This is a genomic window from Streptomyces sp. NPDC048411, from assembly GCF_040704695.1.
Taxonomy (GTDB): Bacteria; Actinomycetota; Actinomycetes; order Streptomycetales; family Streptomycetaceae; genus Streptomyces.
On the sequence record NZ_JBEZKL010000060.1, the window covers coordinates 1 to 43533 of the forward strand.

36 protein-coding genes and 3 pseudogenes are annotated in these 43533 nt (G+C 69.9%); 17 read left to right on the forward strand and 22 right to left on the reverse strand.

Features of this window, described 5'->3' with window-relative positions:
• Positions 1 to 140: 140 nt before the first annotated feature.
• Positions 141 to 665 (reverse strand): DoxX family protein, encoded by a 525-nt coding sequence (locus tag AB0915_RS21475; RefSeq protein ID WP_366692610.1) that lies wholly within the window; start codon positions 663 to 665, stop codon positions 141 to 143.
• A 208-nt stretch (positions 666 to 873) separates the two neighbouring features.
• On the opposite strand from AB0915_RS21475, the gene AB0915_RS21480 reads away from it, so the two are divergent.
• A complete protein-coding gene (locus tag AB0915_RS21480; protein WP_366692611.1) occupies positions 874 to 2889 on the forward strand; it encodes an NADPH-dependent 2,4-dienoyl-CoA reductase in 2016 nt (671 codons plus the stop codon).
• Positions 2890 to 2917: 28 nt separating this feature from the next.
• Complete coding sequence (locus AB0915_RS21485; protein ID WP_366692612.1) at positions 2918 to 3472, forward strand: PadR family transcriptional regulator; 555 nt, start codon at positions 2918 to 2920, stop codon at positions 3470 to 3472.
• Positions 3473 to 3549: 77 nt separating this feature from the next.
• On the opposite strand, the gene AB0915_RS21490 is transcribed toward AB0915_RS21485, so the two are convergent.
• A complete protein-coding gene (locus tag AB0915_RS21490) occupies positions 3550 to 4515 on the reverse strand; it encodes a hypothetical protein (RefSeq protein ID WP_366692613.1) in 966 nt (321 codons plus the stop codon).
• Entirely contained in the window at positions 4512 to 5378 is an 867-nt protein-coding gene (locus AB0915_RS21495) for a phosphatase PAP2 family protein (protein ID WP_366692614.1), read from the reverse strand. Before AB0915_RS21495 ends, AB0915_RS21490 begins: the two co-directional genes overlap by 4 nt.
• Before the next feature lie 162 nt (positions 5379 to 5540).
• Here AB0915_RS21495 and AB0915_RS21500 point away from each other — a divergent pair, with 162 nt between their 5' ends.
• The 3 genes from AB0915_RS21500 (at position 5541) to AB0915_RS21510 (ending at position 8134) form a co-directional block, all read left to right on the forward strand.
• A complete protein-coding gene (locus tag AB0915_RS21500) occupies positions 5541 to 6170 on the forward strand; it encodes a TetR/AcrR family transcriptional regulator (RefSeq protein ID WP_366692615.1) in 630 nt (209 codons plus the stop codon).
• A 205-nt stretch (positions 6171 to 6375) separates the two neighbouring features.
• Positions 6376 to 7152: an SDR family oxidoreductase gene (locus AB0915_RS21505; RefSeq protein WP_366692616.1), complete on the forward strand. Its 777-nt coding sequence runs from the start codon at positions 6376 to 6378 to the stop codon at positions 7150 to 7152.
• A 256-nt stretch (positions 7153 to 7408) separates the two neighbouring features.
• Positions 7409 to 8134 (forward strand): hypothetical protein, encoded by a 726-nt coding sequence (locus AB0915_RS21510; protein ID WP_366692617.1) that lies wholly within the window; start codon positions 7409 to 7411, stop codon positions 8132 to 8134.
• Between the two features lie 32 nt (positions 8135 to 8166).
• Here the strand turns inward: AB0915_RS21510 and AB0915_RS21515 are convergent.
• A pseudogene (locus AB0915_RS21515) lies at positions 8167 to 8487 on the reverse strand (hypothetical protein); the annotation flags it as partial.
• Positions 8488 to 8608: 121 nt separating this feature from the next.
• Here AB0915_RS21515 and AB0915_RS21520 point away from each other — a divergent pair.
• Positions 8609 to 9315, forward strand: a pseudogene (locus AB0915_RS21520) (SPFH domain-containing protein); the annotation flags it as partial.
• Positions 9316 to 9352: 37 nt separating this feature from the next.
• Here the strand turns inward: AB0915_RS21520 and AB0915_RS21525 are convergent.
• Positions 9353 to 10744 (reverse strand): MFS transporter, encoded by a 1392-nt coding sequence (locus tag AB0915_RS21525; RefSeq protein WP_366692618.1) that lies wholly within the window; start codon positions 10742 to 10744, stop codon positions 9353 to 9355.
• An 88-nt stretch (positions 10745 to 10832) separates the two neighbouring features.
• Here AB0915_RS21525 and AB0915_RS21530 point away from each other — a divergent pair, with 88 nt between their 5' ends.
• From AB0915_RS21530 to AB0915_RS21540, 3 genes are all read left to right on the forward strand, one after another.
• On the forward strand, positions 10833 to 11507 hold the full coding sequence (locus AB0915_RS21530; protein WP_366692619.1) for a helix-turn-helix transcriptional regulator: 675 nt from the start codon (positions 10833 to 10835) through the stop codon (positions 11505 to 11507).
• 235 nt (positions 11508 to 11742) lie between these two features.
• Positions 11743 to 12405, forward strand: a complete 663-nt coding sequence (locus tag AB0915_RS21535; protein ID WP_366692644.1) for a response regulator transcription factor — start codon at positions 11743 to 11745, stop codon at positions 12403 to 12405.
• Complete coding sequence (locus AB0915_RS21540) at positions 12402 to 13772, forward strand: HAMP domain-containing sensor histidine kinase (RefSeq protein WP_366692620.1); 1371 nt, start codon at positions 12402 to 12404, stop codon at positions 13770 to 13772. Before AB0915_RS21535 ends, AB0915_RS21540 begins: the two co-directional genes overlap by 4 nt.
• Here AB0915_RS21540 and AB0915_RS21545 read toward each other — a convergent pair.
• Complete coding sequence (locus tag AB0915_RS21545; protein WP_366692621.1) at positions 13753 to 14562, reverse strand: hypothetical protein; 810 nt, start codon at positions 14560 to 14562, stop codon at positions 13753 to 13755. The genes AB0915_RS21540 and AB0915_RS21545 overlap by 20 nt on opposite strands.
• A gap of 291 nt (positions 14563 to 14853) precedes the next feature.
• On the opposite strand from AB0915_RS21545, the gene AB0915_RS21550 reads away from it, so the two are divergent.
• Positions 14854 to 15483 (forward strand): isochorismatase family protein, encoded by a 630-nt coding sequence (locus AB0915_RS21550; protein ID WP_366692622.1) that lies wholly within the window; start codon positions 14854 to 14856, stop codon positions 15481 to 15483.
• Between the two features lie 275 nt (positions 15484 to 15758).
• On the opposite strand, the gene AB0915_RS21555 is transcribed toward AB0915_RS21550, so the two are convergent.
• From AB0915_RS21555 to AB0915_RS21565, 3 genes are all read right to left on the reverse strand, one after another.
• Entirely contained in the window at positions 15759 to 16337 is a 579-nt protein-coding gene (locus tag AB0915_RS21555) for a nucleotidyltransferase domain-containing protein (RefSeq protein WP_366692645.1), read from the reverse strand.
• Between the two features lie 705 nt (positions 16338 to 17042).
• A complete protein-coding gene (locus AB0915_RS21560; RefSeq protein WP_366692623.1) occupies positions 17043 to 18386 on the reverse strand; it encodes a 6-phospho-beta-glucosidase in 1344 nt (447 codons plus the stop codon).
• Positions 18383 to 19141 carry a DeoR/GlpR family DNA-binding transcription regulator gene (locus AB0915_RS21565; RefSeq protein WP_366692624.1) on the reverse strand — a complete coding sequence of 253 codons (759 nt, stop codon included), beginning with the start codon at positions 19139 to 19141 and terminating at the stop codon, positions 18383 to 18385. Before AB0915_RS21565 ends, AB0915_RS21560 begins: the two co-directional genes overlap by 4 nt.
• Before the next feature lie 118 nt (positions 19142 to 19259).
• Between AB0915_RS21565 and AB0915_RS21570 the strand changes: the two genes are divergently transcribed.
• The 5 genes from AB0915_RS21570 to AB0915_RS21590 all read left to right on the forward strand — a co-directional run bounded on the left by AB0915_RS21570 (position 19260) and on the right by AB0915_RS21590 (position 25526).
• Entirely contained in the window at positions 19260 to 20345 is a 1086-nt protein-coding gene (locus AB0915_RS21570) for a carbohydrate kinase family protein (protein WP_366692625.1), read from the forward strand.
• An 88-nt stretch (positions 20346 to 20433) separates the two neighbouring features.
• Positions 20434 to 21843 carry an extracellular solute-binding protein gene (locus tag AB0915_RS21575; protein WP_366692626.1) on the forward strand — a complete coding sequence of 470 codons (1410 nt, stop codon included), beginning with the start codon at positions 20434 to 20436 and terminating at the stop codon, positions 21841 to 21843.
• Positions 21840 to 22742 (forward strand): sugar ABC transporter permease, encoded by a 903-nt coding sequence (locus AB0915_RS21580; RefSeq protein WP_366692627.1) that lies wholly within the window; start codon positions 21840 to 21842, stop codon positions 22740 to 22742. The genes AB0915_RS21575 and AB0915_RS21580 overlap by 4 nt, the downstream gene beginning before the upstream one ends.
• Complete coding sequence (locus AB0915_RS21585) at positions 22739 to 23563, forward strand: carbohydrate ABC transporter permease (RefSeq protein ID WP_366692628.1); 825 nt, start codon at positions 22739 to 22741, stop codon at positions 23561 to 23563. Before AB0915_RS21580 ends, AB0915_RS21585 begins: the two co-directional genes overlap by 4 nt.
• 67 nt (positions 23564 to 23630) lie before the next feature.
• Complete coding sequence (locus tag AB0915_RS21590; protein ID WP_366692629.1) at positions 23631 to 25526, forward strand: sugar-binding protein; 1896 nt, start codon at positions 23631 to 23633, stop codon at positions 25524 to 25526.
• Between the two features lie 323 nt (positions 25527 to 25849).
• On the opposite strand, the gene AB0915_RS21595 is transcribed toward AB0915_RS21590, so the two are convergent.
• Both AB0915_RS21595 and AB0915_RS21600 read right to left on the reverse strand, forming a co-directional pair.
• Complete coding sequence (locus tag AB0915_RS21595; protein ID WP_366692630.1) at positions 25850 to 26047, reverse strand: hypothetical protein; 198 nt, start codon at positions 26045 to 26047, stop codon at positions 25850 to 25852.
• A 775-nt stretch (positions 26048 to 26822) separates the two neighbouring features.
• Entirely contained in the window at positions 26823 to 27326 is a 504-nt protein-coding gene (locus AB0915_RS21600; protein ID WP_366692631.1) for a hypothetical protein, read from the reverse strand.
• 221 nt (positions 27327 to 27547) lie between these two features.
• Here AB0915_RS21600 and AB0915_RS21605 point away from each other — a divergent pair, with 221 nt between their 5' ends.
• On the forward strand, positions 27548 to 27826 hold the full coding sequence (locus AB0915_RS21605) for a hypothetical protein (RefSeq protein ID WP_366692632.1): 279 nt from the start codon (positions 27548 to 27550) through the stop codon (positions 27824 to 27826).
• A gap of 108 nt (positions 27827 to 27934) precedes the next feature.
• Here AB0915_RS21605 and AB0915_RS21610 read toward each other — a convergent pair whose 3' ends face one another.
• The 11 genes from AB0915_RS21610 to AB0915_RS21660 form a co-directional block, all read right to left on the reverse strand.
• On the reverse strand, positions 27935 to 28468 hold the full coding sequence (locus AB0915_RS21610; RefSeq protein WP_366692633.1) for an integrase core domain-containing protein: 534 nt from the start codon (positions 28466 to 28468) through the stop codon (positions 27935 to 27937).
• Positions 28469 to 28680: 212 nt separating this feature from the next.
• On the reverse strand, positions 28681 to 29526 hold the full coding sequence (locus AB0915_RS21615) for an ABC transporter permease subunit (RefSeq protein WP_366692634.1): 846 nt from the start codon (positions 29524 to 29526) through the stop codon (positions 28681 to 28683).
• Positions 29523 to 30476: an ATP-binding cassette domain-containing protein gene (locus AB0915_RS21620; protein ID WP_366692635.1), complete on the reverse strand. Its 954-nt coding sequence runs from the start codon at positions 30474 to 30476 to the stop codon at positions 29523 to 29525. Before AB0915_RS21620 ends, AB0915_RS21615 begins: the two co-directional genes overlap by 4 nt.
• Positions 30469 to 31710, reverse strand: coding sequence for a M50 family metallopeptidase (locus AB0915_RS21625; RefSeq protein ID WP_366692636.1), 1242 nt, complete (start codon positions 31708 to 31710; stop codon positions 30469 to 30471). The genes AB0915_RS21620 and AB0915_RS21625 overlap by 8 nt, the downstream gene beginning before the upstream one ends.
• The gene (locus AB0915_RS21630; RefSeq protein WP_366692637.1) at positions 31707 to 32771 is read right to left on the reverse strand and encodes a thiopeptide-type bacteriocin biosynthesis protein; all 1065 of its coding nucleotides are present in this window, start codon (positions 32769 to 32771) and stop codon (positions 31707 to 31709) included. Before AB0915_RS21630 ends, AB0915_RS21625 begins: the two co-directional genes overlap by 4 nt.
• Complete coding sequence (locus AB0915_RS21635; protein ID WP_366692638.1) at positions 32771 to 35467, reverse strand: lantibiotic dehydratase; 2697 nt, start codon at positions 35465 to 35467, stop codon at positions 32771 to 32773. The genes AB0915_RS21630 and AB0915_RS21635 overlap by 1 nt, the downstream gene beginning before the upstream one ends.
• Before the next feature lie 48 nt (positions 35468 to 35515).
• Positions 35516 to 37147 carry a SagB family peptide dehydrogenase gene (locus tag AB0915_RS21640; protein ID WP_366692639.1) on the reverse strand — a complete coding sequence of 544 codons (1632 nt, stop codon included), beginning with the start codon at positions 37145 to 37147 and terminating at the stop codon, positions 35516 to 35518.
• Between the two features lie 66 nt (positions 37148 to 37213).
• Complete coding sequence (locus AB0915_RS21645) at positions 37214 to 39160, reverse strand: TOMM precursor leader peptide-binding protein (protein WP_366692640.1); 1947 nt, start codon at positions 39158 to 39160, stop codon at positions 37214 to 37216.
• Between the two features lie 82 nt (positions 39161 to 39242).
• Positions 39243 to 39383, reverse strand: a complete 141-nt coding sequence (locus tag AB0915_RS21650; RefSeq protein ID WP_366692641.1) for a hypothetical protein — start codon at positions 39381 to 39383, stop codon at positions 39243 to 39245.
• Positions 39384 to 39568: 185 nt separating this feature from the next.
• Positions 39569 to 41557: a TOMM precursor leader peptide-binding protein gene (locus AB0915_RS21655; protein WP_366692642.1), complete on the reverse strand. Its 1989-nt coding sequence runs from the start codon at positions 41555 to 41557 to the stop codon at positions 39569 to 39571.
• Between the two features lie 815 nt (positions 41558 to 42372).
• On the reverse strand, positions 42373 to 43395 hold the full coding sequence (locus AB0915_RS21660) for a metallophosphoesterase (RefSeq protein WP_366692643.1): 1023 nt from the start codon (positions 43393 to 43395) through the stop codon (positions 42373 to 42375).
• Between the two features lie 44 nt (positions 43396 to 43439).
• On the opposite strand from AB0915_RS21660, the pseudogene AB0915_RS21665 reads away from it, so the two are divergent.
• A pseudogene (locus AB0915_RS21665) lies at positions 43440 to 43533 on the forward strand (cytochrome c oxidase assembly protein); the annotation flags it as partial.

Below are 43533 nucleotides of genomic sequence, written 5' to 3' on the forward strand. Positions count from 1 at the left end.
TCCCACGCCCTTAAGGCTGTGGGGGAGTCGGTGACCGACGACAACGCCGAAGGGGGCCCCTCCCTGCTCGAGCGAAGCCGAGAGCTTGGGGGAGCAGTCGCAGGGCGTCGGGAGCCCACTCCCCATCGTGGGGGAGGCCGTCAGGTCCCGTCGGCGCCCTTTCTTTGCCCCCTGGCCCGCTTCCCGACCACCGCGGCGGCCGCGGCGGCGCTGCCCGCGAAGGCGAGCGGTACCATCCACGGCTGGTTGAACACATACCAGGTGGCATGGTCGAGGGAGTAACGGCCGGGGCCGGTCAGTCCGATCGCTGCGGCAGTGAAACCGAGGAACGCCGGGTACTCGTATCCGCCGCCCTGCGCGAAGAAGCCCGCGGGCGCGTGCACGGCGACGGCGCCCGCCATGGCGCCCGCCGCCGCCGCACCGGCGGCGGGGGTGGCGAGGCCGAGGGCCAGCAGGGCACCGCCGCCCGCCTCGCCGAGTCCGGCGGCCACGGCGCTGTGCTTGGGCGGGTGGAAGCCCATGGCCTCCATGCTCGCGGTGGTTCCTTCGATGCCCTGGCCGCCGAACCAGCCGAACAGCTTCTGGGTGCCGTGCGCGGCCAGGACCGCGCCGGTGCCGACGCGCAGGACAAGAAGGCCGAGGTCACGCCGGTTGACGCAGGTCATGGGAGGGCTCCGCCGGGTAGTGGGGGTGATCCGGGTTACGGATCCACTCTCCGCGCCTCGGCGGGTGGACGTACCCCGGTACTACTCCGTCCGGGGGACGGTGCCGGATGGTCGGCCCGGTGCGACGAACGCCATTGTGCAACTTGTTGCATAATCGCGTTCCGGTGGTCTACAACTGGCGCAACGACACTGCGCGAGGAGCCGCCGGATGACCCCGTACCCGAATCTGCTGAGCCCGCTCGACCTCGGGTTCACCACCCTTCCCAACCGGGTGCTGATGGGGTCGATGCATGTCGGCCTGGAAGAGGCCGAGCGCGGCTTCGAGCGGATGGCGGCGTTCTACGCCTCCCGCGCCCGCGGCGGAGTCGGGCTCATGGTCACCGGGGGCATCGCGCCGAACGACCGAGCCCGTCCCTATCCCGGCGGCGCCAAGCTGACCACCGAGGCGGAGGCCGAGCAGCACGCCCAGGTCACCGCCGCCGTGCATGCGGCGGGCGGCCGGATCGCGATGCAGATCCTCCACTTCGGCCGGTACGCGCACCATCCGGATCTGGTGGCGCCGAGCGCGATCCAGGCCCCGATCAGCCCCTTCACCCCGCACGCCCTGACGGACGGCGAGGCCGAGGAGACCATCGAGGACTTCGTGCGGACCGCCGAGCTGGCACGGCAGGCAGGCTACGACGGTGTCGAGATCATGGGCTCCGAGGGCTATCTGATCAATGAGTTCATCGCAGCCGGGACCAACCACCGCACCGACCGCTGGGGCGGCTCGTACGAGAACCGCATCCGGTTCCCCGTGGAGATCGTGCGCCGGGTCCGCGAGCGGGTCGGCAGCGACTTCATCCTGATCTACCGGCTCTCGATGCTGGACCTGGTGCCCGGCGGCTCCTCGCTGGAGGAGGTCGTGCAGCTCGCCCGGGAGATCGAGGCGGCCGGGGCCACGATCATCAACACCGGAATCGGCTGGCACGAGGCCCGCATCCCCACCATCGCGACATCCGTGCCGCGCGGTGCCTACACCTGGGTCACCGAGAAGGTGCGCGGGGCCGTCTCCGTACCGCTGGTGACCAGCAACCGGATCAACACCCCCGAGGTCGCCGAGGAGATCCTCGCCTCGGGGCGGGCCGACATGGTGTCCATGGCCCGGCCGTTCCTCGCCGACCCGGACTTCGTCGCCAAGGCGAGCGCGGGGCGTGCCGACGCGATCAACACCTGCATCGGCTGCAACCAGGCGTGCCTCGACCACACGTTCAGCGGAAAGATCACCTCCTGCCTGGTCAATCCGCGCGCCTGCCACGAGACCGAACTCACGTTGTCGCCGACCCGGACCCGTAAGCGCGTCGCGGTCGTCGGCGCGGGTCCTGCCGGACTCGCGTGCGCCGTATCGGCGTCCGAGCGCGGGCACGAGGTGACGCTGTTCGACGCGGCCGACGAGATCGGCGGCCAGCTGAATGTGGCGCGCCGGATCCCCGGCAAGGAGGAGTTCGGCGAGACGCTGCGCTACTTCCGCACCCGGCTCGCGGAGCAGCAGGTCGAGCTCCGGCTCGGGACGAAGGCGACGCCGGACACGCTCGACGGCTTCGACGAGATCGTCCTCGCCACCGGCGTCACACCCCGCTCCCCCGCGATCCCGGGCCTGGACCACCCCAGCGTGGTCGGTTACCTCGACGTCCTGCGCGACGGGGCGCCTGTCGGACAGCGGGTCGCGATCATCGGTGCGGGCGGGATCGGCTTCGACGTCGCGGAATTCCTGACGGACGGCGGCGATGCGGCGAGCCTCGACCCGGAGGTGTTCTTCCGGCACTGGGGGGTCGACACCGCGTACCAGGAGCGTGGCGGCCTGCGCCTGCCCGAGCGCCCGAAGCCGCCGCGCACCGTGCATCTCCTGCAGCGCAGGACGAGCAAGGTGGGCGCGGGGCTGGGCAAAACGACCGGCTGGATCCACCGTACGGAACTGCGGCACCGAGGCGTCACGATGATCGCGGGCGCCACGTACGACCGCATCGACGACGACGGTCTGCACCTGACGGTCGACGGCGAGCAGCACCTCCTGCCGGTGGACACGGTGGTGCTCTGCGCCGGTCAGGAGCCGCAGCGCGAACTGTACGAGGAACTGATCGCCGCGGGCCGTACGCCGCACCTGATCGGCGGCGCCGACGTGGCCGCCGAACTGGATGCCAAGCGTGCCATCCGGCAGGGAACGGAGCTCGCGGCGGCCCTGTGACGCCCGGGCCGTCCCTAGGATGCTCTCCATGTCACTCCCGCACGCGATCCTCACCGCCCTGCTCGAAAAGCCGTCGTCGGGGCTGGAGCTGACCCGCAGGTTCGACCGGTCGATCGGCTACTTCTGGTCGTCCACGCACCAGCAGATCTATCGCGAGCTGGGAAAGCTGGAGCAGGCCGGGAAGATCCGGGCCCTGCCGTCGGCACAGCCGGCCCGTGGGCAGAAGAAGGAGTACGAGGTCCTGCCCGCCGGCCGTGCGGCACTGTCCGCATGGGTGGCGCTCCGGGAGGACCCGAAGCAGATCCGCGATCCGCTGCTGCTGCGGATGCGCGCGGCGGCGGTGGTCGGCGCACCGGGTCTGGACGCGGAACTACGCCGCCACCTGGAGCTGCACCAAAAGCAGCTGGACGAGTATCTGGCGATCGAGGAGCGGGACTTCCCGCCGGAGCGGAACTCGGAGGAGGACCGGTTGCGGCATCTTGTACTGCGCGGCGGCATCGATCTGGAGAACTTCTGGATCGGCTGGCTGACCCGCGCTCTGGACGGGATCCCGGCCACCGGGCCGGGCCCGTCGGCGGGATAGGGATCTCCCCCATGTCCTTGGGGTCATGGGGGAGACCGAGGAGGAAACAGCCACCGGATGCCCCGGCGCCGGTCTCCTTATGGCCCGCCGACCGGCGTCCTGCCGAGTTCCGGTCGCAGCGTCAGCTGGTCCGTCGTCCGGGGGCTGCCGATCACGACCCGCGACGGCACACTCGGCGCCGGCTCCGCCTCGATCCTGGCCCGGTACGCCGACGGCGTCGCCCCGTCCTGCGCCCGGCTGAGCAGAACGACTCCCCGCACCGCCGCCGCCGACCCCAGCAGCGCCGGGACCAGCGCGATCGTCCCGCCCTGGAGACGTTCGCCGAGCAGCGCCAGACCTATCGCCGCGGCGGCAACGGGATTGGCGAGGGTCACGACCGCGAGCGGCGCGCCGAGACCACCCTGGTAGGCAGTCTGCGAGAGCAGCAGACCCCCCATCGCGAAGGCCGAGACGAGCAGCGCCACGGTCACCAGGCGCCAGCTGAACAGCGGGCCCGTGTGGTCCGTAACTGCCACCGTCAGTGTCTGGGTGAGCGCCGAGGCGACGCCCGACGTGATGCCGGATGCCGCCGCGTGCCTCAGTCCGGGGCGGGCCCCCGGCCGGCTGAGTCCGGCGACGACCGCCATGGTCGCCGCACCGACCGCGAGCGCCTCGGCCAGGCTCAGCGTGTCGTGCGGTGCGGAGCCGCCCGCCGTCAGCAGCAGGGCGCCCAGGCCGAGCAGGGTGAGGATCGTGCCGCGCCATTCGGTCCTGGTCACCCGGCGCCCGGCGGCGCGCGCACCCAGCGGTACGGCGGCGACGAGGGTCAGCGCGCCGAGCGGCTGGACGAGGGTGAGGGGCCCGTACTTCAGCGCCGCGACATGCAGCAGCGCGCCACCGGCGTTGAGTCCGACCGCCGACCACCACGCCCCGCGCCCGAGCATCCGGAGCACTCCGGTGCCCGGATCGGTGCGTCCGGCGAGCCGGGCCTGAGCCACCGCCGCCGAGGCGTACGCGGCTGCGGAGACCAGGGAGAGGGCGACGGCGATCAGCGTGGCGTTCATGGCCGTCCCCCGGACGACGAGGCGTACGCCTGGGAGGCGGCCGGGTCGGGAACGCGTGACACCGGTGGCGCGGTACGGGCGGGCGCGGGCTCGCCCCCTGCGCAGGAAGGCCACGGCAGACGTCCTCGGACCGGCTCCGCCCGCTGGAGCCGCAGCACCGCGAGCGCCACGGCGAGCAGCGCGCTGACGACGATCGAGTCGAGCCAGTAGTGGTTGGCGGTGCCGACTATCACCAGCAGGGTGACGAGCGGGTGCAGCAGCCACAGCCAGCGCCACCGCGAACGCGTCGCGACGATCAGTCCGACGGCGACCATCAGCGCCCAGCCGAAGTGCAGCGAGGGCATCGCGGCGAACTGGTTCGCCATCGAGTCGGTCTCCGGAGTGTCTCCGTACACCGTCGGCCCGTACACCTGACCGGTGTCGACGAGTCCGGCGGCGTCGAGCATCCGCGGCGGGGCGAGCGGGAACAGCAGGTGGAGTGCGAGAGCGGCACCGGTGAGCGCGGCGAGGATCCGGCGCGACCAGACGTAGTGGCGCGGGCGGCGCCAGTACAGCCAGCCCAGGAAGAGCAGCGTGGCCGGGAAGTGCACGGTCGCGTAGTAGGTGTTCGCGAGGCGGACCAGCGTCTCGCTGTGCAGCAGCGCGCCCTGCACGGCGCCCTCGCTCGGCAGATGCGCCGCGCGTTCGAAGTCCCAGACGTGTCCGGCGTTGCGGTACGCCTCCTCGACGTGACCGTTCGCGGCCTGCCGGCCGAACTTGTAGACCACGAAGAGCCCTACGACAAGAAGGAGCTCGCGGACGAGGGGCGGTCGGGCAGAAGTGTCCGGCTCCCGATCTGCGGGCTCGCTACGGGCGTACATCACCCGGTGCCCCTTTGCTGACGAAGCGGTGTGACAGCGGCATGGTCCAGTCCATGCCATATCGAGACGCCAGTGTACCGATACGTTGACGTATCGGTACACGCGCGTTTCGGTACACTGGCGTATCGGAAGACCTCGTCGCAGAGTCGCAGAGAGGGAAAGCACATGTCGTCGCACGATTCCGTGCAGGAACAGGCCCACACCTCGCGTCGCTCGAAGATCACGCCGGAGCGGGCGCAAGAGTTCTACACGGCTGTGCTCGACATACTCAGGGAGAGCGGATACGAATCGCTCACCATGGAGGGCGTCGCCTCCCGCACCCGGTGCGGGAAGTCCACGCTCTACCGGCAGTGGGGCTCCAAGCCGGAGCTGGTCGTCGCGGCACTGCACAGCACCCAGCGCATGCTGCTCTCGCACATCGACACGGGCTCGCTCGCCGGTGACCTGCGTCTGGCGGCCCAGGCCATCAGCGCGGGTTCCGGACGGGACACCCCACTGCTGCACGCACTCAGCCATGCCGCACTGCAGAGCCCGGAGCTGCTCTGCGCGCTGCGCGAGGCGCTGATCCTGCCGGAGATCGCAGCGATCGACGTCATGGTCCGGCGGGCCATGGAGCGTGGCGAGATCCCCATGGACAACCCCGCGGCGGAGTTCGTCTCGGCGCAGCTGCTGGGTGTGGTGCGGGCCAGGCCCCTGCTGGAGGCGAAGATCGCGGATGAGGCATATCTCACCCGCTTCGTGGAGAGCGCCATCTTCCCCGCACTGGGACTGGACCCGGCCGACACCGGGTCCTGATGAACGTGGGCCGTCGTCCCAGCGGATGACGAGGGCCCGCCTGCGCCGCACCGTGGGGACGGGGGCGGCGCACCGTCCGGCCGGCCGGTGACTTCCTCGGGGGTCACCGGCCGCCCGTGCTCCCCGGGCGCCCACCACTGGTCCACCAAACAAACGATTGGTAGATTCATTCCGACGACGAGTTCGGCACCAGCAGAGGCGGACCATGGACATCGGCAGTCCCATCGACTTCACCGGGCGAACGGCGATCGTCACCGGTGGCACGAAGGGCATCGGCGCCGCGATCGCCGAGGCGTTCCTCTCCGCGGGCGCCGAGGTGCTGGTCTGCGGGCGCCATGAACCGTCGGAGCTGCCTGCGGCCGGTGGGCGGACCGCCCGCTTCCGGTCGGTCGATGTCCGTGACCCGGCGGCGTCCGCCACACTCGTCGACGCCGCGGTGGAGCGGTACGGACGGCTGGATGTGCTCGTCAACAATGCGGGCGGCTCCCCCGACGCCGACGCGGCGACCGTGTCGCCGCGGTTCGTCGAAAAGGTCGTCGCGCTGAATCTGCTGGCGCCGTTCTACGTGGCGCAGGCGGCGAACCGGGTCATGCAGCAACAGGACGGCGGCGGCTCGGTGATCAACATCGGCAGTGTCTCCGCACACACCCCGCAGCCGGGTACCGCCGCCTACTCGGCGGCGAAGGCGGGGCTGCTGGCACTGACCCGGGCGCTGGCCCTGGAATGGGCGCCGAAGGTGCGCGTCAACCACATCACGACCGGACTGATCCGCACCGAGAGCGCGGCGTCGGTGTACGGCGAGGACGGGGGTGCGGCGGTGGCGGATGTCATCCCGATGCGACGGATGGCGGTGCCGGACGATGTCGCGCGCGCCTGTCTGTACCTGGCCGGCGACTTCGCGGCGTATGTCAACGGCGCCGATCTGGCGGTGCACGGCGGCGGCGAAGTGCCGGCCCGGTTCCTCGCCGCGAAGGGCCGATAGCGGGAGGGGCTCAGGGGGCGGCCGAGCCGCTCCCTCCTCCGTCCTGCGCGTTGCCGGATCCGCATCCCGCCTGCTGCCAAGAGCAGGGTTGGCGGGCCGGACGACCAGCACCCTCGCGACCCCGGCTGCTGCCAGGCCACCGCTCACCAGAAGAAGGGCCCGGGGCCTGTCCGATGGACCGCTTGGAGGTGGCGCCCAGGACAGAGCCGGGAATGCGGAGTCGCCCCTGACCGCCTCAGGACGGTTCAATGCCCAAGTGGTGAACTGGGCGCAGATGCGCGACTGCCGCTTCGAGACCGATCGCGTCCCCGAACTCCTGGAGCGGGTGGAGCGCGAGGACGACACTGAAGCGTGGAAAGAGCTGGGATATCGGCTGGTCCTCGATCATGACTTGGTGTCCCCCGCCAGCTTCGCCGCCCTGCCGCGCCTGGTGTGCCTCGCACCGGACAGCACGGAGGCTCGTGGTCTGGCCGGACGGATCATGGAGCGCGCGGCAGGGCACCACGGCTGCGATGATCTGCTGGCGGACCGCGCCGACGCGATCGCGGAGCTCCGTGAACTACTGGACCGGCACCTGCAGTCGCGGCCGGCCGACTACCTCGCGGCCTTCCGCGCGTTGCTCGCGGTCGAGGGCCAGTACCACTGGGCGGCCGTCCTGGGGGACTTCACGGACGACTTCTACCATGTGGCCTGCCCCCACTGTGGCGTGGACGTGACGATCGCGATCGGCAACTACGGGCGCTACTCGGCGATTCGGGACTGGAACCTGGGGGACGTGGACAGACGCAATCTGCGGCCGGCGTCCGCCGAGGAAATCTCCGGCATCGGCCGATGGATGCATGAGACCGCTGTCCGCGACGGGGAAGACGTGCTCGCCAACGGAATCGCCCACCTCTTCGGCAAGGCGGAATGCCCAAGCTGTGCCAGCGTCTTCAATGTCGCGGATGAATACACGTCTGCCAACCACCCGGTCATGCGGTAAACCACGGCGTATTGGGGGTGACCCACTATGACTCAGGGACGGAGCCACAGCCGGATCGCGGCGACAGTGAGCGCGCCATGGAAGACGCAGGCGCGTTGGTCGTACCGGGTTGCCACGGCCCGGAAGGTCTTGAACCGGTTGATCGTTGGCTCGACTTCGTTGGGGCGACGGTAGATCGTCCTGTCGAAGCCGGTCGGGCGGACGTCCTTGCCGCCTCGTCCGGCGATTCTTGGTGGGCATGAGCGGGCGCCTGCTGCGTGTTGATGAGCGTGGGAGGTGGTGGAGTCCACGCTGACCATGCTTCAGTCGATCCGGCCTTCAGCGTCGGCATCGGCCTGGATTTCAGGAGATCGATACGACTGCGGCGCAGCACCGACGACCGGCGGGCGAGCGTTCGGCCGACCGTTCTCGTCCCCTTGACGACATCAACCAGCCCTCTTATCGTCTTCATGACGAGAATCAGGGGGTTCCTACATGGCCGACATCACCAAGAGGTTCGGCTGGCGACATCTGCGCTCCGCACCCACCGCCCACATCCGCCACCATGACCGCGGCCGGCTCACGCACGATGGACCAGGACTGAGCCTCTGGTATCGGTCGTTGCACGCCACACTCTCCGACGTGCCGGTCAACGACCGTGAGTTGGCGATGACTTTCCACGCACGCACGTCCGACTTCCAGGACGTCACAGTGCAGGCCACCGTGACGTACCGGATCAGCGACCCCGCCGAGGCGGCCGCCCGGATCGACTTCTCCGTCGACCCCGACACCGGCGCCTGGCGCGGTGCGCCGTTGGAGCAGATCGCCACCCTCCTGACCGAGACCGCCCAGCAGCACGCCCTCGACGTGCTGGCCCGCACCCCGCTGGTCGACGGGGTCACGGCGGTACGGGAACGGGTCACCGAGGGGCTGGCCGCCGAGCCCCGGCTGCCCGCCACCGGCATCGATGTGGTGGCGGTGCGCGTGGTCGCGATCCGCCCGAGGCAGAGGTGGAGCGCGCGCTGCGCACCCCGGCCCGGGAGCAGATCCAGCAGGAGGCCGACCGGGCGACGTACGAACGCCGGGCAGTGGCCGTCGAGCGCGAGCGGACCATCGCGGAGAACGAACTGGCCAGCCAGATCGAACTCGCATGCCGCGAGGAGCAGTTGGTCGAGCAGCGCGGTACCAACAGCAGGCGCGAGGATGGCAGACGGGTGGTTCGCCGGGTGAGGCGCCGGGTCACGAGCGTGATGGCAGCCGCGATGCATGGGCCACGAGGACCAGGAACAGTCCGCAGGTGGCGACCAGGATCCAGCCCGGACGGGATGCGTGTGCCAGCCCTGCCGGGCCTGTACCGGCGACCAGTCCGCCGGCGATGGCGATGCCGACCGCAGAGCCGAACTGCCGTGCGGTGGACGTGATCGCTCCGGCCACGCCGGCACGGGTCGCAGGCAGTCCGCTCACTGCGGTGTTGGTGATCGGGGCGTTGGCGAACCCGAACCCGATGCCGATGAGCAAGTAGGCAAGCAGGAGCAGTGGCACGCTCGTGTGCAGGTCGAGCCTGACCAGGCAGAGTCCGCCTGCCGTGATGAAGCCACCGGCCAGGACAAGCGGCGTCCGCGCTCCAAGACGACCGACCAGCCGACCGGACAGGGGTGCGCAGACGGTCGCTCCGGCAGCCATGGGCAAGGTCGCCACCCCGGCGGCGAGTGGCGTCCATCCCCGGGTGTGCTGCAGGTAGAGGGTGTTGAGCAGCAGCGTCACGTTCAAGGCGACGAAGACCGCCACGGCACCCAGGACCGCACCGCTGAAGACCGGACTCCGGAAGAGCCCCGGATCCATCAGCGGCTCGCGTCGGCGGGACTCGACCCACACGAATCCGACCGCCGCCACGGTGGCGAACACGTACGCGGAAAGCGCCGCGAGCGATGTCCAACCGATGTGCGGCCCCTCGATGAGGACACCGACCGAGACCCCGATGACCGCTGTCAGCAGGACCTGACCTGGTATGTCGAGCCGCCGCGCCCGCTTCGCCCGGGACTCCGGCACGAACACCGCGCTCAGCGCCAGGGCGACTACGATGACCGGCGCGTTGACCCAGAACACCGAGCGCCAGCCGATACCAGCGATGAGAGCGCCGCCCGCGACAGGACCAGCGGCCATGCTGAGCCCGAAGACCGACGCCCAGACACCGATCGCCTGCGCTCGCTCCCTCGGATCGGGCATCGCGTTCACCACAATCGCGAGAGCTACGGGACTGAGCATCGAGGCGCCGATTCCCTGGAGAGCACGGGCCGCGATGAGCACGCCCACCGAAGGGGCGATCGCGCAGACCAGCGAGGCCACACCGAACACGACCAACCCGAATTGGAACACCCGTCGGCGTCCAAGGCGATCCGCCAGCGCACCGGAGGAGATCAGGAGACTGGCCAGGACCAGGGTGTAGGCGTCCACCGTCCACTCGAGCCGGCGAGTCCCGGCATCCAGGCCGCGGCCGATGGCCGGCAGGCCCACGTTGATGATGGTGGTGTCCAGACCCACCAGGAACATGCTCAAGCAGCAGACGGCCAGCACCGTCCAGCGCCTACGTGCGCTCAGAACGGGCTGAACAGCGTGAATCGTCGCGGTCACGGCCTACCTCTCAAGTACGGAAGCATCTGCCCGGCCATGCTCGGGCCGGGGGACGACCACCGCCCAGCGGATTTGCGAAGACTGCAAAATGGTCTCCGTGGACGAAGAACTGGAGCAGATACTCGACGGCATCGGGCCCCGCTTGCGCGCGCTGCGCCGGGACCGTCGACTCACGCTGGAGGCGCTTGCCGCTGCGACCGGGTTCTCGGTGAGCACGCTGTCTCGTCTTGAGTCAGGCAAACGGCGCCCGACTCTGGAACTGCTCATCCCGCTCGCGCGTGCGCACCGCATCGCGCTCGACCAACTGGTGGCCGCACCGGCCAGCGGTGACCCACGGGTGCATCTCACCCCCTTGCGCAAAGGGCACGGCAGCACCCTGGTGCCCCTGACGCAGTACCCGGGCCGGGTGCAGGTGTTCAAGCAGGTACTGGCTCCCCGCGAACCGAAGTTGGTCACCCACGACGGCTACGAGTGGCTCTACGTCCTCGCAGGTGAGCTACGCCTCGTTCTCGGGGAACACGAATTCACCCTCGGCCCCGGCGAAGTGGCCGAGTTCGACACCGGAGAACCCCACTGGTTCGGTCCGGCGAGCACGAGCGCCGTGGAAATCCTGCACCTGTTCGGGCCACGAGGCGACCGAGCAGTCGTCCGCGCGAGTCCGTCCACGGCCGATCCCGCCCCGGTGGCCGGCACAACCCCACCGTCAACAGCCTCGGAGGTGCGAACGAGAACTGGTTCGGTCCGACCAAGAACCTCGATGTGACGATGGCCTCGCTGCGCAGTCGGCTTCACGCGGCCGCCGACGCCGCGGCGGCGCCCCTGCGCCTACTGCGGATCACCACAGTGCGAGCACACGGCTACCGTCTGGAGACCGGCGGTGCCGGTGACGATCACGGCGGAACATGAGCCGACCGGTTTCGTCTACAGTCCTGTAGACGAAAGTGCTGCGACCGGGCTGCGGGCCCCCGACGAAGGACTCGACTGCCGTGACGGAACTTCTGCAACGCCGCGTCCTGGTCGTCGAGGACGACCACGGGCTGCGCGACGTGCTCGCCCGCGGACTGCGCGAGGAGAACTTCGCCGTCGTGACCGCCGCCAGCGGAGCAGGCGCCCTGCGCACCCTCGACGACCGGGTGGATGCCGTCGTCCTCGACATCGGGCTGCCCGACTCGGACGGCCGGGACGTGTGCCAGGCCATGCGTTCGGCGGGGCTGCAGGCCCCGGTGGTCTTCCTCACCGCGCACGACACGCTCACCGACCGGCTCTCGGGCTTCTCGGCCGGCGGCGACGACTACCTCGCCAAGCCCTTCCACCTGACCGAGCTCGCCGCCCGGATCCGCGCGGCGCTGCGCCGCGCCGGGCCGGACCCCGTGGTCGAGCTGGCGGAGCTGCGACTCGATCCCGTACGCCACCTCCTGGAGGTGCGCGGCACGCCGGTGGCGCTCACCCCCACCGAGTTCCGTCTGCTGGCCGCGCTGATGGCCGCGCCGGGAACCACCGTACGCAGGCGGGAACTGCTGCGCGCGGCCTGGCCCGACGGGGCTCAGGTCAGCGACAACACGCTCGACCAGTACCTGACCCGGCTGCGCCGGAAGCTGCGCGAGGCGGACAGCTCGCAGGAGATCAGTACCGTACGAGGCGTCGGGTACCGACTGATATGAGGCGGTTCCGCGTCATCGGACGACTCCGCGCCGCACTGCCCCGCACCCTGCGGGGCCGCCTCGCCCTGCTCGCCCTGGCCTCCGCCACCGCCTGGGTCGCCGCGCTCACCGTCGCGTTCAACATAGTCCTCGCCGGACGGCTGAACAGCCAGGCCGCCGACCTGCTGCAGACCCGTGCCGCGGCGGTGGCCGCCACCATCGAGGCGCGCCCGGACGGTGGGATCGTCGTCCACGAACCGGCCGACGACCACGCCCTGGATGTCGGCACGTGGATCTACCGCGGCAGCACAGCCGTCGAACGGCCGAGCGCGCCCGCCGCACTCCAGCGGCAGGCGGACGGGCTCACCGGCCAAGGCACCAGATACCAGGAAACGGGCGGCAGGAATCCCTCCCGGCTGTACGCCCTGCCGGTACGCGCCGGCAACCGGCAGACCGGCACCGTCGTCGTCGCCGTCTCCCTCGACCCGTACCGCAGCACCGCCCACGCCGCCCTCGCCGGTTCCGCGATCCTCGGGCTGCTGCTCCTGGCCGGGGTGTATCTGCTCACCCGCACCATCGTCGAGCGGGCCCTGCGCCCGGTCGCCGAGATGAGCACCCGGGCGGCCCGCTGGAGTGAGCTCGGCGCCGCGGAACGCTTCGGCACCGGCCACCGCCCGGACGAGCTCGCCTCGCTCGCCACCAACCTCGACGAACTCCTGGACCGGCTGGCCGCCGTACTGCGCCACGAACAACTGCGGACCGCTGAGCTCTCGCACGAGCTGCGCACCCCGCTGGCCCGCATCGTGGCCGAGACCGACTGGCTCACCGCCCGGCCACGGGACGCGGCCGGGCAGCACGCCTCCCACGAGGCGATCGCTGCCGCCGCCACGAGCATGCGGCACATCTGCGACACCCTGCTGTCCGAAGCCCGCGCGCGCACCGAGCAGCCGCCCGGCCGCTGCCGGCTGCCCGCATTGGCCCATCACGTCGCCGAGCAGTACGCGCAGCAGCACCCCGACGCCCCGCCGCTGTCCGTACGGGGCGGCGCCGACGTCACCGCAGGGGTCTCCCCCGCGCTCGTGGAACGCATGCTCATGCCGCTGCTCGACAATGCCCGCCGCTACGCCGCCACCGCCGTCACCCTGACGTACGCGCAGACCCCGGCCGGTGTCGAGCTCGCCGTGACCGACGACGGCCCGGGTGTGCCCCCGGAGACCGGGGCGGACGTCTTCGAGCCGGGCCGCCGCGCCGAGCCGGACGATGGTCATGACGGGGCCGGTCTCGGGCTGGCCCTGGCCCGGCGGCTGGCCCGCGCCTCCGGCGGCGACATCGAGTGGGACCCGGCCGCCGCCGGAGCACGGTTCGTGGTCAGCCTTCCGACGGGCTGACGGGAGCGGGGGTCGCGTCCCGCCGGGTTACCGTCAGATAGCTGACGAGGGCCAGGATCAGGACGAGGAAGATCGCGCTGGTGCCGACCGTACCGAGGCCGAGACCGCCGTCGGCGCGCGCCTGGGAGAGGTAGTCGCCGAACGAGGCGCCCAGCGGGCGGGTGAGGATGTACGCGATCCAGAACGCCGGGACGGCGGCGAGGCCGAGCCCGTAGTGGGCGGCGGCCACGGCGGCGATGAGCACGGCGAACAGCAGTGCGGACACCCAGTACCCGAGGTCCATCCGCTCCGCCGTGAGGTCGCCCGCCGAGGTGCCGAGAGCGAACGTGAAGAGGATCGCGGCCCAGTAGAACGCCTCACGGCGGACCGTCGTAATGGAGTGGATGGAGAGCGTCCGCTCGCTCGCGTACCAGGCGGCGAACACCGCGACGAGCGCCACGGCGAAGACAGCCGTCGTCGTCTCCAGCGCGACCCCGAAGTTGTCCGTGAGGTTGTCGCTCACCAGCGTGCCGACCACGCTGATCAGCACCACGGCGAGCCAGTAGAGCCCGGGGACGTACCTCTTGGCCCGGAACTGGAACCAGAGCGTGCCGATCAGCAGCACAGTCATGACCAGCGACGTGTTCGTCAGCCCCAGACCGAGGTTCTCGTTGAGGAGATCGGCGGCGGTCTCGCCCACCGTCGTGCACAGCACCTTGATCACCCAGAAGTAGATCGTGACTTCAGGGACCTTGTTCAGCATCTGCCGAGCCCCGGCGCGTGCCGGAAACGCAGCTGTTTCGTTCGTCATGAAAGGTGAGGCTGGCACGGCGAAGCTGAACACATCCTGACTGCTTCTGCACGGCCGGCGGCCTCGGCCCGGCCGCCCCGGGGCGCCGATGGTGCCGGTCGGGCCGTGAACAGCAGGCGGTTCAGGGCAGCCTCACGTACGCGACACAGTGGGTCGTGCACCGTGCCGGGGTCGGTGGCCCATATGCGGGAGATGCCCGACATCCAGCACCGCGTGCAACAGTCAAGAGCTTCGTTCAAGCTGAGACCGACCGGCAGTTGGGGGGATACACACCACCGTTCGGAGTGCACCATGCCCGACAGCAAATTCCAGCAGTTCCTGACGCGCGAAAACGCCGCGGTGGTCCTGGTCGATCACCAGGTGGGCCTCTACAGCGGTGTGCGGGACACCGGCCTACTGGAGCTGAAGCACAACGTCGTCTCTCTCGCCCGGGCCGCGCAGGTACTCCGGTTGCCGACGGTGGTCACGACGACCGCGGCGGACAGCATGTGGGGCCCGCTGATTCCGGAATTCACCGAGGTTCTTCCCCAGGGCACCGATGTCATTGACCGCAGTACCGTCAACGCCTGGCACGACAGCCGTGTGCACGACCGGATCAAGGCCACGGGACGCAAGAAGCTGATCTTCACCGGCATCTCCCTTGAGGTCTGCGCCGCCCTCCCGGCAATTGCTGCCGCCGCCGAGGGATACGACAGTTACGTGGCCGTCGACGCATCCGGCACGTTCTCCGACACCAAGCGCGAGACCGGCATCGTCCGCCTCCAGCAGGCCGGAGTGATCGTCAGCGACTATGCAACGCTGATGGTGGAGATCCTGGCCGACAACGCGGCTCCCGAGGCGGGCGAAACCTACGAGGCCCTCGACATGGCGTTCGCCGTACTGGTCGGCCAGATCTCAGCTGCGTACAGCAGGCAGAGCTGACCTGGCCAGGTGCTCCTGCGCCTCACGGCGCAGCATCACTTTTGGCTCCGGGCCGGACCGGGACGAGGACGTCGCTCTCCCCGCTCAAGCACCGCAACCTCAACGTGCTCGGCCGCTGCAGCTTCACCGCCTCCACGCCCGCCGCCGGTGCGCTGCGGCCCCTGCGGGACCCGGACGCGCCGGAACTGACGAGGCCGACGGCGGCGGGGGCTGAGCGTCATGAGCCGACAAGGGCGGGGAGGTACTTCAGTCGGCCGTGTACCGACCCGCTTCAGTCAGTGTCCTTGGTCGATGACGTCGTGGAGGTATTGCAGGGTGAGCTTCTCGGCATGGCGACGGCGTTCAACGATTGCTCCACCGCCATCGGACCACCGGCGGTAGAGATCGACGGCGGCGAGGAGGGCCTGTCCGGCCTCGTGGCGGTCGTAGCCGCACAGCGTCGTCTGAAGGTCGCGCGCCTCTTCGGGCGCGATGGTCTCGAGGTGGCATACACCGCGGGGGATTGCGCCCACCCGGCGAGCGGCCAAGGGGCCGAGCACGGTCTCACGCAGGTAGTTAAGGAAGCCAATGGTCTCGAACAGTTCACCGCGACCGAGCTTCGTCGCGCCGTAGTGCACCCAGGTCCAGAACCGGTCCTCGAACCACTGGAGGTCGAGCGACGGAGTGGCCAGCGGCTGCTGGGCGAGGACACCGGCCAGGATTCCGTCCCGGTCCCACAGGACCTCCGGATTCTCGATGCGCTCAGCGAAGTCGGAAGCCCGCACGAACTTGAAGTCGACGTGCAGGAGAGGCGGCCCGACGAGCGTGATGATCAGGCGCGGCTCACCGACATGCTCCCCGGTGAATCCGGCCACCAGGGAGGCCCATCGGGGTGGCCCCCTGCGATGGACCCGGTGATCGCCACGCCGACCACGCGCGCATCCTGCCGGATCCGGGGAAGCGCGTCGTTGAGGAACTCGCTGTGCAAGGAGGGGACATCCATTGCTTTCCTTCCGATCGGAGCAAAGCAGGTCAACGTAACAGGCAGCCGGGTGAGACTGGCAACTCGAACTCTCACAAACGGCCCTTTTCCGGAGCAAGGTTGAAACCGGGCTGTCGGATACCTGCTGATCCTCAATCGGTTCTCAGAACCTGTTCACCTGCCGGCGCCCGCAGCCCCCATGACCGCGGAAGCCCTAAGGGCTGTCCCGCCGGCCCACCGCCACGCAGAAGGTGGAACTCCTCCACGGCGTGCTCATCTTCACCGGCGACTTCGGAAGCTGAGGGCTGTCCCGTGACCGGCAATGTTTGCCCCTCGAGGAGCGTCGTCCACCCGCTGACGTCAGTCAGGGAGCACCGGTCCCCAAGTGGTCCCCAAAAATGATCAAGGTCCGGTTTCGGATCTCTCCGAAACCGGACCTGACCTGCGACTCTCACGAGTCGGGACGACAGGATTTGAACCTGCGACGCCTTGCCCCCCAGCAATGCGGCCGATCTTGGATCGAAGACTTGTACTGCCGTTGCGCACCCCAGGCCGCAGTCATTTCCGCCGGGTTGGTCGTGCCATAGCCCGGGTCGGGCTACGCCGGGTATGCGGACTGCAGGATGCGATCAGCTGTATACACCGAGTCGACCAGCGGATGCAGCGCCAACGCCCGCAGCGCGGGGGCGCGTTCACCGCTCGCCGCCGCCTCGATCACGGCCCGCTCCACCGCCTTGACGCTCAGCATGAGCCCGAGCTGGTCGGGCGCCACGGCGCCGGTGGCGAGCGGGGTGGCGCCGGCGGCATCCACCAGGCAGGGCACCTCCACGACTGCCTCCGAGTCCAGGCCCGGGACTGCGGTGCGGTTGCGGACATTGAGGATGAGCGTCGTGCGCTCGTTGCGGGCGATGGCCCGCATCAAAGCCAGCGCGACGCGGTCGTAGCCGCCGCCCTCGAGGTCGCTGGCGTCGCGCTCCCAGCCGCCCGTGCTCTCCCGGCTCTCGGCCATGTACGTCGCCTCGCGCTCCCGGCGCGTACGCTCCCACGCCTCAAGCGCACCGGCGGGATTGGCGGCCGCCTGAGCGTAGAAAACGTCCTGCTGGTCGCGCAGGTACTCCCCACGGGTGGCCGGTGCCTGGCGCAGCGCGGCGACCGCCTCGCGGTTGAAGTAGTAGTAGTGCAGGTACTCGTTGGGCAGCGCGCCCAACGTCCGTAGCCAGTCCGCGCCGAAGAGCTTGCCCTCCTCGAAGGACTCCAGCACCGCGGCGTCGGCCAGCAGTTCGGGCAGCCGGTCGTGGCCGTCGACGGTGACCCGGCGCAGCCAGCCGAGGTGGTTGAGGCCGACATAGTCGTAGCCCGCGCGGTCGGGGTCGGCACCCACCGCGCGGGCGGCGCGCCGGCACAGCCCGACCGGCGAGTCACAGATGCCGATGACGCGGTCGCCGAGGACGCGCTGCATGGCCTCGGTGACCATGCCCGCCGGGTTGGTGAAGTTGATGACCCAGGCATTGGGCGCGACGGCCGCGACCCGCTCGGCGATCTGCACCGCCTCCGGCACGGTGCGCAGGCCGTACAACACGCCGCCCGCGCCGACCGTCTCCTGACCGAGGACGCCCTCGCCCAGGGCGGCGCGCTCGTCGCAGCTGCGGCCCTGCAGGCCGCCGACGCGGATCGCGGAGAAGACGAAGTCCGCGCCGCGTAGGGCGTCGTCGAGGTCCGTTGTGGTGCGTACGGCCGGGCCGGGCGGGCGGCCCGGCCCCGGCCCGGTGAGCTGTGCGGCCTGCTCGGCCAGCACCGCGGCGATCGCGTCGAGGCGCCGCCGGTCGGTGTCGTACAGCACCAGTTCGGTGCACCGGCCCGCCGCGTCGCCGTCGTCCGTCAGCAGCGCGCGGTACACGAGCGGTACCCGGAACCCGCCGCCGCCCAGCAGAGTCAGCCTCATACGGTGATTACCTCCGTCCCGGCCTCGCGGAACGCCGCGAGCGTGGCTGGGTCCGACGTGTCGTTGGTGATCAGGACGTCGATGTCCGGCGCCCCGCAGATTCGGGCGAGACCGGTCTCGCCGGGGAACTTGCCGGCGCTCGCGAGCAGCACGACCTGCCGCGCGGCGGCGATCATGGCGCGCTTCACGGGCACCTCCACGTGCGTGCTGTCCAACACGCCGCCGCTGGGCAGCACACCGCTCGCGCCGAGGAAGAGCCGGCCGACGTACAACTCACGCAGATTGGACTCGGTGAGGAAGCCCACCACGGAGAGGTAGTTACGGCGCACCTCCCCGCCGAGCAGAATCAGCCGCACTTCGGGGTCGTCGCGCAACTCCTCGTACACCGCGAGGTTGCTGGTGACGATGGTGACGGGGCGGCCGCGCAACAGCTTGGCGAGCTGGTGCGTGGTGGTGCCGATGTCCAGCAGGAGCGCGTCGCCGTCCTCGATCAGCTCGGCCGCCCGAGCGGCTATCGCGGTCTTGGCCGGCAGGTCGTCCACGGCCACTTCGGCGAAGGGCCGCTCGTCGTCGGTGCGCGCGGCCACCGCCCCACCGTAGACGCGGGTGAGCAGGCCGGCGTCGTCGAGCTCGGTCAGGTCACGACGGGCCGTGGCCTCGCTCACACCGAGCCTCTTGGCGATCTCCCGGACCGGGAGCACGCCTTTCTCGCCCAGGATGGTCAGCAGCCTGCGGTGCCGCGCCTCTCGCAACATGCCCGCAATTTACTCCAGTTGAGCAACTGTGCACGAGTCTGATCGATCTCTTGCATGCACACGACTCTCGGTGCAAGGTGTCGGTCAACATGCAGCTCCGATCAGGAAGGGCACGCAGGTGAGCACTTCTTCGACGGTCGCGAAATTCTTCGACCCGCTGGCAGACATACGCCTCCCCGGCGACCCCGAGTACGACGTGTACCTGACCGGGACCGTGTTCCTCGACATCATCTTCACAGGCCTGGACCACGCCCCCGTACGCGGCACCGAGAACTGGGCCCGCGGTATGGGGCTGAGCCCCGGCGGCATCGCGAACATGGCCACCGCGCTGGCCCGCCTCGGGCTGCGCACCACGCTCGCGTCCGCCTTCGGCACCGACCTGTACGGCGACTACTGCTGGGACAGCCTCTCCGGCAGCGAGGGGGTCGACCTCAGCCACTCGCGCCGGGTGGTCGGCTGGCACTCGCCGGTGACGGTGTCGATGGCGTACGAAGGCGAGCGCACGATGGTGACGCACGAGCACCCATCTCCCCCGCCGTGCACGTGCGGCCCGCCGCGTTCACGGGCCTGCGTGGCCACGCTCGAGCCCGGTCGGCAGGACGACTGGCTGAGAGAGGCGGAACGGCAGGGCAGCAAGATCTTCGCCGACGTGGGCTGGGACGACAGCGGACGCTGGGATCCGGCGGCGCTGCGTGACCTCGGTCATTGCCACGTCTTCCTGCCCAACGCCACGGAGGCCCAGCACTACACGCGTACCGACTCCCCGCAGGAGGCCGTGCGCGTGCTGGCCGAGCTGGTGCCGATCGCGGTCGTGACCATGGGCCCCGAGGGCGCGGTCGCCATCGACTCGGTCACCGGCGAGACGGCGGAGGTGCCCGGGGTGCCTGTGCGGGCCATGGACCCGACGGGCGCGGGCGACGTCTTCGTCGCGGGCTTCATGACGGGGACGCTCGCCGGATGGCCGCTGGCCGACCGGCTCGCGTTCGCCAACCTGACCGCCGCCCTGTCCGTGGAGCACTTCGGCGGCTCGCTGGCCGCGCCGGGCTGGCCGGAGGTGGCCACATGGTGGCAGACGGTGCGCCGTCCGCACGGCTCCGGCGAACTGGCCCGGCGCTACGCCTTCCTGGACGAGCTGGTCCCCGCGGGACAGGTCCCAGGACCGCGGCTGCGCGCGGTGCCGACCATCGGTTTCCGGGGCGAGTGAGCGCGATGAGGCGTCCCCGACGATGTCCCCTGAGACGTCCAGTGAGACCCCGTTGAGACGAGGAGTGGGAATGCGAGGAGTTCGCGCGATGGTGCCGCGTACCGGCACACGACGCGCCAGGCGGAACATGCTGCCGGTCACCCTCGTCGCCGGTCTGGCCCTGCTGGCCACCGGGTGCGTGCCGGGCACCGACGGGTCGCAGGCCGGCGGGGCAGCCGGGGCCGGGAGCACGGCCGTACCGGATCCGGCGCGCGCCGGCAACATCACGCTCACCGTGTGGGACCAGGAGACCCGTGGCGGCACGAACGGCGAGATCGAGCAGCTCAACAAGGAGTTCGAGGAGAAGTACCCGAACGTCCGCATCAAGCGGGTCTCGCGGAGCTTCTCCGACCTCAAGACCACCCTGAAGCTCGCGATATCCGGCAACAAGCCGCCGGACGTGGTGCAGGCGAACCAGGGCTACCCGGACATGGTGTCCTTCGTCCAGGCCGGGCTGCTCGCCCCGCTGGACACGTACGCGGGCATCTACGACTGGAACACCCGCTACCCCACCACGCTGCTCAACCTCAACCGGGTCTCGACCGACGGCCACCGCTTCGGCACTGGCCGGCTCTACGGGATATCCCAGACCGGTGAGTTCGTCGGCATCTACTACAACAAGGACGTCCTGGCGAAGGCCGGCGTGAAGCCGCCGAAGACCTGGGCGGACTTCACCGCGAGCCTCGGCACGCTGAAGCAGAAGGACGAGCTGCCGATCCAGTTCGGCAACCTGGACAAGTTCCCGGCGATCCACACATTCGGCGTGCTCCAGGACCAGCTCGGCGGGGCGCAGGCTCGTGACACGGTCCTCGGCCGCGGCCAGGGCTTCGACAACGCCTACACCAAGGACGCGGCCGCCACCCTCTCCGACTGGGTCAAGAACGGCTACCTGCCCAAGGGCGCCAACGGGCTCGGCTACGACGACGCCGCAAAGAAGTTCGCCGGCGGCGACGGCGCGTACCTGATCACCGGCACCTGGCTGCAGGCCGACCTGAAGAAGCCGATGGGCGGCAAGCTGGGCCTCATCCCGCCGCCGCCCACCAAGGCCGACGCCAACCCGATGACCACCGGCGGCCAGGGGCTCGCCTGGTCGATCACGTCGCGGTCCCATCACCCCGAAGTCGCCGCCGCCTACCTTGACTTCATCACGAACACGCACGCGTCCGACGTCATGACCGAGCACGGCGTGCTGCCCGTGCTGCCGGGACGGGCCGCGGCCGAGATCGACCCGGAGAGCAGCGAGGGACAGATGATCGCCGGCTGGCGGAGGCTGACCGCAGGTGACGGGCTGGTGCCGTACCTCGACTACGCCACGCCGAGCTTCTACGACACCACGTCCAAGGCGCTGCAGGACCTCATCGCCGGCAACAGCGACCCCGAGAACTTCGCGGCGTCCCTGCAAAGGGACTACGGCGGCTTCATGAAGAAGCAGCGCGACAATTCGACGGGGTCGAAGTGACCGCCCTCCGGGACCGGTACCGCCGCCGCGCCCCCGGCGAGCCGCGCGCCATCGGCTACCTCTACGTGCTGCCGGCACTCGCCCTGTACGGTGCGTTCCTTCTGTACCCCTTCGGCCAGTCGGTGTGGCTGTCGCTGCTGCACTGGGACGGGCTGACGCGGGCCACCTGGGCCGGGTTCGGCAACTACACGGACCTCTTCACAGATCCCAGCCTGCGCGCGCCGTTCGTCCACGCGCTCGTCCTGCTGCTGTTCTACGCCGTCCTGCCGGTGGCCATCGGCCTGCTACTGGCAGCCGTGATGTCGCGGATCCGGGTGAAGGGCATGACCTTCTTCCGCACCGTGCTGTTTCTGCCGCAGGTCCTCGCGATGGTCGTGGTCGGTGTCGCCTGGCGCTCCATCCTCGCCCCCGACGGCCTGCTCAACGACACCCTGAAGGCCGTCGGTCTCGGCTCGCTGACCCGGGCCTGGCTGGGCGACTACGACTGGGCGCTGTCCGCGGTCGGCGCCGTCGGCACCTGGGTGGAGACCGGGCTGTGCATGGTGCTCTTCCTCGCCGGCGCGCAGCGCATCCCGCGCGAGCTGTACGAGGCGGCGCGGATCGACGGCGCGGGCGCGATACGTGAGTTCTTCAGCGTCACGCTGCCCGGCCTGCGGGCGGAGGCAGCGGTGGCGCTGACCCTCACCATCGTGGCGGGCCTGCGCAACTTCGACCTGATCTACATCACCACCAGCGGCGGCCCGGGCAACTCCACGTCGGTGCCGGCGTACGAGGTCTACCACCGGGCCTTCGAGACCAACCAGGTCGGCTCGGCGGCTGCGGTCGGCGTCGCCCTCATGGTCCTGATCTTCTCACTGACCGTCACGGTCTCCAGGCTCGTCGAAGGGCGGCGGTCATGATCTCGCGCACCGAACGCGGCGCCACGTACGCGATCCTGACGCTCTTCGCGATCGTCTCGCTGACGCCGGTGATCGGCATCCTCTCCACCGCCTTCGGCCGCCAGGGCGCGCTGGGCACCGGTTTCTCACTGCCCGAAGGCGGCCTGCACTGGGGCAACTTCGCCGACGCCTGGACCCGCGGCCACTTCGGTACGTACCTGGGCAACTCGCTGCTGGTGACTGCGGTCGTGGTGGTGGCGACGGCGGTGCTGGCGATCCTGGCCGGCTATGCCTTCGGCGTGATGCGCTTCCCCGGCTCGACGGTGCTTTTCTATCTGTTCGTCATCGGCCTCACGCTGCCGCAGGAGGCGCTGGTCATCCCCCTCTACTTCGACCTGCGGTACGTGGAGCTGACGGACACGTACTGGGCGCTGATCCTGCCGCAGATCGCCCAGTCGCTGGCCTTCGGCGTCTTCTGGCTGCGCGCCTACTTCCGCGGCAGCGCCCGCTCCGTCATCGAGGCGGCGCGGATGGACGGCGCCTCCACCTGGACCACGCTGTGGCGGATCCTGGTGCCGATGGGCCGGCCCGCCATCACCACCATGATCGTCATTACCTTCATGTGGACATGGAACGAGTTCCTCATGGCCCTGGTGATGATCAGCGACGAGTCCCTGCGCACGGTCCCGCTGGGCCTGGCCTTCTTCCAGGGCCAGCACACGGCCGAGACGTCACTGCTGGCGGCGGCGTCGGTGCTGATCGCGCTGCCGGTGGTGGTCGTGTACGTGGCGCTGCAGCACCGCTTCATCGAGGGCATGCTGACGGGCGCGGTGAAGGAGTAGCGAGGGCGGCGCAGTGCCGCCCGCAAATTTCGTCCGTCAAGAAGTCAAGAACAAATGGAGGCGCACGGTGGCGAATTTAACTCAGGAGCACGGCGGCACAGTCGGCGCCGACGGGGCAAAAGGCGCCGCGGGACCGAGTCGGCGCACCGTCGCGGTCGCTCTGGCCTCGGGCCTCGTCGGTGCGGCGCTGGGCGTGCCCGCGCCCGCGGCCCGGGCAGACGGCTGGAGCGCCCCGCGCCCGCAGCGCAGCGGGCGCGGGCGTCACGACCCGGCCCACAGCGACGTGTTGTTCGTCGGCGCCCATCCCGACGACGAGGCCGGCAACCTTTCCACGTTCGGGCAGTGGCGGGAGCAGTACGGGGTCAGCACCGGCGTCCTGACCATCACTCGCGGCGAGGGCGGCGGGAACGCCATCGGCCTCGACGAGGGGCCGGGCCTCGGGCTGATCCGGGAGGGCGAGGAGCGGAAGGCCACCGCGTACGCCGGGATCGACAACATCTACTACCTGGACAAGGCCGATTTCTGGTACACCCTCTCGGCGCCGCTGACCGCCGGGATCTGGGACGAGCGTGACACCCTGGAGCGCGTCGTCCGTCTGATCCGCGCCACCACCCCCGACACGGTGGTCACCATGGACCCGCGCCCGTTCAACCAGCACGGCGGGCATCAGCTCTCCGCGCGGCTGGCTATCGAGGCGTTCTTCCTGGCCGGCGACCCCGGCGCGTTCCCCACACAGATCACCCGCGAGCACTACCGTCCCTGGCGACCTCGGCTGCTGCTGGCCCAGAACTACGGTTTCCGCAGCCTCCTCGGCCCCGACGCGCCCAAGCAGCGCCGCACCGATCCCAACACCGGGCTGCCGGTCTTCGGCGTCTTCTCCGGCACCCGATCGAGCGAGCACGGTGTGAGCTGGGCCCAGGTGGAGACAGACGCAGCCCGCACGTACGCCACCCAGGGGTGGGCCTCCAATCCGTCTGAGGTGCCGACGGACCCCGAGAAGCTGGGCTCCGACTGGTTCACGATGCTGGCCACGCACGGCAAGGCCGTGAAGTCCGAAGTGCGGCCGCAGTCCGGACTGCGGCCGATATACGCGGAGTTCGCCGCCTGGGCGGAGCGCGTCGGCCTGCCCTGGCTGGCCAACAACACGCAGCCCCGCTACCCGGCTGCCCCGTCCACCGTCATCCCCGAGGTGGCTACCGCTCCCGTACTGGACGGTGTGGAGCGGGAAGGCGAGTACCCGGGCCCCGAACTGCCGCTGGTGTACTGGCAGGGCCAGGAGGTCGGCTCGGACGACATTTCGGGGACGGCGAGGCTCGCGCGGCACGGCGACGACCTGTACGTGTTCGTCAAGGTCACCGACGACCGGGCGGGCGCGGCGCTGGGCGAGGGAGACCTCAAGCGGCACTGGCGGACCGACTCGGTGGAGATCGCCATCGACCCGCGTGGCACGGCCGACGACACCTCCGTCACCTTCAAGACAGGCATCTTCCCGTTCTCGGCGAACGGCGGGGGGCCGGTGGCGGAGCGGGACGCCGACAACCACCAAGGCCCCGCGAAGGACACCACGCCTGGCATGGTCGTCGTCGCCACGGTCACCGAGCTGTATGCCGGCTACACGCTGGAGGCGAAGATCCCACTGGGCGAGCTGCCGGCGGCTGCCGACCCGGAGGCGTTCGCCCTCAACGTGATGGTCTACGACTCCGACACCGACGACAAGACCGGCCAGACCCGGCTGGCTTGGTCGCCTTACGGCAGCGCCCAGGCAGATCCGTATGTATGGGGCACGGCGCGGCTTGAGGGGTATACCCCGCCTGCGGACCGGTCCAGCACACCGGCCGAACCGGTCATCCCCACGGATGCGGCGCGCAGCGAGGACTCGCCGGCATCGGTGGCGCAGTCGCGCCGTACCGGGATTCCGCTGGCGGTCGGCCCGCGCACCGGTGGCGGTGACCGACGTGGGTGACGTCGCCCCCCGCCCACTCCAGGGACGCCCTGCGTCCCGATGACACCCCCCAGCCCCCGGGGCCCTGCCCGAGCGCACGGTCCCGGGGACGACGGCCGGAGGGCCCGAAGCGAACGGATCCAGTTCCAGCCGGTCGTTGATGCCATCCTGGTGTCACGGCACCTCGAAATCCCGGCCCGGCCACTTGACCACGAGCCGCGAGCGCAGTCATTGCCAGTTGACGCACGTTGATGCCCCCGCTGCTCCGGCAGGGGCTCGTTCAATGCACTCGCCGACAGTACGGCTCCACGGCTGGCTGCCACCCCGACACCGGTCCAGGGCGTTCAGGATGCCTGTGACGCGATGGCCAGCAGGGGCTGCAGGCTGTCGGCCAAGAAGTCGTCGAACGTGCACGGCGGATGGCCGGTGAGGTTACGGACCGCGGTCGTCGTCGTGGCCTGCTGGTTGCCGTTCCGGGGCGTCGAGGCCGAGCGGCCGACGGCCTGCCAGGGGTTGAAACCCTGGTCGAACTGCTCCTGCAAGACGATGGCCAGTTCCTCCCCGCCGTCGCCTGGATGCGGCGCGGAGGGATGTGCCGCTGCGGGAACTGCCAGGAATAGCGCCGCGACCGCGGGGGGAGCGACTGCGCGAACGAGGCGGCCTCTCGATGATTGCTGACCTCGAGCACGACACTTCCCAACGCGCATAGTCGATAACTATGTGTCATGAAGACGTGGGCCCAGCACGGTCAGGAAGGGAGCGCGCTGCCGCCAACGCCGACGGCGACACCGACGACGAAGGCACCGTAGACGAAAGAAAATCTGACAAAGGGTCGCTCATTCACACGACCCCCATGGAAGAATTGGGAGCAAGCGGACCCCTTGACCAGCAGACGCCGGGAGCCGCAGGCCCGCCGCCGCGGGAGCACAGCCATCTCGACCGGATCGGGCGATAGCCGGTCAACATCAATTGACGCGGCCGACCACGACTGGGGGCACGGGGAGCGGAAGAGTGCTCCCAGACTGCTCCCACCAACACGTCAGGGGCCCTCCAAAGAGGGCCCCTGACCTGCGAGAACTTCCGACATCACTGTCGGGACGACAGGATTTGAACCTGCGACCCCTTGACCCCCAGGAGTGAGGGTCGCCGAAATTGTCCGAACAAAAGGTAGATTTCATGGACGCAGGCCGCGCCTATCGAGGCAGACCGGGCAGGATCGCGCACACCGTGTGGTCCCCAACTGGTCCCCAAGGGACACCATCCGCGCCGGCACAGGCTGCCCTCCCTCCCCCTGCCAGCCTCCGAAGGCAGCGTGGATTAGAGAGCGTTCTCGCGCCGCACCTTCTCAGCTTTACGTCGCAGGTCCCGGACGGCCTCGCGCCATCGCCAGGAATCGTTGGTATGCCAACCCTCTTCCTCGACCGGCCGCCAGTCCGCCAGCTCTTCCAGCTGTGGGATCACCACGTCCAGGTCGACGGAGAGGCGGCGCGTACGCTCGTCGTCAAGTTGCCTCGTGACGTCGTGCAGCCGGTGTGCTGCACGGTAAATGGAGAGCTGAGTGTCGGTGAGCCTCCGTACGGCGCAGCCACCGCACTTGCTGCCCAAGTCGAAGTCGTCACGGGCGAGCAGATCGGAAACGGTCAGGAGGTCGTCGTTGGCCGCGACGCCCCGATCCCGGGTGCGCCTGCACAGAGGCAAGTGCCCCTTGCCCTCGATCCGCGTGCCCGCGTTTGTGGTGTAGAGCTGGGCCTGGCCCAGGATGCCCAGCGGAAGTCCGATGCCGCTGTGCCATCGGTCGGAACTGGGCGGCCTGAAGGGCAAGAGGTCCAGGGGGCCGTGCGCGAGCAGGCGCTGGGAACGATGTTCCCGACTTCACCAAGGGAGAGCGCAAGGGGCCAAGGGAAACGCTCGACTCCGCAACCGATCGAGTAATGAAGGAGGGCGGATACAGGCCACCCCACAAAAAGGGCCCGAGTATCATTTACAACAAGGTGCGCAAGCATCTTTCGCGCAATTGAATCGAGTAAGGCGGCGGTGCAGCAATGGACAAGGACTCGGCCTACCTTCTCTGGCATGTGCATCACCGCGCGGAGGAGGACGGCGAGATTCGCCACTTCAAGACCGAGGATGACTTCTGGGCAGACGAAGAAGGAGGCGACGACGTGAAACTCCTCGGGGTCTACTCAAGCCGCGGAAAAGCAGAATCGCGGATCATCGAGGCTCGAAAGTCGCCAGGATTCTCCAAGGAGCCGCTGTGCTTCCACATCGACCATTACACGATCGACGGCGACGAGTGGACCGACGGCTTCGTAACGGTATGACATTGCACGCCGACTCATGACCACGTTCCCCCAGGTGGGCTGAGCCCGCCCTGTCCCGCGTAAAAACCCCGGATCGGGCCGTTGGTCAGGTCATTTGCGCAGCCCGAATCAGGCCGTCTGTTGGTACTCGTTGATGAGGCCGCCGAGGAGTTGGATGCGGTGGATGCGGTCGCCGAGCGGGATCACCGGGGCTGTCTGGCCGGCTTCCACGGCCTGGGGAGGCCGTTGGCTGAGTGATTGGTGGGGGTGGTGCCGGTTGTAGTGGTCGGTGCAGGTGTCCAGGACGGTGCGCAGGTGCCGCTCGTTCAGGATGAGCATGCGCGCGGTGCACTCGCAGCGGACGGTACCGACCCAGCGTTCCGCGAAGGCGTTCGCCCTCGGTGATCTCGGTGGGGAGAGCAGGACCTGCACGCCGGCGCCTGCGAGGACTGCGTCGAAGGCGTCGGAGAACTTGCCGTCCCAGTCGCGCAGGAAGAACCGGAAGTGGTCCACCCGGTCCTCCAGCGTCACCATCAAATGGCTGGCCTGTCGGGTTACCCAGTCCCGGTTCGGGTGGGCGGTCATGTCGAGGATGTGCACGCGGCGCGTCTCGACTTCCATGACGAACAGCACATACAGGCGCCGGCAGAAGGTGGTGTCCACGTAGAAGAAGTCGCAGGCCAGGAGCCCGGAGGCCTGGGCGCGTAGGAAGGCGGTCCAGGTGTCACAGGCTCGCTGGGCGCGGGCGGAACGTTGCTCTGCCGCAGTACCGCACGGACGGTGGCCGCCGCCACGGTGATGCCCAACTGGGCAAGCTCGCCCCGTATCCGCCGGTGTCCCCAAAGCGGGTTCTCCCGGGCTGGGATCACTGGCGCTCAGGTCACGTCCCGCCGGTTGACGAACAGGCAGGAGAGGCCGAGGCACACCACCACGTACGCCGCGAGTACCAGGCTCGCGGACAGGGGGCCCGAAACCGAGACAACCCCGGGAATCGAGGTGTTCGGCTTGCCGGACGGATCGAGGGCGGTGGCGAGCGACCCGGCGCTCGGTCCGATCAGTAGCCGTTGCACCCACTTGAGGGCGGGAAGGGTGCCGGCCAGTCCGGAAACGAGGTTCTCCAGCGCCAGCAGCCAGAGCAGGCCCACTCCGATGGCCGCCCCAGTGCCGCGCAGCAGGATCGACAGGAAAATGCCCAGGCTCGCCGCGGCCATGCTGATCAGCCAGACGGCGCCGATTCCGCCCAGCAGCGTGGCCGCGTCCGGCCAGTGGGCGGGGCGGCCGGAGAGTGCCGCGACGAGCCCGCTCGCCCCCGCGCTCGCCACCAGCACCAGCACTGTGACGCACAGGACTGCCACCGCTGCCGCCATGGCCTTCCCGAGTACCGCCGAGCTCCGGCCGGGTCCTTGGACCAGAAGGGTGCCCCAGGTGCCCCACCGGTACTCCCCGCCGACGAGGACAGCGCCGAGGATCAGCATCAGCGCGCTGCCGAACATCGGGTACAGGTCGACTGTGCCGGACAGGAACTTGTCCGGCAGCACGCCGCCGATCAGCTGCTCCGGATCACCCGCCGAGCCGACCGGCCGGTTCCTGATGGCCAGCCAGACGACATACGGCACCACCATGCCGAAGGCCACCGCCAGGCCGGCCCATGCCCCGCCGACGACCCAGACACCGGGACGCTTGCGTGTCGCCAGCAGTTCGGCCCGAAGGATGCCGTTCAACTGCCCACCACCTCCATGGATTCCGGTCCGGTGGGCCGGTGGCCCTCCACCAGGTCGAGGAACACGTCCTCCAGGGAGAGGACCTGCTTGCGCAGTTCGCTGACCTCCAGCCCGTTCACCACCAGCAGCCTGTTGACGGCGGCCGCCTCACGCGGGTCGACGACCACGCGCAGCTCCCCGTCGCCGACGATCGCCGAGCGGACCGCCGGCAACTGCCGTACGAGCTCCGCGGCACGCTCGGGCGCGTCCACGGTCACCGTCAGACCACCCTCGCCGACCCCTCGGCGCAGCTCGGCCACCGTTCCCTCGGCGATCAGCCGGCCGTGCCGGATCACGCCCACCCGGTCGCACAGATGCTCCACTTCGGCCAGCAGATGGCTGGACAGCAGCACCGTGCGGTTGTCCCGGCGCAGTCCGGTGATCAGCTCGCGCATGCCCGCCATGCCCTCCGGATCGAGGCCGTTGGTCGGCTCGTCGAGGATGAGCAGAGCAGGGTCCTTCAGCAGCGCGGCGGCCACCGCGATGCGCTGTTTCATGCCGAGCGAGTACGCGCGGAAGGCGACATCCGCCTTGGCCGTCATCCCGACTTCTTCGAGAACCTGCTCGATGCGGGCCGTGGGTACGGTCGCGTAGCCCGCGAGGACGCGCAGATTGTCCCGGCCGGACAGATGCGGATACAGGGCCGGTGCCTCGATCAGTGCTCCCACCCCGCGCAGGCTGCTCCGGGTCCCGGCGCGGTGGCCGAGCACCGTGGCGGTCCCCGAGGTGGGCCGGATCAGCCCCACCAGCATCCGCATGGTGGTGCTCTTCCCGGACCCGTTCGGTCCGAGGAATCCATAGACCTCGCCGCGCCGGACCGTCATGTCGAGGTCGAACACACCGGTTTCCGGGCCGTACCGCTTGGTCAGCCCACTGGTGCGGATCGCGATGTCGTCGCCGCTCTCAGGCATCGGCGGCCTGCCGTTCACCGGAGCGGCCTCGCGCGGCCAGCCCGAGGATGCCGGCCGCCACCACGGACTCCACGGCGAGGATCACCACCGCCCACACCGGGCCCGTCCAGCGCTGAAGGGTGCCGAACCACACCCACATCAGCGCGCAGTAGGCCGCCACGAGGAGCAGGAGCGAGGTGATGCCGTAGATCGCGTAGGCGCGTGCGTCGCGGGGCGGGTAGGCGCTGAGCTGTTCCCGGACGGCGGGGTCGCGCCGGCGCAGTCGCAGCCGCCAGAACCGGTAGGACTCGCGGCGCAGGTCGACGATGTTCAGCGAGTGGGTGAGCATGACGTAACCGTCCGATCGCAGAACCGGCAGCAGACTCATCACGGCGGCTCCGCTGCCGAACAGCAGCAGCCCGGCGGCGAGCGAGCGCCCGGGCACCCCGTCACGGGCCAGCAGCCACCAGGCCAGCACCGGCACGAGCGCCAGCAGACTGACGAAGACGCCCGCGAACGCCGTGCCCACCCGGGCCCTGCGTCGGTGGAAGAGCACGATGTCGTCCGTGCGGCAGTAAGGGGTCAGCATCGGAAACCGCCAGCTGAGCCCGATCTCGGTGACCGTGCCGCCGAAATGGCGGCAGGTCACGCCGTGGGCGAACTCGTGCAGCACGGTGATGCCCCAGAACAGCAGCATCGACAGCGGCACGGTGATCACCCAGGAACTCTGGTGCGTCGCCTCGTGGGTCAGGGTGGACAGGTGCGTCCAGACGAACACCTGCAGAGCGGTCACCAGGATGAACGCGGGGATCAGGAACACCGCACGGAAGGCGAACGCCAGCCGGGCGGCCAGAGCGGCGCACAACCGGTCGGGGCGCAGCATCACCCAGCGCCGGCGCAGCCGGCTCTGCCGTGCCGACTCCTTGGCCTCGTGGGCCTGTCTGAGCTTGTCCAGGGCCGCATCGTCGGCGTATCCGTCGAGCAGTTGGTAGCGGCCGAGCATGGTGAACATCTGCTGCCAGTGCGCGGGCCCCAGCCGGCGGTCGTAGGTGTCGGTATAGCTGCGTCCGATGTCCTCGAGGGTGTGACCGCCGTCCATCAGCCCCATGATGAAGTGCTCACGGGGGCCGACCCGGTAGTAGCAGCCGGTGCGTGCGTCCTTGACGTGGTGCACGGTCTTCGGGCCGGAGCGCAGGGCGGGGCCGAGTACCACCTCGGGCCGGAGCCGGGGCCGGTCGTAGGCCGTTCCGGTCACCGCAGCGCCTCCTTGGGTGCCATGTCGGACAGGGCTCTGCAGATGACGTAGGAGAGATAGATCTCGTCCAGGATGCTCACCCCGAGCCGGTTGTTGGTCATGTGGACGTAGGAGCTGAGCACAATGGCCAACGCGTCCTGCGGGTCCGGCACAGCTCCGTCACGGAACGTCAGGTGTCCGGCGTCGGCCAGTTTCAGTACGCGGTCGCGGAGTTCGGCGCAGTGGGCGAGCCAGGACCCCTCCAGCGGGGTGGGCGACGCCGCCGGGTCGCCCCAGGCACTGTCGCGTACATGCCGCAGCCGGGGCACCAGCCGGTCCTTCATCCGCTCGTAGGAGCGGTCGAAGCGCTCGTGCTGGCTGTCGCTCGGCTCCTGGTACGAGGTCTCCCACATGGTGCGATAGCGGACGAGGAACCGGGCAACCGCGTCCTCGTCCCGCAGCAGGGCGAAGCACAGTCCTGCCGTCAACTGCGCGGCCTGGCCGAGCAGTACGGTCCGCACATGCACATTGGTGGTCTCCAGCAGCACCATCACCGTCTCACTGGACTCCTGGAAGTGCCACTCGGCCAGCTCCATGCCGACCGGGCCACCATAGCGGTCCAGCTCGCGTTCATAGGGGATGGGCGCGACGCTGTTGTTGTCCCGGAACGGCATCTCGCCTTCGGCGCCGTAGAGTTCGTTCCAGCGTTCCTCGGTGTACTCGGCGAGGAACATGTTCTTGTAGAGGTCGCCGCTGGAGTTGCGGTCCTCCTCGTAGAGGGCGGGGCGCTCGCGCAGGTACGCCTCCAGCGTCTCCCGCGCCGCGCGGGCGACTTCGCCGGCCGCCGAAGCGTCGGCCGGCAGCAGACGCAGCCGGATGTGCGGGCCCTCCAGCCAGTAGCGGATGAAGAACCACGAGCGCAGCAGGCCCCGTTCACGAAGGCGTGACATCAGCGGCCGTACGCAGTGCACCAGTACCGGGTTGGCATTCGCGGCGTAGAAGACGTGCAGGCTGATCCAGCCGTCGCCGTCCTCCTGCGTGTCGACGGTACCGCCGTCGTTCGATCCTCGCCTGCCGTCCATCACCGCTCCGTATCTGTTCCGTTGACGCCGTCGAGCTGGACCGTGAGTTCGGTGACGTACCGGTGCCGGCCGTCGCGCAGCCACATCTGATCGGGGCCGGGCAGCATCTCCGTGAGCACCACCGCCGAGGCGGTCTTGCGGACCGCGGTCTCCAGCAGCCGGACGCACGCGTAGGAGTCGAAGTCCACGTACTGCGGCTTGTGTTCACCTCCCATCGAGGCGAACACATGACGCGGGAGCCCCGCTTCGCGCTGCCATTCCCGCCACGCCAGGAACCACTCCTCGTCCGGCTGTCCGGCCACCACCGGCGGCAGCTGGTCGGCGGCGAACCGCCAGGTCTTGCGCTGCAGCACCACATTGCCGAGCCGCACACGGGGGAGGACACCGCTTGCGCCCTCCTGGACGCCGGTGCCCTCCCACAGGTCGAGCTGGACCATGGTGGTGCAGGAGAAGTTCAGCAGCACCTGCTGCACCTCGGGCAGCGCCATCGGCAGCAGGAAGCCGAGGTAGACAGGGATCACCTCGACGCCCAGACGGCGGGAGCGCAACCGCAGACGGTCGGTGGCCGCGTCGTGCTCGACGATCAGGTCCTCCACCGGGATCCGCTCGTGCGGCGGGCGGAAGCTGGTCTCTCCGGGGCAGACGATCTCGTAGGGGGTGACGACCGGGTGGAGGTTCAGGTTGGTCGCGTCGTAGCCGCCCTTGAGCTCGGCGAACACGGCTCCCTCCGGTACGGCGTCGTCCAGCGAGCGGCGCAGTGACGCGGTGAGGGCGTCGTCGAAGCAGTGCGCGAACCGGGAGAAGAGCAGGGTGAGTCCGGAGTAGACCCGGTTGACGACCACGATGGGGTCCTCGGTGCCGTTCTCGGCGAGCTGAAGGAAGAACGACAGCGACCGCAGGTCCTCCGTCCGCGGCAGCAGCTCCTCCACGGTGGCCAGGAAGTCCTCGTCGAGCTCGACGTCGGCTCCCCGCGCGCGGGCTCCGCCGTACCGGACTCTCATCTCTTCGGCCACGGCGGCGCGGGCGCGGTCGATGCCGGCGATCTCCTCCTGCCGGAACCAGTTGTCGTACGGACGCAAGGTGGTGCCGTCGAAGCGCTGATGACGCATCAGGCGCTGGTTGTAGTTGTCGTAGAAGTCCTGGTTGAACTGGTGGGCGAAGGACAGGAAGTCCTCGCAGCGGCCGCCTTCGCCGTAGCGCGCCCGGAAGAACCCCTTGGTGACGAGCCTGCGTACCGCGTTCCCGTCGAACGCCGTTAGGATCCGGGCCAGTTGGCGCAGGCCGGGGGTGAGCTGCCGGGTCCAGGCCGAGGCATCGCCGGTCACCGCCAGCCCGGGCAGTGTGGTGTCCTCGTAGACCAGGGTGCGCAGGACCGGTGTGTCGTCGCGGCCCAGCAGGCGATGCGTCTCGGCCACCGACTCCTTCACGTGGGCGAGTAGTTCACGCCTGCGGGCCAGTCCGGCCCCGGCGAACCGTTCGACGTCCGCGCCCATCCGCTCGACGAGCGTCGCGATGTCGTCGGCCCAGCCCGTCCCCAGTCCCCGTAGCCCGCTTCGGTAGGTGGAGACCGGGTCCGGGTCGTGGATGTCGATGTGCAGATCCGGCACGACGAGCAGGCCGAGCCTGAGCAAGTGGGCGAGATACCGTTCCACTTCCGGCTCGGGGCGCTTGGCGTCCATCGCGCACAACTGCCGTACGGCGTCCTCGAACCGCAGCGTCGTGCCGTCGCCGAACAGCTTGAGCACATCGGCGAGCGCTTCTCCGCCGGGCAGGAAGAACAGGCTCTCGTGGACCGCGTCCAGGGTGACCGCCGCGTCCGCGTTGCCGTCGGCGCCACGCAGCTTGCGCAGGTAGCGGACCCGGTCCTGGTGCACCTGCGTTCCGCTGGTGGCCCGGACCGGCAGGTCATGACGGATCCGGGGGTTCGTGGTCAGCAGTTCCGAGAGTCTGGCGAGTACCGCGATGTTCAGCCGGGTGGTGCCCCGCTTCTCCCACCCGTCGACGGATGCGACGAGCGGCCGGCCGCCGGCCTCGGAGAAGTGGCCCGCGGACACCGCTGTCAGGGTGCTGAACGGGCTGGTCTTGCACGCGGTGCGCAGCAGGTACTCCAGCAGTGACCGTTCGATGCGCCTCTCCCGCTTGCTGAGCGGGCCGCCGGCGCGGTGCAGGTAACCGTCGAGATACTCGTCGAGCGACGGGGACGACAGCTGGATGCCGTGCCGCAGGTCCGTCTCCGTCGCCGCGCGCCGCAGCTCCCGCCGGGCCGCGGCACTCTCCTCGGCCAGGATGCCGGAGCCGGTCCGCAGGAGCGCCTCGTGCCGCTGCCGGTCGGCGGACCATTCGCGCAGCTCGGCGAGTTCGGTGGCCGCCAGCAGCGGCTCGGTTGCCGCCAGGCTGCGTGGCGCACGGGCGTTGAAGACGTCGCGGCGCAGGTTGATCAGCGACCGGCGGGCCGCCGGGTCGTCGAGGCTCTGTGCCACCCGCTCCTGCAGGAAGTCGGCGAGCCGGGCCCCGCGCTCGCGCAGCCGCCGCCGCGCGTCGAGCACGCCGTCCGCCCACGCCGCGCTCGCGGGAGTGGCCAGTGCGGCGGCGGTTTCGAAGGGGAGACCGCCGACGCGCAGCATGAATCTCGGCACCAGGTGCCACCGCACGCGCTCCGTGCTCTCGTGGTCGGGCAGGGTCGCGGCCGACGTCACACGTGACGTCGGTGCCGGCAGCGCACTGGATTTCACGGATCAGCCCTCTCAGACCAGCCGGTAGTCGAAGTCCGCGCTGTCCGCGCGTTCGTGGCCGAGCAGGACGAAGAGGAAGGTTCGCTCGTCCCCGTCGTCGAGGCCGGCCCACTCGTCGATGGCGATGTTGTCGAAGCCGAGCACCGCCCCGCAGCCGACGCCCAGCGCGGCAGCGGCGGTGTAGGCCGTCTGCGCCACCGCGCCCACCTCGGAGTTGAGCACCCGATAGCCGCGGCTGCCGTAGGCGTCGAGCGTGCTGAGCCACCGTCCCGAGATCGCCAGCACGGCGCCGACCTGCTCCAGGTTGTAGTTGCTCAGGTAGTAACTGTGTTGCAGCTTCTCGGCGAGCGGCATTTCGCGCACCACACGGAGCCGGTGCCCGCCGCCGTCGTAGCGGTAGGTGCCGCTGGGCAGCCCGGCGACCCGGTTCGCCAGTACGTACAGCCCTGTCAGCCCCACGTCGTCGGGCACCACGTCCGAGACGTACCGCTGCCCTGACACCGTGCCGGCCAGCACGGTCCCCAGTTCGTCGAGGCAGAGCGGGCGGGAGCGGGTGAACGAGCCGAAGCTGGTCCGGCGGGAGCGCAGCGTCTCGCCAACGTCCTGGCCCAGCCGGTCGGTCAGCGGCTCGGGAAGTACGACGTCCTCGCCCCCGGCGGGCGAGACCGGTACGAGTCCGCGCGCCGCCTCGGGCTCCGGGCGCTCGCGGCGGTCCGCCAGGACCGCATGGTGCACCTGCTCGACCTGCTCGAAGGTGCGGGTCCGCGCCGACCTCTCGAAGCTCGGCCGGTCGATCAGACCGACCGCGCCGTCGCGGTCCGCCGGACCGGTCGCAGCGCCGGCGGGCCCGCCGAACGGCAGCGGGACCACGGCCAGCGCGCACTCCTGGTCGGTTTCGAGTCCCAGCAGCCGGTTCAGCCGTTCGTCGTCGAACCACAGCACGCGGGTGAGGCGTCGGCCCGTGCCCCGCGCGATCAGCTCCCAACTGCCCAGCAGCGCACCGGCGTCCTGGGTCACCACGTGGTAGCAGAAGCTGTTGTACTTGAAGGAGTTCTTCCAGAACCGCACGGTCACCACGAGGAAGCCGTCGGACTCCCCGGAACCGGTCCCGGTCCCGGTCCCGAACTCGCACGCCGCGCGCACCTCATCGGTGAGATCACCGGCCAGCAGGCGCTCGAAGCCATGGTGCGCCGTCGAGTAGTGGTAGACGCCGGGGGTCAGCGGACCGCCCGGCCCGGCCACCCAGTACACCTCCAGCGGGTACATCCCGCCCCCGGATGCGGTACCCCTCCCCCACAGCGCCTCCGGGTACAGCACCCGCACATGGCTGTCCTGGTTCCAGCTCACCCGCAGCCTGCGGTCGAGGACGCCGTAGGACAGCCGCAGCAAGGCGGCGAGCGAGTCGAGCGTCCAGGGCGGGCCTTGGCCGGCGGGCGGTTCGCCGAGGAGTACGTCCGCGGCGCCGGCCAGCGGCAGGCCGGTGGCCGCCGGCAGGGGGAAGCGCCGCACCCCCAGGTAGGTCTTGTGCCGGGAGGGCTGGTCCTCCCAGTCGGGGGTGAATCCGACCGGCTGCATCGGCTCCCGGCCGCGCCGGAACACCGACTCCACATAGTCGCTCACGACCTGCGTGCGGTTCTCGGACACGGGATCTCCTTCTTCGGCCAGGGCTGGCGCCGGCGGGGACGCCTCACGGAAGGCGGCGGGTACGGCTCACGGGAACGGGTGCGGCCTGCGGTTCAGCCCCGTGGGACCGAACCCCTCGTCGCGGGCGTGGATCTCCGCCAGCGCGCCGTCGAGGTAGGCCTTCAGCCTCGGGTGCTCCAGTACACGCTGCCGCTCCCAGCCGAAGTCGATCGGCACCAGCCCCGGCGCCAGCACGCTCAGCGTGCGGATGCCGGTGCCGTCCTGCTCCGGGCAGGTCTGGTCCACCGCGACGACGTCGCTGCCCACCTCGCGCAGCCGTTCCATCACGAAGCGCGCGTCCTCGGCCAGGTCCAGGCTCTCGGGCCGCTGCGCGAGCCACGGGCCGTACAGCTCGTCCATCGACCGGGGCGGCGCCGCGTCCAGCAGGAAGTCGACCGCCGGTGCCATCTCCGGCAGGCCGTACAGCAGTGCGTGGTGGGTGAGTTCGTGCACCCGGTTGTAGTCGGTGACCATCGCGCGCAGGTCGGGCAGTTTCGCCTCCACCCGCTCGTCCATGCCCGGGATGTAGGAGGCGGTCTCCGCGATCGCCGCGCGCACCGCCTCCACCGGGTCGAGGCTCGCGCCGGCGGCGAAGCACAGCCGGCCCATCCCGCCGTCCAACCGCTCGGCCACCGCCATCACCGCGGGCACCGGGACGTCCACGCGCATGTCGAAGAGGCGCATCCGGTAGCCGAGCCTCGCGACCCGGTCCAGTACGAACTGGACCTCCTCGTCGACGACGGTCGCCTGGTCGATCTCCGGCAGCTTCGCCGCGCCGTACCAGCACAGCAGGAACGCGTCGCGCTCGATGAGTTCGAGCATGCCGTGCAACAGCGCCTCCTCGACACTGCTGCCGCTGGCACAGCCGTTGGAGCACTCCTGGACGAACTTCCGGTCCGGGCGGCGGTCCAGGTAGAACACGAACTGCTCGGGCACCAGCAGCGGCCGCTGCTCACCGAACGAGTAGCCCCAGACCCAGTGGGTCGGGGTGTCCGGATGGTAGGGCTGGTAGTAGTCGTTGTGTCCGAAGTAGAACTCGGGACGGTACGAGCCCATCGTCGCGGGGTCGAGGGCCTGCGGCGCCAGTTCGCGGTAACTGCCGTACGTCTCCGGCTGCTTGGCCCGTGGGAACTGGCCCGCGTACCGCTCCATGCCCTCCAGGATGCCGTACCGCTCGCTGCTCGCCGAGCTCTGCGACTGCCCGCTCCACCACATCTCGTGGTAGTCGTACTTGCTGCGCACCCGGAAGTACCCGCTGACGGGCAGGGTGGCGCTGCACTGGTAGACGCGGCGGGCCGCGCTCGCCAACGCTCCGCACACCTCGTTGACCAGGCCGGTGGTCGGCAGGGTCAGGTCCGCCGCCGACGCACCCCGGTAGGTGGTCGGCCCCGGCTTCGGTCGCGGGCCGAGCGGCAATCTCGCGCCCTCGGCGGTGTCGGGCACCGGGGTGGCGCAGCTCTCGCACTCGGAGTCAGGGATCAGGTCGTGGCGGTCGACCGTCAGATCACCGGTCCGCAGCTCCACGATCCGTCCGATCCGCCGGTCGCCGGGGGTGACTTCGCCGTCGGCCGTCTCCGCGTGCACGATTTGCGCGATCTGCTCCAGGGCGAAGGCGGTGAGCGATTCGTCGCCCGCCACCCAGGTGTCCGCGCCGTCCTCGATCGGCCCGCGCTCCTCGACCGGGCGCAGCGCCAGCCAGCGGCGGTCCAGGCAACGGCCGCACGGCCGGCTCGTGCCGTCGGCCCGGTGCAGCGGCCCCATCAGCACCGTCCCGCCGTACAGGCGCACCGGGTAGACGAGTCCTGCGGCCGGCCGCTCCCCGCTCGGCGCCGGCCGCGCCGGCAGGCCGAGCACCCCGACGTCGACCGTGACGCCCGCGCCGGCGCGCCCGGCCAGATAGTCGCGGACGACGTCGGTCACCCGGGGGTCGTCCAGGACCGTCGCGGTGGTCACCGCGTTCGACACCACATTCATCCGTCCACCCAGTCACTCCGAAGATGGGGGTGCGGCTGCCTGCCTCGGCGACGGAGACCGTCGCGTCGGGCAGCCGCACGTGTCAGCCGGACGACCGGGCCGGCGACAGGTGCTCACCGGCCCGGTCAGCTGCCTGCGTCAGCTGGTGCTGCTGCTGCAGGAGCAGCAGCTGCTGGTGGAGCAGGAGCAGCAGCTGGAGCACGAGCAGGACGAGCTGGACCATGCCAGCTCGACGGACTCGTCGGTCATCTCTTCGATCTCGAACGTCGCGCTCTCCAGAGCGCTCAGTTCGTCTCGGAGCTCAACGGACATGGCGATCCTCCCTTCGTGATGGTGGGATGTGCACCCGGAACCGGTGTTCCGAGAACCGTGGCGCGCCTCGAGGGCGCGAACCGGCTCGCTGTCGCGCTACTTCGCAGCAAGCAGGATCGTTCCAGTGACCATCGCGCGGATCGCGCTCAGGTCGATCGGCGTCGTGTCGACGAACAGGGCGCGCGTGCCGTCGGCGTCCAGTCGGCCGAGCGCTTCGGACATCGGCACACCGGGCTGGTCGAAGGACCACTCGGCCTTCGCGTCGCCCTCGGTGAGGGTCCTGGGGTCGAAGTCGGCCACCAGCGGGTCGCCGGGGTCCATGGGCACGCCCTCGTAGTGCCGGCCGACGGCGAGACCGACGGCGTCCCGCACCGCCTCGCTTACCGCGGCGCGCACCGACAGCGCCGAGCCCGTCGCCCAGTCGACCGCCCCGCCGTCGGCGCCCTCGACCACCGCGAGCACCGCGAAGGCCGGTGCGGCGCCGGGCAGCGCGTAGACCCGGGCGGTGTGGCCGATGTGCCGCAGGCTGCCGAGCACGAACGCCGTCTCCTCGTCGCCGGCCAGCCACTCCTCGGTGAGTGGCAGGGCCGGGTCCTCGCCGCGGATCGCGCGGACGAGCCCGCGCTGCGCCAGCGCCGAGCACAGCCCGCGTTCCTGTATGTCCGCCGCGGTCCAGCCGGCCGCCGCGCCCGCGGGGCTCGGCTCGAACAGCAGCTGGGAGTTGGCCGGGGAGAGCGGGTGGACGGCGGCGGCCGGCACCTGCCAGCGGCTTGATTCGTGCAGTGACACCGCGGACAGCCGTGCCCGCATCGCCGACTCCTCCTCGGGTGCGGGCAGGCCGCTGAACAGGGCGAGCCGCTCGGCCGGAACCAGTTCTCCGTCCAGGGGGGCCGCCTCGTCCCGCAGCCCGACGGGCCCGAGCCGGCCCACGTAGCAGGCGACCGCCGCCTGCACCGAGCGCGTGCGGGCGACCAGGACCGTGTCGGTGTCGAACGCGGCGATCTCACGCACCCCGTCGGTCAGCGAGCCGGCCGGCCCGAGCCGCACCCGGCCGGTCTTGAGCGGGATCTGCCGGATCGAGTCGTCCGTCCAGCCGGACATCACGCCGAATCGCGGGGAGACCAGAACAGCCGCACGCCCATAGGCGTCACTTTCGTCCGCGGGCGGGCGTAGGCCGTCGTCGGGCTCCACCCGCTGGTGCCGCATCGGGCATCCGGGATGCGGCAGCACCCGTTCGCGGCCGGCCTCCAGCGTGGTCAGATCCTGGATCACGGCGTGCCGCTCGTCGTCCGGCTGCAACTGGCCGGTGCGCAGCCTGAAGACCTCGAACGCGACGGCATTGCCGGCCATGGACTGCGCCACCAGGCCGCCGGCCGGGGCGTCGCCGCCGGCCGGGCCGACCGCCAGTGAGCGCCAGAAGTCGGCCATCAACCGAGGATCGGAGTTGGCGGACAGCCGAAGCTGCGCGCACACCCAGCACGGCTGCTCCGCGGGCCCGGAGACCGGCCCCACCACCATGCGGTCCGGGTCGGCCACCACCGGGACCAGGCGCGGGCCGTGCGGAACGCCGTGCAGCCGTTCGGCCAGTTCGAGCAGCACACCGCTGCGCGATCCGTCGGCCACTGCCACCACGACGTCGAACGGCGTCAGATCCTCGGGGGTCGACGGCATCACGACGACGTGTGCCGGTGCGCCCGCGTCCGCGAGCCGGGCCGTCTCGGTGTCGAATTCCGATCCCCACGCGGCGTCGTCCAGCGCGATTTCGGCCAGTCCATTGCGCAGCAGGCCGCGCACCGCTGCCGCCGCTACGCCCCCGGGTGGGCCGCTGACCAGGACCCGGCAGGAGCGGAACCGCGCGAAGAGTTCCTGCGGCGTCCGCTGGTCCGCGTGCATGAAATGTTCCACGAAATTGATCTGCGGCGCGAACAGATCCGATACGGCGGCCGGCAGCAGCTGCACGTCAGAGCGCGGGACGGCGCGGGCGAAGCCCCGGTCGAGCAGGGTGCGCATCAGTCCGACTGCGGTTTTGCGTCGGCTGTCGTCCAGCCCTTCACATAATTCCGCGATGCTGGATTCGCCAGTCATTCGAGGACCGAGGACGGACATCCACTCATATGCGCCTGCGCCTTTGAGGACGCAGGATGTCTCTGAACTTCTGAGATAGATTCCGGTGTCGACGCGAAGGAATACCACGTCATTACGCAGCCGGGGTCTTATCTCCATCAGAGGTGCACGGTCGATCGTTTGCATATCGCCCCTTCGCAAGGTCGTACGCCTCTCGACGGTGGGGCATCGCTACCCGCGTCCACCGGGGAGGATTGTGTCGCCCCTGCAATGGCCACGTCAACAGCCCGTACCGACTTCGACGAGTGGTGTCCGTTTGGGCCGCTTTTGGAATCCTTGGCGGACGGCGGCGACCCAGGATCCATATAGGGTCACGGCCTCGGGGCATTATCAGGCTCCGCCGGAGGCGCATTTCTGGGCTCGTCCAGCCGCACTCCGGCCCGGATTTGCTGAACGACACTTAGCGCCCGGCCAAAATCCGCCGACGCCCCACGACTGGCGAAACGCAATCACCCTTGAGCGGAATCACCGTGTAACCGGCGGTAGTCTCTGGTGTTGACGCGTCCTTTACCTGGCAAGGAGATCCCGATCGCAAACAAGTCACCAGTGCGCGGGTGACTCGGCATTCGGCAGCGCGCGCCCCGTGGTCCCAGACTGACGCCTGAACCGGTGCTGACAAGCACGCCAACGGAAGGAACGTGCAGCGCCGCGCGTGAGGGGTGCCAAGTGGCGTCCTCACGAGGCCGCCGCCTGAGCAGTACCGCGCCGGCCTTCGGCGCTCCGCCTCCGCCGTGTCCTCCAGCTCGGCCAGGCGGGCGCGCCCGCGTGTCGTGGTGTCAGCTTCGGGCGTCGGAGCGGCGGCGTTCCAGGGTAAAGGTGTCCACCGGGGTCAGGTCGCCGTGTGGGCCGTCGAAGGTGTAGTACGTCACCCGCATCCGGGTCCGGCCGCTGCGGCGGTCGCCGGGGTCGACGTCGAAGGCGGCGAAGCCGTGGGTGTTCTGGCGGTCCTGGACGGCGGCCCACGGGGCGTCCTCGGTGAGCCAGATCGATTCACGGTACGGCACGGGTGGGCGCGGCTTGTCCTCCAGAGCGACGACCACGCGGCCCTTGGGCTGTTCGAAAAGGTCGTCCTGGGAGGTGGCGATGTTCCCACCACCGCCGATGATCATATGGACGGTGCCCAGGCCGGTGTCGATCAGGTCCTGCCGCGTCGAGGTCGGGATCGGGGTGCGAGTGTCGTTGGGGAGAGCGCCACGCACGGGGTGTGAACGCTCGTAGTGGTGTTCGTGGCCGCTGACGACCAGGTCGACCCCGTAGGCGTCGAAGAGCGGGCCCCACGCCTCGCGCACGCCGAGGTCGCTCCCGCTGCCGTGCATGGAGCTGGAGATCATGGGGTGGTGCATGAAAACGACGATCCAGTCGATCTCCCGGCTTGCCCGCGCTGCCCTCAACTCACTTTGCAACCAACGCTGTTGGGCACCGCCCGAGTATCCGTGCAGATACGTGTCGCCGGTGTCCTGGATCGCCACGTCGTCGTTGGCGAGGCTGATGAAGCGGACCGCGCCGACCGTGAACGCGTACCACATCCCCCGGGTCTCCTCGTCGAGCGAGGCCGTGGAGTCGGGCAGTGTGAAGTACGCCTGGTAGCCCGCTGCACCGATCGGGCCGTTACCGCGCTCGTTCTCGCCGTTGCCGGCGCAGGGCATCCACGGGCGCAGGCGGGCCGAGCGGCTGTTGTTGATGAACCAGTCAGCCCAGGTCGCGACCCGGCTCTGCCCGCGGCGGCCGCCGTACGACGCGTAGCAGAGGTCCCCGTTGACCAGGTTGAACAGCGGCCCGACCCGCTCGACGGCCGCCACGATGTCGGCGGACGCGGGCGAGCCGACCTGGCTGCTGGTGTAACATCGACGCGCTCAGCGACCAGAACTGGGCGGGCGGCATCGCCTGGGCGTTCAGCGAGATCCCTTCGGTGCTGGTGCTGATCGCGCTGGTCTTCC

Bases quoted from the DNA above. Each gene is read 5' to 3' on its own strand.
- AB0915_RS21605 (WP_366692632.1), top strand. From the start codon at position 27,548: ATGGACAAGGACTCGGCCTACCTTCTCTGGCATGTGCATCACCGCGCG.
- AB0915_RS21475 (WP_366692610.1), bottom strand. From the start codon at position 665: ATGACCTGCGTCAACCGGCGTGACCTCGGCCTTCTTGTCCTGCGCGTC.
- AB0915_RS21550 (WP_366692622.1), top strand. From the start codon at position 14,854: ATGCCCGACAGCAAATTCCAGCAGTTCCTGACGCGCGAAAACGCCGCG.
- AB0915_RS21500 (WP_366692615.1), top strand. From the start codon at position 5,541: ATGTCGTCGCACGATTCCGTGCAGGAACAGGCCCACACCTCGCGTCGC.
- AB0915_RS21575 (WP_366692626.1), top strand. From the start codon at position 20,434: ATGGTGCCGCGTACCGGCACACGACGCGCCAGGCGGAACATGCTGCCG.
- AB0915_RS21565 (WP_366692624.1), bottom strand. From the start codon at position 19,141: ATGTTGCGAGAGGCGCGGCACCGCAGGCTGCTGACCATCCTGGGCGAG.
- AB0915_RS21480 (WP_366692611.1), top strand. From the start codon at position 874: ATGACCCCGTACCCGAATCTGCTGAGCCCGCTCGACCTCGGGTTCACC.
- AB0915_RS21530 (WP_366692619.1), top strand. From the start codon at position 10,833: ATGGTCTCCGTGGACGAAGAACTGGAGCAGATACTCGACGGCATCGGG.
- AB0915_RS21540 (WP_366692620.1), top strand. From the start codon at position 12,402: ATGAGGCGGTTCCGCGTCATCGGACGACTCCGCGCCGCACTGCCCCGC.
- AB0915_RS21490 (WP_366692613.1), bottom strand. From the start codon at position 4,515: ATGAACGCCACGCTGATCGCCGTCGCCCTCTCCCTGGTCTCCGCAGCC.
- AB0915_RS21560 (WP_366692623.1), bottom strand. From the start codon at position 18,386: ATGAGGCTGACTCTGCTGGGCGGCGGCGGGTTCCGGGTACCGCTCGTG.
- AB0915_RS21505 (WP_366692616.1), top strand. From the start codon at position 6,376: ATGGACATCGGCAGTCCCATCGACTTCACCGGGCGAACGGCGATCGTC.
- AB0915_RS21620 (WP_366692635.1), bottom strand. From the start codon at position 30,476: ATGCCTGAGAGCGGCGACGACATCGCGATCCGCACCAGTGGGCTGACC.
- AB0915_RS21645 (WP_366692640.1), bottom strand. From the start codon at position 39,160: ATGAATGTGGTGTCGAACGCGGTGACCACCGCGACGGTCCTGGACGAC.
- AB0915_RS21585 (WP_366692628.1), top strand. From the start codon at position 22,739: ATGATCTCGCGCACCGAACGCGGCGCCACGTACGCGATCCTGACGCTC.
- AB0915_RS21655 (WP_366692642.1), bottom strand. From the start codon at position 41,557: ATGACTGGCGAATCCAGCATCGCGGAATTATGTGAAGGGCTGGACGAC.
- AB0915_RS21485 (WP_366692612.1), top strand. From the start codon at position 2,918: ATGTCACTCCCGCACGCGATCCTCACCGCCCTGCTCGAAAAGCCGTCG.
- AB0915_RS21545 (WP_366692621.1), bottom strand. From the start codon at position 14,562: ATGACGAACGAAACAGCTGCGTTTCCGGCACGCGCCGGGGCTCGGCAG.
- AB0915_RS21650 (WP_366692641.1), bottom strand. From the start codon at position 39,383: ATGGTCCAGCTCGTCCTGCTCGTGCTCCAGCTGCTGCTCCTGCTCCAC.
- AB0915_RS21630 (WP_366692637.1), bottom strand. From the start codon at position 32,771: ATGGACGGCAGGCGAGGATCGAACGACGGCGGTACCGTCGACACGCAG.